Source organism: Burkholderia sp. Ax-1719, from assembly GCF_011753055.1.
In the GTDB taxonomy this organism is placed as follows: domain Bacteria; phylum Pseudomonadota; class Gammaproteobacteria; order Burkholderiales; family Burkholderiaceae; genus Paraburkholderia.
Genome location: NZ_VWWJ01000006.1, coordinates 1 through 56401 on the forward strand (window position 1 = coordinate 1; position 56401 = coordinate 56401).

The 56401-nt window shown below is 65.1% G+C and carries 52 protein-coding genes, 2 tRNA genes and 1 pseudogene (1 of these 55 cut by a window edge); 24 read left to right on the forward strand and 31 right to left on the reverse strand.

Annotated elements, in window-relative coordinates:
* From F3J17_RS13385 to F3J17_RS36245, 7 genes and pseudogenes are all read right to left on the reverse strand, one after another.
* Positions 1 to 301, reverse strand: a pseudogene (locus tag F3J17_RS13385) (hypothetical protein); the annotation flags it as partial.
* A gap of 194 nt (positions 302 to 495) precedes the next feature.
* Complete coding sequence (locus F3J17_RS13390) at positions 496 to 1356, reverse strand: peptidase C39 (protein WP_167058862.1); 861 nt, start codon at positions 1354 to 1356, stop codon at positions 496 to 498.
* A 14-nt stretch (positions 1357 to 1370) separates the two neighbouring features.
* Positions 1371 to 2057 (reverse strand): C39 family peptidase, encoded by a 687-nt coding sequence (locus tag F3J17_RS13395; protein ID WP_167059685.1) that lies wholly within the window; start codon positions 2055 to 2057, stop codon positions 1371 to 1373.
* 127 nt (positions 2058 to 2184) lie between these two features.
* The gene (locus F3J17_RS13400) at positions 2185 to 3771 is read right to left on the reverse strand and encodes a hypothetical protein (protein ID WP_167058865.1); all 1587 of its coding nucleotides are present in this window, start codon (positions 3769 to 3771) and stop codon (positions 2185 to 2187) included.
* A 27-nt stretch (positions 3772 to 3798) separates the two neighbouring features.
* The gene (locus F3J17_RS13405; RefSeq protein ID WP_167058868.1) at positions 3799 to 4410 is read right to left on the reverse strand and encodes a hypothetical protein; all 612 of its coding nucleotides are present in this window, start codon (positions 4408 to 4410) and stop codon (positions 3799 to 3801) included.
* On the reverse strand, positions 4407 to 4919 hold the full coding sequence (locus F3J17_RS13410; protein ID WP_240160967.1) for a hypothetical protein: 513 nt from the start codon (positions 4917 to 4919) through the stop codon (positions 4407 to 4409). The genes F3J17_RS13405 and F3J17_RS13410 overlap by 4 nt, the downstream gene beginning before the upstream one ends.
* Before the next feature lie 119 nt (positions 4920 to 5038).
* Positions 5039 to 5602 carry a hypothetical protein gene (locus F3J17_RS36245; protein ID WP_240160968.1) on the reverse strand — a complete coding sequence of 188 codons (564 nt, stop codon included), beginning with the start codon at positions 5600 to 5602 and terminating at the stop codon, positions 5039 to 5041.
* A 584-nt stretch (positions 5603 to 6186) separates the two neighbouring features.
* On the opposite strand from F3J17_RS36245, the gene F3J17_RS13420 reads away from it, so the two are divergent.
* Both F3J17_RS13420 and F3J17_RS13425 read left to right on the forward strand, forming a co-directional pair.
* Positions 6187 to 7578: a sigma-54 dependent transcriptional regulator gene (locus F3J17_RS13420; RefSeq protein ID WP_167058870.1), complete on the forward strand. Its 1392-nt coding sequence runs from the start codon at positions 6187 to 6189 to the stop codon at positions 7576 to 7578.
* A gap of 778 nt (positions 7579 to 8356) precedes the next feature.
* Complete coding sequence (locus tag F3J17_RS13425) at positions 8357 to 9328, forward strand: thymidylate synthase (protein WP_167058873.1); 972 nt, start codon at positions 8357 to 8359, stop codon at positions 9326 to 9328.
* 109 nt (positions 9329 to 9437) lie between these two features.
* Here F3J17_RS13425 and F3J17_RS13430 read toward each other — a convergent pair whose 3' ends face one another.
* Both F3J17_RS13430 and F3J17_RS13435 read right to left on the reverse strand, forming a co-directional pair.
* On the reverse strand, positions 9438 to 11939 hold the full coding sequence (locus F3J17_RS13430) for a DUF6600 domain-containing protein (RefSeq protein WP_167058876.1): 2502 nt from the start codon (positions 11937 to 11939) through the stop codon (positions 9438 to 9440).
* A gap of 213 nt (positions 11940 to 12152) precedes the next feature.
* Complete coding sequence (locus F3J17_RS13435; protein ID WP_167058879.1) at positions 12153 to 12866, reverse strand: helix-turn-helix transcriptional regulator; 714 nt, start codon at positions 12864 to 12866, stop codon at positions 12153 to 12155.
* A 165-nt stretch (positions 12867 to 13031) separates the two neighbouring features.
* On the opposite strand from F3J17_RS13435, the gene F3J17_RS36470 reads away from it, so the two are divergent.
* From F3J17_RS36470 to F3J17_RS13445, 3 genes are all read left to right on the forward strand, one after another.
* Positions 13032 to 13166 (forward strand): hypothetical protein, encoded by a 135-nt coding sequence (locus F3J17_RS36470; protein WP_275692904.1) that lies wholly within the window; start codon positions 13032 to 13034, stop codon positions 13164 to 13166.
* Positions 13167 to 13281: 115 nt separating this feature from the next.
* A complete protein-coding gene (locus tag F3J17_RS13440) occupies positions 13282 to 14322 on the forward strand; it encodes a helix-turn-helix domain-containing protein (protein WP_167058883.1) in 1041 nt (346 codons plus the stop codon).
* A 179-nt stretch (positions 14323 to 14501) separates the two neighbouring features.
* Positions 14502 to 15005, forward strand: coding sequence for an acyl-CoA thioesterase (locus tag F3J17_RS13445; RefSeq protein WP_167058886.1), 504 nt, complete (start codon positions 14502 to 14504; stop codon positions 15003 to 15005).
* A gap of 85 nt (positions 15006 to 15090) precedes the next feature.
* On the opposite strand, the gene fumC is transcribed toward F3J17_RS13445, so the two are convergent.
* From fumC to F3J17_RS13470, 5 genes are all read right to left on the reverse strand, one after another.
* Complete coding sequence (gene fumC / locus F3J17_RS13450) at positions 15091 to 16497, reverse strand: class II fumarate hydratase (protein WP_167058889.1); 1407 nt, start codon at positions 16495 to 16497, stop codon at positions 15091 to 15093.
* 219 nt (positions 16498 to 16716) lie between these two features.
* Entirely contained in the window at positions 16717 to 18288 is a 1572-nt protein-coding gene (locus tag F3J17_RS13455) for a phospholipase D family protein (protein WP_167059691.1), read from the reverse strand.
* Positions 18289 to 18557: 269 nt separating this feature from the next.
* Positions 18558 to 19526: a bile acid:sodium symporter family protein gene (locus F3J17_RS13460; protein ID WP_167058892.1), complete on the reverse strand. Its 969-nt coding sequence runs from the start codon at positions 19524 to 19526 to the stop codon at positions 18558 to 18560.
* A gap of 207 nt (positions 19527 to 19733) precedes the next feature.
* Complete coding sequence (locus tag F3J17_RS13465) at positions 19734 to 21155, reverse strand: MATE family efflux transporter (protein ID WP_167058895.1); 1422 nt, start codon at positions 21153 to 21155, stop codon at positions 19734 to 19736.
* A 194-nt stretch (positions 21156 to 21349) separates the two neighbouring features.
* A complete protein-coding gene (locus F3J17_RS13470; protein ID WP_027817334.1) occupies positions 21350 to 21571 on the reverse strand; it encodes an RNA-binding S4 domain-containing protein in 222 nt (73 codons plus the stop codon).
* Positions 21572 to 21962: 391 nt separating this feature from the next.
* Here F3J17_RS13470 and F3J17_RS13475 point away from each other — a divergent pair, with 391 nt between their 5' ends.
* Entirely contained in the window at positions 21963 to 22418 is a 456-nt protein-coding gene (locus F3J17_RS13475; RefSeq protein ID WP_167058896.1) for a hypothetical protein, read from the forward strand.
* Positions 22419 to 22680: 262 nt separating this feature from the next.
* Positions 22681 to 24783, forward strand: coding sequence for an ATP-dependent helicase (locus F3J17_RS13480; protein ID WP_205194793.1), 2103 nt, complete (start codon positions 22681 to 22683; stop codon positions 24781 to 24783).
* A 54-nt stretch (positions 24784 to 24837) separates the two neighbouring features.
* Here F3J17_RS13480 and F3J17_RS13485 read toward each other — a convergent pair whose 3' ends face one another.
* The 8 genes from F3J17_RS13485 to fdxA form a co-directional block, all read right to left on the reverse strand.
* Positions 24838 to 25590 carry a DUF4088 domain-containing protein gene (locus F3J17_RS13485; protein ID WP_167058902.1) on the reverse strand — a complete coding sequence of 251 codons (753 nt, stop codon included), beginning with the start codon at positions 25588 to 25590 and terminating at the stop codon, positions 24838 to 24840.
* A gap of 164 nt (positions 25591 to 25754) precedes the next feature.
* Complete coding sequence (locus F3J17_RS13490; RefSeq protein WP_167058905.1) at positions 25755 to 26078, reverse strand: AzlD domain-containing protein; 324 nt, start codon at positions 26076 to 26078, stop codon at positions 25755 to 25757.
* On the reverse strand, positions 26075 to 26857 hold the full coding sequence (locus F3J17_RS13495; protein WP_167059694.1) for an AzlC family ABC transporter permease: 783 nt from the start codon (positions 26855 to 26857) through the stop codon (positions 26075 to 26077). Before F3J17_RS13495 ends, F3J17_RS13490 begins: the two co-directional genes overlap by 4 nt.
* A 164-nt stretch (positions 26858 to 27021) precedes the next feature.
* Positions 27022 to 27894 carry an AraC family transcriptional regulator gene (locus tag F3J17_RS13500; RefSeq protein ID WP_167058908.1) on the reverse strand — a complete coding sequence of 291 codons (873 nt, stop codon included), beginning with the start codon at positions 27892 to 27894 and terminating at the stop codon, positions 27022 to 27024.
* A gap of 64 nt (positions 27895 to 27958) precedes the next feature.
* On the reverse strand, positions 27959 to 28384 hold the full coding sequence (locus F3J17_RS13505) for a CreA family protein (protein WP_240160981.1): 426 nt from the start codon (positions 28382 to 28384) through the stop codon (positions 27959 to 27961).
* A 211-nt stretch (positions 28385 to 28595) separates the two neighbouring features.
* Positions 28596 to 28671 (reverse strand) — tRNA-Asn (locus tag F3J17_RS13510).
* A 68-nt stretch (positions 28672 to 28739) separates the two neighbouring features.
* Positions 28740 to 28815 (reverse strand) — tRNA-Asn (locus tag F3J17_RS13515).
* Positions 28816 to 29003: 188 nt separating this feature from the next.
* A complete protein-coding gene (fdxA, locus tag F3J17_RS13520) occupies positions 29004 to 29327 on the reverse strand; it encodes a ferredoxin FdxA (RefSeq protein ID WP_167058914.1) in 324 nt (107 codons plus the stop codon).
* 379 nt (positions 29328 to 29706) lie between these two features.
* Here fdxA and pncB point away from each other — a divergent pair, with 379 nt between their 5' ends.
* The 5 genes from pncB to rmuC all read left to right on the forward strand — a co-directional run bounded on the left by pncB (position 29707) and on the right by rmuC (position 35670).
* Positions 29707 to 30909 carry a nicotinate phosphoribosyltransferase gene (pncB, locus tag F3J17_RS13525; RefSeq protein WP_167058917.1) on the forward strand — a complete coding sequence of 401 codons (1203 nt, stop codon included), beginning with the start codon at positions 29707 to 29709 and terminating at the stop codon, positions 30907 to 30909.
* A gap of 107 nt (positions 30910 to 31016) precedes the next feature.
* Complete coding sequence (locus F3J17_RS13530; protein ID WP_167058920.1) at positions 31017 to 31679, forward strand: lactate utilization protein C; 663 nt, start codon at positions 31017 to 31019, stop codon at positions 31677 to 31679.
* Entirely contained in the window at positions 31669 to 33099 is a 1431-nt protein-coding gene (locus F3J17_RS13535; RefSeq protein ID WP_167058923.1) for a sodium:proton antiporter, read from the forward strand. Before F3J17_RS13530 ends, F3J17_RS13535 begins: the two co-directional genes overlap by 11 nt.
* Before the next feature lie 67 nt (positions 33100 to 33166).
* On the forward strand, positions 33167 to 34156 hold the full coding sequence (locus F3J17_RS13540; RefSeq protein ID WP_167058926.1) for a D-glycerate dehydrogenase: 990 nt from the start codon (positions 33167 to 33169) through the stop codon (positions 34154 to 34156).
* Positions 34153 to 35670: a DNA recombination protein RmuC gene (gene rmuC / locus F3J17_RS13545; protein WP_167058931.1), complete on the forward strand. Its 1518-nt coding sequence runs from the start codon at positions 34153 to 34155 to the stop codon at positions 35668 to 35670. Before F3J17_RS13540 ends, rmuC begins: the two co-directional genes overlap by 4 nt.
* A 75-nt stretch (positions 35671 to 35745) precedes the next feature.
* Here rmuC and F3J17_RS13550 read toward each other — a convergent pair whose 3' ends face one another.
* From F3J17_RS13550 to F3J17_RS36580, 7 genes are all read right to left on the reverse strand, one after another.
* On the reverse strand, positions 35746 to 36243 hold the full coding sequence (locus F3J17_RS13550; protein ID WP_167058934.1) for a GNAT family N-acetyltransferase: 498 nt from the start codon (positions 36241 to 36243) through the stop codon (positions 35746 to 35748).
* Entirely contained in the window at positions 36243 to 36518 is a 276-nt protein-coding gene (locus tag F3J17_RS13555; protein WP_027817320.1) for a hypothetical protein, read from the reverse strand. The genes F3J17_RS13550 and F3J17_RS13555 overlap by 1 nt, the downstream gene beginning before the upstream one ends.
* 116 nt (positions 36519 to 36634) lie before the next feature.
* Positions 36635 to 37960: a gephyrin-like molybdotransferase Glp gene (glp, locus tag F3J17_RS13560; protein WP_167058937.1), complete on the reverse strand. Its 1326-nt coding sequence runs from the start codon at positions 37958 to 37960 to the stop codon at positions 36635 to 36637.
* 126 nt (positions 37961 to 38086) lie between these two features.
* Positions 38087 to 38731 carry a molybdenum cofactor guanylyltransferase MobA gene (gene mobA, locus F3J17_RS13565; protein WP_167058940.1) on the reverse strand — a complete coding sequence of 215 codons (645 nt, stop codon included), beginning with the start codon at positions 38729 to 38731 and terminating at the stop codon, positions 38087 to 38089.
* A gap of 69 nt (positions 38732 to 38800) precedes the next feature.
* Positions 38801 to 39919, reverse strand: coding sequence for a GTP 3',8-cyclase MoaA (gene moaA, locus F3J17_RS13570; protein ID WP_167058943.1), 1119 nt, complete (start codon positions 39917 to 39919; stop codon positions 38801 to 38803).
* 217 nt (positions 39920 to 40136) lie between these two features.
* On the reverse strand, positions 40137 to 43499 hold the full coding sequence (locus F3J17_RS13575) for an Rne/Rng family ribonuclease (protein WP_167058946.1): 3363 nt from the start codon (positions 43497 to 43499) through the stop codon (positions 40137 to 40139).
* 890 nt (positions 43500 to 44389) lie between these two features.
* On the reverse strand, positions 44390 to 44518 hold the full coding sequence (locus F3J17_RS36580; RefSeq protein ID WP_345891199.1) for a hypothetical protein: 129 nt from the start codon (positions 44516 to 44518) through the stop codon (positions 44390 to 44392).
* On the opposite strand from F3J17_RS36580, the gene F3J17_RS13580 reads away from it, so the two are divergent.
* From F3J17_RS13580 to F3J17_RS13595, 4 genes are all read left to right on the forward strand, one after another.
* On the forward strand, positions 44486 to 45406 hold the full coding sequence (locus tag F3J17_RS13580) for an RluA family pseudouridine synthase (RefSeq protein ID WP_345891195.1): 921 nt from the start codon (positions 44486 to 44488) through the stop codon (positions 45404 to 45406). The two genes, F3J17_RS36580 and F3J17_RS13580, sit on opposite strands and share 33 nt — an antisense overlap.
* 117 nt (positions 45407 to 45523) lie before the next feature.
* Entirely contained in the window at positions 45524 to 46183 is a 660-nt protein-coding gene (locus F3J17_RS13585) for an HAD-IA family hydrolase (protein ID WP_167058952.1), read from the forward strand.
* Entirely contained in the window at positions 46180 to 46596 is a 417-nt protein-coding gene (locus F3J17_RS13590; RefSeq protein WP_167058955.1) for a Rieske 2Fe-2S domain-containing protein, read from the forward strand. The genes F3J17_RS13585 and F3J17_RS13590 overlap by 4 nt, the downstream gene beginning before the upstream one ends.
* A 77-nt stretch (positions 46597 to 46673) precedes the next feature.
* Complete coding sequence (locus F3J17_RS13595) at positions 46674 to 47681, forward strand: S49 family peptidase (RefSeq protein ID WP_167058958.1); 1008 nt, start codon at positions 46674 to 46676, stop codon at positions 47679 to 47681.
* 88 nt (positions 47682 to 47769) lie between these two features.
* On the opposite strand, the gene F3J17_RS13600 is transcribed toward F3J17_RS13595, so the two are convergent.
* Together F3J17_RS13600 and F3J17_RS13605 are read right to left on the reverse strand one after the other, a co-directional pair.
* A complete protein-coding gene (locus F3J17_RS13600) occupies positions 47770 to 48492 on the reverse strand; it encodes an SAM-dependent methyltransferase (protein WP_167058961.1) in 723 nt (240 codons plus the stop codon).
* Positions 48489 to 49127, reverse strand: a complete 639-nt coding sequence (locus F3J17_RS13605; RefSeq protein WP_167058964.1) for a Maf-like protein — start codon at positions 49125 to 49127, stop codon at positions 48489 to 48491. The genes F3J17_RS13600 and F3J17_RS13605 overlap by 4 nt, the downstream gene beginning before the upstream one ends.
* Before the next feature lie 346 nt (positions 49128 to 49473).
* Between F3J17_RS13605 and F3J17_RS13610 the strand changes: the two genes are divergently transcribed.
* From F3J17_RS13610 to fabF, 8 genes are all read left to right on the forward strand, one after another.
* A complete protein-coding gene (locus F3J17_RS13610; RefSeq protein WP_167059697.1) occupies positions 49474 to 50091 on the forward strand; it encodes a DUF177 domain-containing protein in 618 nt (205 codons plus the stop codon).
* Positions 50092 to 50234: 143 nt separating this feature from the next.
* Entirely contained in the window at positions 50235 to 50414 is a 180-nt protein-coding gene (gene rpmF / locus F3J17_RS13615) for a 50S ribosomal protein L32 (RefSeq protein ID WP_018441573.1), read from the forward strand.
* Between the two features lie 154 nt (positions 50415 to 50568).
* The gene (gene plsX / locus F3J17_RS13620; RefSeq protein WP_167058967.1) at positions 50569 to 51735 is read left to right on the forward strand and encodes a phosphate acyltransferase PlsX; all 1167 of its coding nucleotides are present in this window, start codon (positions 50569 to 50571) and stop codon (positions 51733 to 51735) included.
* The gene (locus F3J17_RS13625; RefSeq protein WP_167058969.1) at positions 51735 to 52724 is read left to right on the forward strand and encodes a beta-ketoacyl-ACP synthase III; all 990 of its coding nucleotides are present in this window, start codon (positions 51735 to 51737) and stop codon (positions 52722 to 52724) included. The genes plsX and F3J17_RS13625 overlap by 1 nt, the downstream gene beginning before the upstream one ends.
* A 146-nt stretch (positions 52725 to 52870) precedes the next feature.
* On the forward strand, positions 52871 to 53809 hold the full coding sequence (gene fabD / locus F3J17_RS13630; RefSeq protein WP_167058972.1) for an ACP S-malonyltransferase: 939 nt from the start codon (positions 52871 to 52873) through the stop codon (positions 53807 to 53809).
* Between the two features lie 29 nt (positions 53810 to 53838).
* Entirely contained in the window at positions 53839 to 54588 is a 750-nt protein-coding gene (gene fabG / locus F3J17_RS13635) for a 3-oxoacyl-ACP reductase FabG (protein WP_167058998.1), read from the forward strand.
* A gap of 169 nt (positions 54589 to 54757) precedes the next feature.
* Positions 54758 to 54997, forward strand: coding sequence for an acyl carrier protein (gene acpP, locus F3J17_RS13640; protein ID WP_004197638.1), 240 nt, complete (start codon positions 54758 to 54760; stop codon positions 54995 to 54997).
* Positions 54998 to 55201: 204 nt separating this feature from the next.
* On the forward strand, positions 55202 to 56401 hold the 5' portion of the coding sequence (gene fabF, locus F3J17_RS13645) for a beta-ketoacyl-ACP synthase II (protein ID WP_167059001.1). Its footprint extends 42 nt past the window's final position; only the first 1200 of its 1242 coding nucleotides appear in the window; the start codon lies at positions 55202 to 55204; its stop codon lies off the right edge, out of view.

Sequence of the window (56401 nt, forward strand, 5' to 3'; positions counted from 1 at the left end):
GCAGGCCGTCCGCGCCAGGCTGCTCGGCGACGCTCGTGCCGGAGGCGGCGTCGGGCGCACCGGCGCCCGGCATGCCGCGTCCGCGCTGCGACATTTCCAGGTTGGTGACCTGGCGTTCGAGCGACTGGATCTGGCGTTGCTGCTCGTCGACCACACGCATGAGCGTGTTGAGCCGGTCTTCCAGCGATTGTCCCTGCAGTGCCTGCGCGTTGGCATTGTGCGCGAGCGAGAAAAGCAGGACTGCTGTCGGAATGGCAGCCAGCCGCAGTTGCGGCACTGCCGTCTTGAATATCGTGTTCATTTTTTCTTCCCCCGGATCGAAATCGCACGCTTCACCGAGCCCCCTGGCCCCGTACCCGCGCACGTCGATGCACCTCCTCGATACGTCACGCAGGGCCTCGGCCTGCGTGTACTGGTCTCCCTCTTCGGTCTCCTTCTGGTTTTCTGGCAGCCGCCCATGGCGGTGGGCGGCGTGTCAGGGGTTGGCGGTGGTTGTCAGCGGATGTTGCGCAGAGCCTGTAGTACGCCGGCCTGCCGGATCATTTGCGCGCTCATCTGCTGCGTCTGCAGGCTGAGCGACAACTGATTGGCGACCTGCTGGTTATTCCCCGCGACCTGGAGCAGCTGGGCGATCGAGCCCGCCTGCGCCGTGTTGCTCGGCATGATGTTTTGTGTGGCAATGCCGGCGGGCGTTTGCAACGTGACGCTGATGCCGTTACCGCCGAAGGCGATGCCGGCGCGGATGGTGCCGTTGGCGTTCGACGCCGATGCGCTCGGCGTATTGGCGACATTCGCGAGACTCGCGCCGCTGCCGCTGCTATTGGTGTAATCGATAGACGCGGCGTTGGAGCCGACGTTGTTATTGCCGGCCACCTGGGTCACCTGCGAGACGCCGTTGACGGAGACGTTCTGGCCGCCCGTCGCCGTGTTGGACGGCGCGGCGCCGCTGTTGGCCGTGGTCGTGCCGCCCGCGACAGGGTCGGTGACCTTGGCGCTGGTCTGCACGCTGGCGCTCAGCTGGTTGACGGTGTTGGTCACGACCGTGAGCGCGCCCTGGGCGGTGGCGGTAGCGCCGTTGGGGAGGTTCCATTGCGAGATGACGTTCAGGACGACCCCTGAAATCATGTCGCTGCCGGCGTATTTGCCGGTTTGATGCGCGAGCACGTCGTCATCGACGGGTTCGCAGTGCACGGGTTGGGCGTCGGAGCCGCCCGCGGCAGCGAGAAAGGCGGGTGTCAACGGTTGCGGAGGCTGCGTGGCGGCAAGGCTCTCGGCGGCGCACGCACCGTTCGAATAAGCGCAGGCGAGCGCGCAGATACCTGCAGCGATGCCAGTCTGTGAGAGGTTGCGATTCATGACTCTTGTGTACTTCAGAACATGACGGCCTTGTCGAGGCCGTATTCGAAGAAGGGAGTCGCAGCCGTGCCATTTTGCAAAGCGTTCTCGCGCAGCTTCAGCGCAAGCGACTCGTTGTTCTGCAACAGCGGAGAGTCCTCCAGGAACGGTTTGCCGAGCACCGCGAAGACGAGACCATTCCAGGTCTTCGCAAAGTCGTCCTCAGCAACAATCCGGTTACCGAGTGCAGGGTCCGCGATAAAGATGCGGCCGTTCTCGGCGTGTTTGACAATCACGAAATGCTCGTAGCCATCGATATTCATCAGCACGAGCACGGGAATCTGCAGGTGATACAGGGCGTCCGTATTGACGCGGAAGCCGCGCCCGCGCAGACCGATCGTTTCGACGAATTTCTTCATGTCGAGCATGGAGAAGCCATTCTTCACGACCACTTCGGGCGTGGAGTACACCATCATCCGGCGGATCAGTTCCGGTTCGGGGATGTCGATGCCGTAGCCATACTTGAGCAGCGTTGCAAGCGCGGCGGCGCCGCAGCTGTAGTCGTATTGCTGGCTGACGATGCTGCTGTACCGGATATCGCGCATCGAGCGCAGCGGCAGCTTGATCGGCACGCCGACCAGATGCGTTGCGTCGATCATCGATTGCGCGCGGACAGGCATGAAAGCCGCGGTGGCGACGAGCGCCAGCGCGACAGCACACATCCTTGACGCCGGGGACGATACGAGCCCGGACATGGTGGTCTCCTGCTTCTGGTTTGCGCACCGGCCGCGTGTGGCGGCGGCCGGTGCATCTAGGTACAGCCCTGGTTTGCTTCTACTTGCGGACTGCTTAGTGGCCGTTGCTGATTGCTGCGATGGCCATGCCGTTGTGTTGCAGGTTGCCGATACCGCCGGCGATGTTCACGCCGATGTTGCCGCTTGCGCCAGCCAGTGCGCCGGAGCCGAGGCTAGCCGTACCCTGGAACTGGCCCGAAGCCGACATTGCTGCGTCCTGCACGTTGTTGTCGGTTGCGACCATCGCCGTCGTCTTGGCGGTGCCTGCGTTGCTGGCGGTCGTCACGGAGCCGGCGAGGCTGTTGTTCTGTGCGTTGCCGATACCCGACGCGACGTTCACGCCCACGTTGCCCGAGACGCTGGCGAGCGAGCCATCACCCACCGACGCATTCAGGTTGAAGTTTTTCACGCTGGCGCTGCCACCAGAAGCTTGAGTGTTGAAGATCTGAGCGTTACCGAACACATTGCCCACATCAACCGACGCGAGCGCAACGTTGTTGCTCTGAGCGTTGTTGATACCTTCGGCAATGTTCACGCCCAGGTTGCCCGTCACACCCGTTGCTGCGTTGCTGCCCGTGGTGGCGTTCAGCGTGCCGGCGACTTGCGTGTCGATGTGCTGCGTGACCGAACCGGTCGTCGTTTCGTTGACCGTGTTCAGCGAGTCGCTCACGCTATAGCCCCACGACTTGCTTTCTTCCGTCGCCTTGGCGTACGAGTGAGCTTCGTTCTTCGTGCTCGAGCTCGATTCGCCATACGAGTGGTTGTACGTCTTGCTCGAGTTGCTGGCCTTCGAGCTCGTACCGTTCTCGTAGGCCGACACGGCTGCGCTGCCCGTGCCGTCAGCGTAGGCGGTGTTCGCGTTCGTCTTGTTGCTGCTTGAGCTCTTGTTGTCCGTCGACGTCCAGGCCACACCCTTCGACGTGTTGTCCGTGTCGTTGTGCGAGTTGGTCTTCGTGTGCGACGTGGCTTCGTTGCCGGCGATCGCGATGCCTGCCGTGCCGTTGGCCAGGTTGCCGCTGCTATTCGTCGTCACTTGCACGGCTGCGCTGCCATTGCCGCTTTGCGACTTCGTCGACGTGTTGTTGCCCGTGCTGCTGTAAGCCGTTGCAACGCCCTTGTCGCCCGTGTCGGTGTGCATGCTGGACGAGGTCGAGTTGCTGGTGTTGCCGCTATCCGTGGCGACGTGGTAGTCACCCGAGATGCCGGCGTTGTAGGTCTTCGCAAAGGCCTTGTTGCTGGCCGACGTCGTCGACGTGGACGATGCGACGTTGTGCGTCTTCGTCGACGAGCTCGACGATGCCGACTGGTCAGCCGTGGCATACGACGAGTTCGAGTAGGTCGAGTTCGTGCCCGTGCCGTTCACGCTCCACGTGTTGTTGTCGTACGTGGTCTTCACGTTGCCGGTCACATAGCTTTGTGCCTGCGGCGTGAGCGTGCCGCCCGACGTCGTTTGCGTGTTGTTGATGACGGCGCCTGCGGTGCTCGAGACGGCCACGCAGCCATACAGGCTGACCCAGCCTTCGATGCCAACCTGTTCGCCGACTGCCGTGTAGTTGAACAGGTAAGCCGAGTTCGGGGTGACTGCAAACGCCGAACCGGTTGCCGTTGCGAGGACTGCCGCTGCGATGAGGGTGCGCTTCATGTTTCGCTCCGATACTTGAGTGGTCAGTTAGAAAAGAGTGCCCGCCGGGGGACGGAGCACAAAACTGTTCGCCGTTGCATTACCGGCACCGGCCGTCTGGTTCACCTGCACGAGACCCGTTGCATTCCTGAAGGACACACCGTCGATGCGTACCTCACGAATGCCGCCTGCCTGGCCTGCCTGGTTTGCCGTGTTGCCGTTCTGAGCGGTGACCGCGGACAGTTCCCCGTCCGAGAGCATCGCCACTCCGAACGCCCCAGTGCCGATCTGGGCACTGTTGCGCTGGATATTGCCCACGCCTGCCGCCTGATTGATCATCATGGCGCCCGACGTGTTGTTGAATGCACCCGATCCGATGATCGCGCTGGCGTTACCGAGCCGCGCGCGGGTCGAGGTGCTTTGATCATCCAGACTCACATTTGCAATCGCACCGCCATTGGAGATGGTCAGCTGATTGCCTTGAGCGTTGTCGAGCCCAGCCGCTTCGTTCACGGTCAGTGCGCCGGTCGTCGAGGTCGCGGCGTTCGGCGCGATCACGGCGGTGGCGCCGACCGTGGCCTGCGCGTGTGCGCCGGTTGCGAGCGCAACGGAAGCGGTCGCAAGCGCGAGCGTGGCCAGAAGTTTGGGACGACGAATCATTTCACTCCTCCGATGGAACCGAGCGCGCTGGTGAGCGGCGCAAGGGCACCGGTCACGGTGCTGGAAATCGTGTTGCCGATGCCGCCAACCACCGAGGCGCTGCCGCCGGCGCCGAGCGCGCCGTTCGAGCCGCCCGCCGGGCTGCCGACGAGAATCCGGTTGATCGCCTGCACGCCTGCCGCTTCGCCGGCCATCGCGCCGCTCGTGTTCACACCCGAGTTGCCGCGGGCGTTGGTCAGATCCGTATCGTTGACGAGCGTCGCCATGGCCGGATCGAACGAATTCTTCGGGAACGTGGTAGCGCGCACGAGCACGGGATCCTGGCTCTTCGGCACACTGGCGAACGCGCTTCGCGGGGTGACGTCACGCTCGACGATGATGTCGCCGGGGTTCACCACCTGCTGCGCGCTGACACCTGCTGCGAACGCCGATGCGCACAAACCCATCAGGACTCCTGCGATCCGCGCGCAACGCCGGCGCACGCCTGGCGTCGTAAAGCGAGCTTTCATGTCGGTCTCCGTCTTGCCCCTCGGGGCGGCGACTTTGCTTCGCCGCTCCCGAACCGCGCCGCGTACGGCGCGGGTCCTGTATCTGGATTACTGCGTCTGGTTCACTGCGCGAATCTGTTTCACTTGCGGGTGTAGCTGGCGATGTTGCCTTGCGCCGCCTGGCCGCTATCCACCGGAATCGGCAGTGGCGCGGGCGGGGCGATTTCGTCCCAGAGCGTCACGCTGTTGCCGCCGCGCATCAGTTGCGGGGTGGCTGCTACCATCAACATGCCGACCGCGCCGCCGCGCTGATGCGAGAGCGTCTGGTCGTCGATCGAACCAACACCTGCCATCACCGGTTCGTCGCCAGCGGGGCCCGGATCGGCGGCAAGCGGCGCGGCGCTCAAGTTCGAGCTGGCGCTGCCGTTGTCCTGACTTGCGGACGCGCTCGTGTCGAGCGTCGCCGGTTGCATACCTGCATCAAGCGCAGGAGCCGCGACCGTTGCACTGACCGCAGTTGTTGCAGGAACGACATCGGCGTTCACGCTCGCCACGACGAAGGAGGCGCTGGCCGCATCCGTAGCGGTTTGCGCATACACCGACGGCGCGACAGCGAGGAGCGCAGCGGGAATCAGCACGGCCGCAACGGCGGTGGCGTGGCTGACTGTGTGGCTGAGCTTGGCGTTCGTACGAATGAGTCGCATGGCGTGTCTCCTGGTGCGAGGACATTTAGCGAAACGTGTGCCATGTCCCGCAAACCCTTGATGCGACGGGGGTCTCGATATTTTCTGCGGATTTTGAATTGCGGATATTCGAGAAAATGTTTCAGCGCTGAAACGTCGACCGCTTTAAACCCCTGGAATTCGTTTTGGAGTTTCAACGGAGAACGTTTGCGCGATTTTTGTGTTACGTAATGACGTTACGTAATGACCCCTGCGCGGGAATGGGGCGGATGCATGCGGTTGTAATGATTTTCTTCTTATGATTCAGGGTAAAACGCTAATGGAAACCTTTCCATCGTGCCCTTATCCATTCACGCCGCATATTTTCTATCCAACTCCCGGGCGCATATAGTAAGCTTCAGAAAAAGCGTAAAGCCGAAAACAAAAAGCCCAGCCATGGGCAAGTTGTTGACATACACACGTCGCAGCTCGGGGATTCACTGTCAGCAAATGCAATTGTGTCGTCTGGCCCCACGGTGCCGGACGCGCGGTGCGTTTGCTGCGTGTCTGTACATCAGGAGCGTGCCGTCATTCCGCAACGATGTGTTGGCAAGAGGATCTGAATAATGGAATCCGCAACGCGGCAGTTGGTTTACGTGACGCGCAGTCCCAACGAAGCGCTGAACGAGCGGTTCCACGAGCGCGGCTGGCAGGTGGAGATCGTGGGCAATGCCCGGGACGCGCGGCGTGCGCTGCGCGCCGGCATGCCCGCGGGCGGCCTGCTCGACCTGTCGAGCCAGTTTCATCTGCATGAGATCGGCTCGTTCGAGCCGTGTCTGACGCTGCCTAACGTAGGCTGGGTGGCCGCCACCACCACGGGCCAGTTGCAGGACGCCAATCTGCGCCGTCTGGTGCGCGATTACTGTTTCGATTACGTAACGGTGCCGTGGAGCGGCGAGCGCATCGTCGATTCCGTCGGTCACGCGTTCGGAATGGTTTCGCTGGTCGAAGCCGCCTCGAACGACACCACGGGCGGCACCGAAGGCGAAATGGTCGGTTCGTGCGAGGCGATGCTCGCCTTGTTCCGCTCGATCCGCAAGGTCGCCATGACCGACGCGCCGGTCTTCATCTCGGGCGAGTCGGGCACCGGCAAGGAACTCACGGCGGTCGCCATCCACGAACGCTCGTCGCGCCGCAGTGCGCCGTTCGTGCCGATCAATTGCGGCGCAATTCCGCCGCATCTGCTGCAATCCGAGCTGTTCGGTTACGAGCGCGGCGCCTTTACGGGCGCGAGCCAGCGCAAGATCGGCCGGGTGGAAGCGGCCAACGGCGGCACGCTGTTCCTCGACGAAATCGGCGACCTGCCGATGGAAAGCCAGGCGAGCCTGCTGCGGTTCCTGCAGGAAGGCAAGATCGAACGGCTGGGTGGCCATCAGTCGATGCCGGTCGATGTGCGCATCATTTCGGCGACCCACGTCGATATGCGCGCGGCCATGGTGGAAGGGCGTTTCCGGCAGGATCTGTATCACCGTCTGTGCGTGCTGCAGATCGACGAGCCGCCGCTGCGCGCGCGCGGCAAGGACATCGAGTTGCTTGCCCGCCATATGCTCGAACGTTTCAAGAAGGATGGCGCGCGCCGTCTGCGCGGCTTTTCGCCCGACGCCATCGCGGCGCTGCATAACTACAGCTGGCCCGGCAATGTGCGCGAACTGATTAACCGCGTGCGCCGCGCCATCGTCATGTCGGAAGGGCGCGCCATTACCGCGCGCGATCTGGAGCTGGGCGATTACGTCGAAGTCGTGCCGGTGTCGCTCGCGCAGGCGCGCGAAGCGGCCGAGCGTCAGGCGATCGAGCTGGCCTTGCTGCGCCATCGCGGGCGTCTGGGCGACGCGGCCCAGGAACTCGGTATTTCGCGTGTCACCCTGTACCGGCTGCTGTGCGCGCACGGCATGCGGCATATGGAAAGCGATCCGCTTGCGCCGCATCCGGGGGGACTGGTTTCGGGGGGCGGAGCCTGAACAGGCTTCGCAAGAGGGGGACCAAATAGCGGCCACACGTAATCCCGATCCGTGGCCGGCTAGACGTTGATGGCGTGTACGCGTTGATTGCGATCAGAGCGGTTTGAAGCGCTGACGAAGAGCCTGAAGAGGCCATGAGGGTGTCAGGGGTGCAAGCGTACTTGCGCGGGGGCGCGGGTTCGTGCGGGTGGCGGCTCGCGTGAGCGGGCCGCCTCATCCGCGAATGTCCCCGTCAAATCTGCCGGGCAATCCGGTATCCAGTTTCTCTTCGTTTATTCCCTATTTTATTTGCACACGAAAGACGCGCCGGCGCTTTATTAGCGTGCGCTGTTCTTTGCGCGCTATCTCTTCACTCGCGCATTGCATCCCGTCGATGCATTATTTTTCACCTCAATTCTCTTGCCTTAAAATTCGGTAGAGCCGAACGAATTGTAAGGTGATTGCCATTATGAGTAAAAAATTACGCCGAGGGATTTTGGCGATTAACGCCGCCGGCAATTTCAGCATTATTTTCCGTTTCAAATGCCATTCGATGCGCGATAGCGCTATCGAGCAAATGACGTTCCTATGCCTGTTGGGATGTTCCCGATTTATGTTCCGTAACGTCGTGCGTCTGGACTTAATTACGTTTTAGCTAAATTTGTTAAGCGCCATGCAATCTATCGCCGCGTTTGCGCGCCCGCGCAGGAAATGGCCCCCGATCAGCGACGCCCGGCTTGCTATAGAATCTCGCTTTTGAAGCCGCACGGGGCACTCGCACCCCGTTCAGGGACTCCGCATGAAACAGTATCTCGAGCTCGTCCGCTCGATTCTCGACACCGGCAGCTGGCAGGAAAACCGCACCGGCATCCGCACCATCAGCATGCCCGGCGCGATGCTGCGCTTCGACCTCCAGCAGGGCTTCCCGGCCGTAACGACCAAAAAGCTGGCGTTCAAGTCGGCTGTGGGCGAGCTGATTGGCTTCATGCGCGCCTCGCGCAGCGCGGCTGACTTCCGCGCACTGGGCTGCAAGGTCTGGGACGCGAACGCCAATGACAACGCCCAGTGGCTCGCCAACCCGTACCGTCAAGGCACGGACGATCTCGGCGACGTGTACGGCGTGCAGTGGCGCCAGTGGCCGGCCTACAAGGTGCTCGACGCAGGCGCGACGGCGCAGATCGCCGATGCGCAGTCGCGCGGTTACGCACGCGTGACGGAGTTCAGCGAAGACGGCCAGCCGAAGGTGCTGCTTTACAAGGCGATCGACCAGCTGCGCCAGTGCCTCGACACCATCATGAACAATCCCGCCGACCGTCGGATTCTGTTTCATGCGTGGAACCCGGCGGTGCTGGAAGAGATTGCGCTGCCTGCCTGTCACCTGCTTTATCAGTTCCTGCCGAACCCGGCGAAGCGCGAAATTTCGCTCTGCCTGTACATCCGCAGCAACGACGTGGGCCTGGGTACGCCGTTCAATCTGACCGAAGGCGCGGTGCTGCTGAGTCTGGTCGCGCGTCTGACGGGCTATACGCCGCGTTGGTTTACGTATTTCATCGGCGACGCGCATATCTACGAGAACCAGCTCGACATGCTCAACGAGCAACTGCGCCGCGAGCCGTTCGAGAGCCCGCGTCTGGAGATCGCCGATCGCGTGCCTGATTACGCGAAGACCGGCGTGTATGAGCCGGAGTGGCTGGAGAAGGTCGAGCCGTCGGACTTCTCGCTGGCCGGATACCGTCACCACGAACCGCTGACCGCGCCGATGGCGGTGTAACGTTTTTGATGCACTGAATGGAAAAGCCCGCGAACGGTGACGTTCGCGGGCTTTTGTTTTGCTGCCGGGCCTGGTGTCGACCCTTAGCGCCGACCCTTAGCGCCGACGCTTAACCATGATGGTGTTCGTCATGGTTGCCGGCCGCGTGTTCCTGCGGATGCGGCTGGGGTTGCGGGTGCGGTTCCGCGCGCGGCTGCGGTTGCGGCTGCGGGTGGAATTCCGCGTGCTGCTGAGGCTGCGGTTGCGGGCGCGGCTCCGGACGCGGTTCGGCGCGTGGCTGGGCTTGCGGCTGAGGATGGAATTCCTCGCGCGCCTGCTGCTGCGGGCGGGGTTCCGCGCGCGGCTGGGCTTGCGGTTGCGGATGGAATTCCTCACGCGGCTGCTGGGCCTGATGTTGAACCGGCGCTTGAGCCTGCGGCTGCGCTTCCGGCCGTTGCTCAGGACGCTGCTCCGGACGGGCCTGCGCTTCGACGCCGTGCTGCGGCTGCATCGCTTGCGGCATGTTGCCGTGCTCGGGCGCGCGCTGCGTCTCGGCTTCATGCGGCTGCTGCATCGCCTGAGCCTGCTGGCGGCCCGCTTCGTTCGCGCCCGGCTGGCCGCGCATCGCCATCGGCGTGTGGGCCTGGGTCCATTCGGGCTGATGCGCCTCGCCCTGCGGACCGCCTGCCTGCGGACGACCGTTCATCGCGGCCTGCGGCTGACCCGCTTCCGGATGGCCCGCAAACTGCGGCGGACGCGGCACGCCATGCGCCTCGTTCGGCTGCGCGCCGCTCGGAGCGTGGACATTCGCGGCCATCGCGCCAGCGCCCGGTGCGTAGTTCGGCTGGCCGTTCGGCTGACCGTGCTGCGCGAGCGGCGCATTCGCCTCGTTCGGACCATGCGGCGCGTTCTGCTGGGCCACGCCCGGCGCAGCATTGGGGCGACCGGCGTTGATCTCGGGCGAGTGGGGCGGCACGACGCGCACGTTCTGCTGCGGCCAGCCGCCATGCGACGCCGTCGAGAACGGCGCAAACGACGCATGCGCAGGCGCCGAAACGCGCACCACCGGCGCACCCGCACCCGGCACCGTGCCGCCGCCGTGCGCAAAACGTTGCGCGAGGTTGTCATGGAAGGCGGGCGGCGCAACCGGCGCGCGCGTCGCCACGACCTGACGCTGGTTCAGCGAGGCGGGCGGGCGATAGTCGGCGCGGCGCATGTTCGCACCGAAGCTGCCCTGAACCGGCGCAATGCTCGGCGTGCCCGGCTGGATGCGCGCGTTCTGCCATTGACGCGGATCGACGTGCTGGGCGAAGCGCGCGGTCGGCTGACCGTGCACGAAGGCCGTCGCGGGGACAGCCGTGACCGCGCCCGGCACGTGGTAATTGATATACGTGTTGTGAACGTTGATGTTCGTCACGTTGACGTTCGTGCGGTAGTTATTGACCACCACCGTCTGGTTCACGCGCTGATAGTAATGCGGGCTCCAGCCGCCCCAGCCCGGATGCCACGCTTCGCCCGGCCCGAGCGCAAACCACGCCACGCCTGCCGCCGCCGCGCCGCCAATCGCGAGATTCACACCCCAGTCGGCGCCGCCGCCACCGCCGCCCACGAAGGCGACCAGCGCGGGCGCATAGACGGGCGGCGCGCTTGCGACGATCGGGCCCGGCACCCATGCCCACGAATCGTCAACCTGCGCCCAGCGGCCATAGTGGTAAGGCGCGAAGCCCCACGGCGCATCGTCGACCCAGGTCCAGCCCCACGGCGCCTGCCACACCCAGTGGCCGTCGTGGTAAGGCGCCCAGCCGGTCGGTTCGGCGTTGGGCACCCACACCTCGCCGTACTGCGGGCTTTCGCGCCACGTGCCGTTGGCGTCCAGATCCTCGTACCCGGGAATGTCGCGAGAAACATAGCGCGCCGACACCGAACGGTCTTCAGCCTCATCGCGCGCGAGCGCCCACTGGTCGAAGGCATCGGGCGGCGGGGCGGCGACGCTGGCGACCTGTTGCAGCGCCGTGCCCGTGAAGCGGATCTGCTGGCCGGCCTGCATCGGCATCTGGCCGTTTTCGCCATAGACGGTCACGCTGCCGCTGCGCACGGTGACGGTGGTGGCGCTGCCGTCGGGCGCGACATCCACGCGATAGTCGCCGGGGCCGTTCAGGCCAAGCGCGAGATTCGGCGTATCGATTTCGTACGCGGTGCCGGCGGGCAGTGAGCGCACGCGTGTCGACAGCGTGCCTTGCGCGACCTTGAGCTGCGCGCTGGCGTCGTCGAGATTGAGGACGTCGAGGCTCGTTTGCGGACCCATGCGCACGGCCGTCGAGCCGATGTGCATTTCCGAGCGCGCGTTGCTGTCGTTCCAGAGCTGGTCGCCGGTGGTGAGCGGGCGGTTCAGCTGGGCGTAGGACCAGTCGGTCGCGCCTGCGGGTTCGGTGGTGACGTCACCGGCCATGTAATCGAGACGCGCCACGCGCGAGGGCGGATCGCCCGCGGGTGCGGCGCCCGGCGCGCCTTGCGGTGCGGACTGCGCGAGCGCATCGGTGCTGGCGAGGTTGAACGCGAAGGCGGCAAGGACGGCGCCGGCGATGAGCGTACGGCGAGCAAAGGTGTGGTGGCTATATTTAGTCGTTTTCACGGTGTGTTCTCCTGCGCGGTGCAGAGCATGACTTCCTGATGAAATATCGCGAAGCCATGTGGCGCACTTTATCCGCCGCGCGTGTTTCCGGGAGCACGGATTTGTTAAGGCCTATGCACCATATGTAACAGAACGTGTGATGTCGACCTGAAGCCGGTGTTTTCGAGGTGATTTGAAGGGAGTTGTTGGGTTTTTGTCAGGATATCGGGCGCTCTAAGGTCGTACGAAAGCGTCGAATTCGCGCTGTCCGAGCGGCGTGATGCGCAGCACGCGCGGGCGGCTAGTGCGCTCCACCCAACCGTTCGAGGTGAAGCGTTCGAGCAGCGCCGCGCCGAGCGCGCCGCCCAGATGCGGACGCCGTTCGCTCCAGTCGAGGCAGGTGCAGGCAAAACGCCGCCGCCGCGCACGCAGCGCGCCGAGATCGACGCCCCAGGCCGCCAGTCTGGCGACGCCAGCTTCGGTTGCTTCGAGATCGTCGCCTTCGAGCGCGAGCCATCCACCGTCGACGAGCCGGTCAAACACCTGGACCGCGACTTCGCCGGCCATGTGGTCGTAGCAGGTGCGCGCATGGCGCATCTCCAGCGGCACGGTGCGGGCGGGCCGCGTGACAGGCCGCAGCGGCGCGGTGGCGTGCGCGACGTTCATCAGCGCCTCGATGGTCTGGGCGATCTCGGGCGTGGCGATGCGGAAATAGCGATGCCGCCCGCGCACCTCGGCGGCGAGCATGCCGCCTTCGGTGAGCCGCGCGAGATGTGCGCTGGCGGCCGAAGGCGACAGGCCCGCGACCATCGTGAGTTCGCCGGCGGGACGGGCGCTGCCGTCCATGAGCGCCCAGAGCATGGCGGCGCGGCCGGGATCGGCTAGTAGCGCGGCGACGCGCGCGAGACCGGGGAAATGGCTGGATTCGTCGGCGGTGGGTAGCGGCATGATCGGCTCATTGCGTTACGTATTGCTCCACTCTAGCGAAACGCGGCATTCGACGTTTCAGCTTGCCGTGAAATGTCGCGTGCTGCCGGGGAAAGCGCGAGCGGCGGGGCGGCCGCGCTAGAATCAAGGCCTTTCCGAAGCACTCAGGTCGTGATGAACGCAGTCATGAAACGCATTCTGGCCCTTGCAGCGTTCACGCTGCTCTGCGCAGCCTGTGCCGGCGGTACGCCGTCGTCGAACAGCGCTAGCGGCATCACCATGTACGGCACGATCGACGAAGGCATCTCGGTCCATAAATAGCCGTGCGGCAACGCATCGCCTGCATAGGTGGCAGGAATTGATGGCAGATTGACGAGACTGCCACTGCTGCTCGTGCGAGGATGAGCGCATTCGCTTCCAGACGCGTGCCGCTCCTATGCCTGCCGATCCTTCCCGTCCGCGCCACATCGTCTTCGCGGTGGCGCCCGAGCTTGTCCTGCTGGATGCCTGCGGGCCCATCGAGGCGTTCTGGCGCGCCGAACTCACGATGCGCGCGCAAAGTGTCTCTACATCAACGGCGGCGTCGCCTTCAGCCGAGCCTTGCGCCTACCGCGTCACGCTGGCTTCCGTCGAGGGCGGCGTGCTGCCCACCTTCGCGGGCTTGCCGGTGCTGGCCGAACGGCTCGATGCGCTCGATCCCGCCACCATCGATACGCTGATTGTCCCGGGCGTGCCCATCGACGACCACACCGTTCTGCAGCCCGAACTCGTCGCCTGGATCGCCGCCAATGCGCCACGCGCGCGGCGGATCGCCTCGGTGTGCACGGGAGCGTTCTATCTGGGCGCCGCCGGTCTGCTGGACGGTCGCCGCGCCGCCACCCACTGGCGCAACGCCGCGCAACTCGCGCGGCGCTTTCCTCAAATCGACGTCGACGACGAACCGATCTTCATCCGCGACGAACGCGCGGGCCGCGTGGTCTGGACCTCGGCGGGCGTGACGGCTGGTATCGACCTCGCGCTGGCGCTGATCGAAGAAGACTGCGGCCACGCAGTCGCCATGCAGGCCGCGCGCCGCCTCGTCGTGTTCATGAAGCGACCGGGCGGCCAGGCGCAGTTCAGCGAGGCGCTGGCGGCGCAGAGCGCGGCAGGCGGCGCGTTCGACGCCTTGCACGGCTGGATGGCCGCGAACCTGCATATCGAGCTGAGCGTCGAGCGTCTCGCCGAAGCCGCCTGCATGAGCCCGCGTACCTTCGCGCGCCGCTACGCGGAAGCGGTCGGGCGCACACCTGCGCGCACCGTAGCGGCGATGCGTGTCGAAGCCGCTGCTCACGCGCTTGCGCAATCGCGTCTGCCGGTCAAACGTATCGCCGCCGACTGCGGTTTCGGCACCGAACAGAATCTGCGGCGTGCGTTCGAGCGGCGCTATGGCGTACTGCCCGGCGACTATCGCGCGCGATTCTCCGCGATGAACGCCTGATGTGACGTAATCGCGATGCGATGGCCGCTTGATGGACGCATGATGGCCGCAAAAGCGCGGGCGGGAACGGCGCTGTGATTGACATCATGCGCTCGTATAATCGACGGCACCCAAAACGATGTTCCCCGCACGAAGCGTCCGGAACACGCAACCCCGCACACACACGAGCCGGAGCCGATATGAATACGCCCACGCAGCCTCTCGACCGTTCGGAAACGACGTTCCGTTTCCTCGCCGAGCCGAACTCGGTGAACTTCGGCGGCAAAGTCCACGGCGGCGCGCTGATGAAGTGGATCGACGAAACCGCCTATGCGTGCGCCGCGGTCTGGTCCGGTCGCTACTGCGTAACGGTGAGCGTCGGCAACATCCGTTTTCGCCGCCCGATCCAGGTGGGCAATATGGTCGAGCTGCGCGCGCGCGTGGTGGCCACGGGTCGCACTTCGATGCACATCCACATCACCGTGCACGCGGGCGACCCGAAAAGCGGCCAGCTGCGCCTGACGACCGATTGCCTGATCGTATTCGTGGCCGTCGACGAAAACGGCAACCCGATTCCCGTGCCCACTTTCACGCCGGAAACGGACGAGCAGAAGCGTCTGGCGAAATACGCCCTCGACGTGAAGGAAGCGCTCGACGCCATCGTCGATCTGAAGCCGGAAGAAGTCGCGCGCGGGCAAGTCTGACGCTTGCACCGCGAGCTACAAAAAAACAGGCGGCGAGGTTAGAGACCTCGCCGCCTGTTTCGCATTTCAGCCCGTGGTTAAAGGCTTATTTTGAATTGCCAACCATCTCGCCAGGCTTGACCCACTCGTCGAACTGCTGCTCCGTCACGTGACCGAGCGCAAGCGCCGCGGCCTTGAGCGTGGTGCCTTCCTTGTGCGCCTTCTTGGCGATCTGCGCGGCCTTGTCGTAGCCGATGTGCGGATTGAGCGCCGTCACCAGCATCAGCGATTCATTGAGCAGCGTGTCGATGCGCGAGTGATTCGGCTCGATGCCCACGGCGCAGTGATCGTTGAACGAGAGCGCGCCGTCCGCGAGCAGGCGGATCGATTGCAGCACGTTGTGCGCGATCATCGGGCGGAACACGTTGAGTTCGAAGTTGCCGCTCGCGCCGCCCACGTTCACGGCGACATCGTTGCCGAACACCTGGCAACAGAGCATCGTCACCGCTTCGGACTGCGTAGGGTTGACCTTGCCCGGCATGATCGAGCTGCCCGGCTCGTTCTCGGGAATCGACAGTTCGCCCAGACCGCAGCGCGGGCCGCTGGCGAGCCAGCGCACGTCGTTGGCGATCTTCATGAGGCTGGCGGCCACGGTCTTGAGCGCGCCGTGCGCGAACACCAGCGCGTCGGCGGCGGCCATCACTTCGAACTTGTTGGGCGCGGTCACGAAGGGCACGCCCGTGAGCTTCGCGATGGTTTCGGCCACTTTCTGCGCGAACTGCGGATGCGCGTTCAGGCCCGTGCCCACCGCCGTGCCGCCCTGCGCGAGTTCGTACAGATGCGGCAGCGTCGATTCCATATGCTTGATGCCGTGGTCGAGCTGCGCGACATAGCCCGAAAACTCCTGGCCGAGCGTGAGCGGCGTGGCGTCCTGCAGGTGCGTGCGGCCGATCTTGACGATATCGGCGAACTGCTTCGACTTGCTGTTGAGCGTTTCGCGCAGCGTCTTGAGCGCAGGCAGCAGATGCTTGACGATGGCCACGGCCACCGCAACGTGCATGGCGGTCGGGAAGACATCGTTGGACGACTGGCCGCGGTTCACGTCGTCGTTCGGATGGATCTTGCGCGACTCGCCGCGCTCGCCGCCCAGAATCTCGCTCGCGCGGTTGGCGATCACCTCGTTGAGGTTCATGTTGGTCTGCGTGCCGGAGCCGGTCTGCCAGACCGCGAGCGGGAATTCGCCCGCATGCTTGCCATCGACGATTTCGTCGGCGGCCTGCACGATGGCGCGCGCCTTGGTTTCGTCCAGCACGCCGAGCTGCTGGTTGACTTCGGCGGCGGCGCGCTTGATCCAGGCAAGCGCCGTGATCAGCTCGGGCGACTGCTTTTCAGTCGAAATGCGGAAGTTCTGCAAGGAACGCTGCGTCTGCGCGCCCCATAGCTGCGCGGCCGGGACGGCGATTTCGCCGAACGTGTCGCGTTCCATTCTGACATTCTCATTGCTGGCGGTCATGTTGACACTCCGATGTGAAAGCGGCGCCGGTGTATCGGCGCGGCGCCGCATGTGACGGGTCGGGTCCGCAGGGTGGCTGGGCAGCGGCGCAGCGTGGCGGCGCCTGCGTGAGCGTCCGATGAGGACGCCACGCCTGAGCTAGGTCTGGCTAAAGGGCGGACTTCCGGGTTGCCTCGGCCGACAGGGCAGGGTGTTACAGCGCGAAATCGCCGCTGTTTTCTACAGCTGGCTGTCGACCGGCAACAGCAAGAATAGCCCGGTTAGCAGATTCCGGTAAAAACCCGCACCAGGATCGAGGTTGTAGGTCCGGATCATGCCGTTCTCCTCGTCGGTCCAGATGAGCGGCGAACTGGTGGCGGTGCCGCGTTGCGCGGCGAGCTGTTCGGGTGTGGCGAGCGTGACGCGGTAGCTGATTTCGGGCGAGGTTGCGTGCGCGAAATAACCGGCCACCTCATGCGCGATCGGCTGGCTGTCGATGGTGAGCGCGAGTTCCGTATTCAGTCGCGCGGATCGCGGATCGAGATTGAGCGAGCCGATCACCAGCGTGCTGTCGTCGATCACATAGGCCTTGGCGTGCAGACTCGCGCGCGATTTCGATCCCGTGATGCCGAAGCGCCGCGGACTCGTGCCTTCGGGCTGCGTCGGCTTGAATTCGTAGAGATCGACGCCGGCCTGCAGCAGCGGTACGCGGTAAGGGCTGTAGCCCGCCTGCACGGCGACGGCGTCGGTGGCGGCGAGCGAATTGGTCAGGATCGCCACGCGCACGCCGCGCGCCGTCAGCTTGCTGAGTTCCTGCACGCCCGCATCGTGCGGCACGAAGTACGGCGAGAACACCAGCACGCTGCTTTTCGCCGTGCGAATACGGTCGAGCAGCGAGCGCATCGCGTCGCCCATTTCGCCTTGTTCGGGGCCGCCGATCTTGCCCGGCGAATCGGCCACGAACTGCCACCTGGCCCAGATCAGGCCCAGCTCGCCGCGCGTGATCTGCTGCGCAAGCGGCGTGGCGTTGAGCGGCTTGGCGTTGTACGGATCGGCGGTCTCGCTCCAGTGCTTGCGCAGATCGTCGCGCGCGGCGTCGAGATCGTGCGCGTCGAACTTCTGATGATTGAGCACGTTCAGCGGATACGACACGCTGCTGTTCCAGTACTCGTCGAAACTCGCCGATACGCTCGCCGCAACCGGTCCCGCGCCCAGCACGTCGAGGTCGCGGAACTGCAGGGTTGGGCTGGCGCTGAAGTATTCGTCGCCGAGATTGCGCCCGCCCACGATCACCAGTTCGTTGTCCACGATGGTCGACTTGTTGTGCATGCGGCGCGTGAACTGATCGACGTTCGAGAAGAAGTTGCGCGTGCGCAGGTACATCGATTCGCCGGTGCTGCCGTACGGATTGAACACGCGGATCTGGATGTTCGGATGGCTGTTGAGCGCGGCCATCAGGCGGTCGATGTCGTGGAAGTTCAGGTCGTCGACGAGCATGCGCACGCGCACGCCGCGATCGGCGGCATAGAGCGCGGAGCCGAGCAGCAGCTTGCCGGTGGTGTCCTCGTTGGCGATGTAGTACTGCATGTCGAGCGTCTTCGTCGCCGCGCGGGCGAGGGCGACGCGCATCTGCAAGGAATCGGTGCCAGTGGCCAGCAGCCGGAAGCCCGATTCGTCGGGATGAGCCGCTTCGGGCGCGGCGAGCGCGACGCCAAGCGCCGTTGCATGGGCGTCGGCGGTGGGCAGGGCGGCGGTGGTCTCGCGCGGGTAGTCGGTCGCGGGCGGGCGCGTGGCGCAGGCCGCGACAAGCATGAGGAGCGTGATGCCGAACAGCGCGCGGCCCCTGCGCTGCAGGGCGTGAAGGCGCGCGCGGGACGCGTGCAGAACGATGGGGGCGGGCAAGCGGGTTCTCCTGAGCGTGTGGCGCCGGGCGTCCCGCTGTCGGCCTGTCCCGAGCACATCGCTGGGCAGGTCAGATTCGCGTGGTTCGCTTACGTTGCGCGCGGTCTTGTGCCGATTCTATCGGCAAGCCGCGCAACGTGATCTGCGATGCGATCCGAAGTGATCCGCAGCGAAAGCGCTCAGCCGCGCGGCGCGGACGACGCGCCAGAGCGCGCTTCGTCGGCGTCGCGTTCGCTGCCGCGCGCGGGCTTGCCGGCCCAGTACCCAGCAAGCAGCGATCCCGAGAGGTTGTGCCATACCGAGAACAGCGCGCCCGGCAAAGCCGCGAGCGGCGAGAAGTAGAGCTTGCCGAGCGTGGCCGCGAGTCCCGAGTTCTGCATGCCCACCTCGATGGCGAGCGTGCGGCACACGGATTCGTCAAAGCCGAGCAGGCGGCCGCCCCAGTAGCCGCCCAGCAGGCCAATGCCGTTGTGCAGCACCACGCCCAGCGCCACCAGCGGGCCGACCGTGGCGATGCTCGCATGCGTGCCGCCCACCACGGCGGCGATGATCGCGAGGATCGACACCATCGACACCAGCGGCAGGATCGGTTCGACGCGCCGCACCACGCCGCCGGCCAGACGGTTGACGATCAGGCCGACGACGATCGGCAGCGCGACGATCTGCACGATGCTCATGAGCATGCCGTGCACGTCGACGACGATCGAGGCGTCCACGTAGAGACGCGTGAGCAGCGGCGTCGCGAACACGCCCACCAGCGTGGAGAGCGCGCTGATCGTCACCGACAGCGCCACGTCGCCGCGCGCCAGATAGATCATCACGTTCGACGCCGTGCCGCTCGCCACGCTGCCGACCAGCACCATGCCGGCGGTGAGGTCCGGGCTCATGTGCAGCGCGTGGGCGATGCCCCACGCGGCCAGCGGCATCACCAGATAGTGCAGGACGATGCCGGCCAGCACGGGCGCGGGGCGGGTGAAGACGCGCTGGAAATCGGCGAACGAGAGCGTTACGCCCATCGCCAGCATGATGATCGTGAGCAGCGTGGTGACGTGCGGCGTGACGGGGGCGACCGCGCCTGGATTGAAGTAGGCGAACAGCGAAACGAGGACGGCCCAGAGCGGGAACAGTCGGGTGATCGGGGCGAGCATGGGGCGTGAGAGTCCGGGAAAGAGGGCGTTCGAGGCGGGATGCCAGGGCAGGTCGGACGGCGGCGCAGGTCGTGCGCGGTCGGATTGCGTGGCGATCCGCCTGGCGTTTGCGTAGTGTTCTGCGCCCTCGTGGGACGGCTGACGTGTGGCGCGTGGTCGGTCGGCGTGCCTTGCCAGCCGCGTATTCTAACCGCCCGCCGGAGCGCTTCAGCCCGCTTGCGTGTCGGCTTGGGCGTCAGCCTCGCGCTGCACGCGACGGCTGATGTGATGGAAGCGCCAGGTCATGAGCACGGCCACGCTCGCCAGTCCCGCGGCAAGCCCCCACCACAACCCGAGCGCGCCCAGGCCGAAGTGAAACGCCAGCGCATAGCCAAACGGAAAGCCGATGCCCCAGTAGCCGAGCGTCGCGGCCAGCATCGGAATGCGCGTGTCCTTGAGGCCGCGCAGGCAGCCCGAACCGACCGTCTGCATGCCGTCGACGATCTGGAAGATTGCGGCCACGCCCAGCAGCGAGGCGGCAAGCGCGACGGTCTGCGCATTGGCGGGATCGTCCAGATGCAGGTAGAGCCCGACGATCCAGTGCGGCGCGAGCACCATCACGAGCGCCGACATCGACATGAAACCTACACCCAGCGCCAGCGCCACGAAGCCCGCGTGGCGCGCCGCGCCCGGCTGGCCCGCGCCGATCCAGTAACCCACGCGCACGTTGGCCGCCTGGCCGATCGACAGCGGCACCATGAACATCACCGAGGCGACGTTCAGCGCGATCTGATGTGCGGCCAGCGGCGTCGAGCCGAGCAGGCCCATGACGATGCCGGTGGCGAGGAACAGCGTCGCTTCCACTGCGAAGGTGATCGCCACCGGCCAGCCGATGGTGAACAGTTCGCTCATCATCGGCGCGGTGGGACGGCGCGCGACCACGAAGTGCTGGTGCGACGGGCGCAGATGCAGCAGCGCCATCAGCAGCAGCGTGGTCAGCCAGATCGTGATCGAGGTGGCCGCCGCCGAGCCGAGAAAGCCCAGATGCGGCAGACCCCACGCGCCGTGAATCAGCCCGTAATTGAGAAAGCCGTTGAAAAACACACTGCCGATCGACACCCACAGCAGCCGTTTGGCCGCGCCGATGGCAGGCAGAAACGAGCGCATCAGCCCCACGCCGATCAGGCTGGCGGGCGCGCCCCAGCGCAGCACCGACGCATATTCGCCCACTTGATGCGCGAGCACCGACGGCTCGCCGAGCGCGAGCAGCAACGGCCCGGCAAACGAGAGCAGCACAAAGGCCGGCACGGCCAGCAGCAGCGAAAGCGCGAAGCCGGTCCAGTAGATATGCGGCACGCGATGCAGATCGTCGGCGCCGCGCGCCTGGGCGACGCTCACGCTCACCGAGGTCAGCACGCCTTGCAGCACCGTCACCACCACGAAGAACAGATTCGCGCCCAGGCCGCCGGCCGCGAGTGCGCCCGCGCCCAGCGAGCCGAGCAGTACGGTGTCGGTCACGCTCATGGCCATCTGCGAAAGCTGGGCGATGGCGAGCGGCGCAGCAAGGCGCGCGGTATCGGCGGCGTGACGGCGAAGCGTTGGGGGAGGGGCGATGGCGCGGGTGCGCGCGGAGGCGGTGGATCGGGTCATAAAAGCAGACGCGGCGCGAAGAATCGCGCCGCGTGTCCTGTGTTGGGGTGCTGCTCGCGTATGGGTGGAGTTGGATGCAAAAGACGAGATTACGCTTCTTTTGGCTAAAAAGCACCTATATGGTGCATTTGCTTTCGAAAACCTTCGCTCTCGGGCTTCTCCAACCGCACGTCTGCGCGCGCGATCGACGCACGCTACTGCGCTTCGTGTATCGCGATGCGCGTGTCGCCGAGCAGTACCGATTGGCCCGCGCGAATCTTGCAGGTTTTGCGCAGTTCCACTTCGCCGTCGACCTTGACCGCGCCGGACGCGACGATCACTTTGGCCGAGCCGCCGCTGTCGGCCAGGCCGGTGATCTTCAGGAGGTTGTGGAGTTCGACGTAGTCGCCGGTCAGGGTGAAATCGAGATTGGGCATGGCAGATCGGGAATCAGGAGCGCGCCGCGCGGGCGCGCGAAGGGTGAGCATGATAAGCGATCCCAGGCTTGCGGGCGGTCCGGGCGTGGCTGATTCGATGGCTGATTGATGGCTGAATCGCAAATGCTACCTGGCGGATACATCTCGGGGCCAGATGTTATGAAATCGTCAGAAAGTGAAACGGTGAGTAACGCTGCGGGACTTCACGGGCTTCCTCAGACAAAAATGGATTTACCCCAGCCGAGATAACTGCCTCTCGAAGATACGCATAAAACTGCGCCATCGACGAAGACAAGGAGGCAGGTTCATCGAGCGGGAGCCGGTTCGCAACAGGCACGCAGGCATGGCCGTTGCGAACCGGCTTCCGGAACTACTGCAAAGAGGATATGCCATGACTCAGATTCGCAAGCTGCTTACCGGTACCGCTCTCGCCACCGCCGCGCTGTTCGCGCAAGGCGCGTTCGCCCAGACTGAGGCTCCGTCGGCTGCACCGACGCTCGCACCGGGCGCCGCACCCAGCCAGGCGCCGGCCGCCGCCGGCGTTGCGCAACCCGCACCGGCTCCGCAGAACTTGACCGCGCCTACGTCGACGGATCCGCTGGTGCAAAAGCGTGAAGCCAACGCTCAGGCCAGCGCCGAATACCGCAGCGCGAAGAAATCGGCGAACACCGAATATAAGGACGCGAAGAAGCAGGCCAAATCGCAGTACAAGTCGCAGGTCAAGGACGCCAAGATCAACCGCAAGGCTGACCGTCAGGCCAACGACTCGGAAATGAAGGATCAGATGAGCGGTCAGTCGGCGCAGCAGCAAGGCGCGGTGCAGCAGAGCGGCACGTCGCAACCGTAAGTCTCGCAGGCTGCTTTGCAGCGCGTTTAACGGCGGCATCCGGTAACGGATGCCGCCGTTTGTTTTTCTCGCGCAAGCGCGGTTCGCGCGACGATCGGCGATAAATATCGCCAGATCACGGCGGGTTCGCCGCGCTTGCGGGCGTGAGGTGTATGGATATACAGTATGCGTCGCCGCGTCGAACAGGACGCGCTTCTCCTCTATGTGATCCGCCGCCGTGTCCACCGTCACTCTCGCCGACTCCTCCCCAGCCGAAACGGGCCTGCCCGATGTGACGGCGTACCTCGCGAAGCTCAACGACGCCCAGCGCGCCGCAGTCGAGCATGGCGGACCGAGCGCTTTCGCACCGGGCGCGACGCTTCCGGAACCGCTGCTCGTGATCGCCGGTGCGGGTTCGGGCAAGACCAATACGCTGGCGCATCGCGTCGCGCATCTGGTGGTCAACGGCGCCGATCCCCATCGCATCCTGCTGCTAACGTTCTCGCGCCGCGCGGCGCAGGAGATGACGCGTCGCGTTGCGCGCATCGCAGCGGGCGTGTCGGGCGTGGCGGCAACGCTGGCCCAGGGGCTGACGTGGGCGGGGACTTTTCACGGCGTCGGCGCGCGCCTGCTGCGCGAATACGCCGAGCAGATCGGTCTGTCGCCCGCATTCACGATCAACGACCGCGAAGATTCCGCCGACCTGATGAACCTCGTGCGTCATGAGCTGGGATTGTCGGCGAAAGAGAAGCGATTTCCGGCCAAATCGACCTGTCTGGCGATTTACTCGCGCGTGGTGAATACCGGCGATTCGCTTGCGAGCGTGCTGGCGCGATCGTTTTCATGGTGTCTCGAATGGGAGCCGCAACTAAGAGCTCTATTCGCGGCCTACACCGACGCCAAGCAAAAGCAGAACGTGCTGGATTATGACGATCTGTTGTTATATTGGGCGCATATGGCGGCAGAACCGGCTATCGCCGCCGATCTTGCTGCGCGCTTCGATCACATTCTCGTCGACGAATATCAGGACACCAACCGCCTGCAGGCGTCGATCCTGCTCGCGCTCAAACCGGACGGGCGCGGGCTGACAGTAGTAGGCGACGATGCGCAGGCAATTTACTCGTTCCGGGGCGCAACGGTACGCAACATCCTCGATTTCCCCACCCATTTCGACCCGCCCGCGCGGCAGGTGACGCTCGAACGCAACTACCGTTCGACCGAGCCGATCCTCGCCGCGTCGAATGCGGTCATGGACGCCGCGGCGGAGCGCTACACCAAGAATCTCTGGACCGATAAGGCATCCCAGCAGCGCCCACGCCTCGTTACGGTCGCCGACGAAGCCACCCAGGCGCGCTATGTGGTCGAGCAGATTCTCGAAGCGCGCGAAGGCGGCATGACGCTCAAGCAACAAGCCGTGCTGTTTCGTGCCGCCCACCATAGCGCCACACTCGAAATCGAACTCGCGCGCCGCAACATCCCGTTCGTGAAATTCGGCGGCCTGCGTTTTCTGGATGCGGCGCATGTCAAAGACGTGCTGGCCGTGCTGCGCTGGGCCGAAAATCCGCTCGACCGTGTGGCGGGGTTTCGCGTCACGCAATTGATGCCGGGTGTCGGGCCGGCAACGGCTGCGCGGCTGCTGGATCAGGTGGCGGCGTGTACCGGCGCATACCGGGCCGCCCAGGCGCTGGCAGCCTTCGCGCCGCCGCCGCGGGCGGCAGAAGACTGGCCCGCGTTCACCGCGCTCATCGACAACATTGGCGCACGCGCCACGCCGTGGCCCGGTGAATTCGAGCGCGTGCGGCGTTGGTACGAACCGCATCTGGAGCGCAATCACGAAGACGCCCAGGTGCGCATGGCCGATCTGCTGCAGATGGAAAGCATTGCCAGCACGTATGCGTCAAGAGAGCGCTTTTTGACCGAACTTACGCTCGATCCGCCTGACGCCACCAGTGCCGAATCGGCCGATCCGCTGCTCGACGAGGACTATCTGATTCTCTCGACGATCCACTCGGCAAAAGGGCAGGAGTGGCGCAATGTGTTCGTGCTCAATGGCGTGGATGGCTGCATTCCGTCCGATCTGGGTGCGGGTAGCGATGAGGAACTGGAAGAAGAGCGTCGGCTGCTGTATGTAGCGATGACCCGAGCGAAGGAGGATCTGCACATCGTCGTGCCCCAGCGCTTCTATGTGCACAACCAGGCGGCTGCGGGCGACCGGCACGTGTGGGCTTCGCGCACGCGCTTTATCGGTGCGCAGATGCTGCCGCTGTTCGATTCGTGCGCGTGGCCGCCGCCGCCCGTGGTGAGCGCGCCGAGCGCAACCGGACTGGCCGCGGCGGCGCGCGCCAAGGTCGAGATCGGCGCAAAACTGCGCAAGATGTGGGATTAAACGCGGGAGAAGGGCGCAGACGCGACGAGCTTCGCCGCGTCTGACGCCGGAGCGCTAGCGCGGCTGATTCCTCGGCGTGGGCGGCACGAAGAAGTTGCGCAGCCAGGCGGCGAGGCGCGTGAACACGTCGTCGGGTTCCTCAACGAAGATTTCCGGCTTCAGCAGACGCAGATATTCCATGATCTGTTGCGCCTCCTGCTTCTGGAACGTGCCGTGCGTGATGCCCATGCGCAGCAGGCCGCGCAGTTCGCCCAGCCGTTCGCGCGCGAGACTGCCGCTGGCCTGTTCGCAGCCGATCTTCGCTTCATAGACGCGCTGTCGCAGCGATTCCGCCAGCCGCCAGGCCGGGGTCTGCATGGTTTCTTCCAGCGTCTGGATGTCCTGCACGCCCGATTTGATCTGCGCGGCGAGCGGGTCGATCAGCGCTTCTTCGCCCTGTGCCTCGGTCACGATGGCGGCCGCCCATTCGCGGCTCTGCTTGGCCAGCTCGTCGGGCGTCCACTCGGGCCGCGACGCAAAGCCGAAGCCAAACTCACCTGCCTGCCGCAGCAGGATCGACACGACTTCCGGGAATTCCTTGTCGAGCGTGCGTTTGGCCCACGCGTACTGGCCGCCTTGCAGCAGACGCTGCACCGCCTGCTCGGTGAGCGGCGTCATATTGTCGAGCAGCTTGGCGCGCAGGAAGTCCTCGAACGACGGCGTCAGAAACTGCGGGTCGAGCTTGAGCGAGACGCGCAAAAACGCGTCGAAATCCTTGCGCAGCGACGCAAGCGTTTCGTCCTTGAGATTGAGGGTGATGTGCCCCATTGTGGTTGCCCCGGTGTATTCCTGGCGGTGCCTGAATTCGCTTGGCGCGCTTTGGTCAGATCGCGCCAAAGCAGGCCTCGACGGTTTAACGGCGGATGGGGGCGAAACTTGAGTGGAGCGGGCCGAGCGTCGGCTCGAAACTGGCGGAAGGCCCGCTGCGGGGGCTAGCGCAGGACCACGCCCTGCCAGAAAAAGAACACGCCGAGGCCCACGGCGATGGTGAGAAGCGGACGCTTCGTGAGCGCGCTCACGGCGATCGCCGCCAGTGCGCCGACGAGCTGCGGATTGCGCCAGGTCAACTCGGCATGCTCGCCGTGCGGCGAAACGGCCATCGGCACGATGATCGCGGTGAGCACCGTCACCGGCACGAAGCCCAGCGCCGTGCGCACGAGCGGCGGGAAGACGAGGCGCTCGCCCAGCACGAACACGGCGGTGCGCACGAGCAGGGTGATGGCGGCCATGCCGAGAATCAGGACGACGTAGTTCATTGCTGGCCTCCGGCGATGGCGTGCGGCTCGTGTTGATCGTGCCGCTGATGGGGCGACTCGGGCGGCGCGGGCGGCTGGCGATGCGCTTGAGCGGGTGTTGAAGGATCGATATCGGCGGCATGGGCGTTGACATCGAGCGGCTTGCGCGGCCGCGACAGCACGACGCCCACCGCCACGCCCACCAGCACCGCGCCCAGCAGGCCGAGCTTGTACGGCCACGCCTGCCAGAAGAACGCGAGCGCGCCCGCCGTGACGGCGGCGGCCAGATAGCGCACGGCCACCAGCTGCGGCACGACGATGGCGATAAAGGTGGCGACCATCGCGAAGTCCAGCCCGAGCGACTGCAGCCCAGGAAACGCCGCACCGAACAGCAGTCCCGCAACGGTCCAGACCTGCCAGTTTAGATACATCGAGAGCCCCGAGCCGAGGAAATGCCACGGCGAGACGTCGCCCGGCGCATGGCGGCGGAAGTAAGCCCAGGCGACGGCGAAGACTTCGTCCGTGAGCAGGCCGCCGAGCACGAGACGCCAGCGCAGCGGCAGATGCGAGACATAGGGCGCAAGCGTCGCGCTATAGAGCACGTGGCGCAGATTGACGATAAACGTGGTCGCCCAGATCACGGCGAAGCTCGCATGCGAGGCGATCAGCCCAAGCGCGATGAACTGTGCGGAACCGGCGAACACGGCCAGCGACATCAGCTGGCCGTGCCAGAGCGCAAGCGGCCCGGTGGCGACGAGCGTGCCGAAGATCACGCCAAAGGGCGCGGCGCCGATCATCATCGGCACGGTATCGCGCGCGCCGGCGACGAATTCCTTGAAGCGGTGAGGGTGCGTGGTCAAGCCGTTCTCCTGTTGCGGAGAATCAGCTTAGCGAGTGGCGCGATGGGTGGCTTGTACGATCTTGCGATTCATGCCCAGATTCCGGCCGAAAATCAGGCCTGAATTCAGGCCATCTGCCAGCGCCCCGGCGGCACGCCGAACATGCGGCGGAAGTGGCGCGTGAAGTGGCTCTGATCCGTGAAACCCTGCGCAGCGGCCACATCGGCGACCGCCACGCCCGCCCGCAAGGGCGCGAGCGCGCGTTGCAGCCGCAACTGCGTGCGCCAGGCGTGCGGCGGCAGGCCGGTCGCCTGGGTGAAAAGACGCGTCGCATGGAATGGCGACAAACCGATCGCTTGAGCGAGATCGGCCACACGCAGCGGCGTCGTGAGATCGGCGGCGAGCAATGCCTTCATCACGTCGATGCGCGGTTCGCGCGAGGTGGTCAGGATCGGCGTGGCGCGCGTGCGGCCATAGCGGACGAGCAGGGTCGAAAGGGCGTCGATCAGCGCGGCTTCGGCGGCGAGAAGATCGGCGGAATGTGTGGGAGCAGGCGAATCGGGCGTCGCGCCGCCGGCAGCATGCGTTTCCATCAGGAAGTGCGCGCGCGCGACCCGGCGGGCGAGATCGAGGTCGCGGATCACTTCGGCATCGAACCAGGGCAGCGGCTGTGCGCTGCCCGCGATGTCGTTCGCGAGCGTCTGCAGATAGTCCACCGGCACGTACATGACGCGATAGCGCCAGCCCTCGTCGACGGCCCGCGCGCCCGTGTGAAGCTCGCCCGGATTGATGACGGGCACGCTGCCCGCTTCCGCGACATGATGCGCGCCGCTGTAGCGATAGCATTCCGCGCCTTCCTCGATCACGGGAACCGTGTAGGCGTCATGCCAGTGCGGGGTGAACTCGTGGTCGTGATACTCGGCCGTGAGCAGCTCCGCGCCGGGTAAGAGCGGCGAGCGCCAGTAACGGGCGGAATCGCGAAAGGCGGAGTGGGACATGGCGAGGATCGGGTGCTTATCCCGTACAGATGAGCGGTGCAGATGCGGCGACGATCCTCTCAGTTTAGCGCACGGGAATCGTCGTGCCGGCGGGCACCGGTACGGCGGTGACGCTGTTCTTCGCGCTGCCGCTCACGACGCGGTCGCTGTACGTGAGATAGACGAGCGCGTTGCGTTTCGTGTCGACCACGCGCACCACGTGCAGCGTCTTGAAGAGGAACGACATGCGTTCGCTGAAGACATCGGCTTGCTGTTTGAGCGGGGCGGCGAAACTGATCGGGCCGACCTGACGACAGGCGATCGACGCTTCGGTCGGATCCTCGGCGATGCCGAGCGTACCCTTCACGCCGCCGGTGCGCGCGCGCGACACGTAGCAGGTGACGCCTTGCACAGCGGGATCGTCGTAGGCTTCGACGACCACTTTGTCGGAACCGGTCATGCGGAAGTTGGTGTTCACGCTGCCGATCTGCTCGGCGTGCGCGGTAACCATGACAAACGTGCTCGCGCAAAGCGCCAGTGCGTGGTGCAGGCGGGCGGCGTGGCGGGTCGATGTCGTGCGCGATTTCATGCGGATTCCCGGGAATGGTGAAGCGACATTATCGGGCAGGGCGGTGACGACGGGGAGGCGGGCGACGCAGCGTCAGAAAACGGCGCTGGAAAAGAAAAAAGCCGTTGCGCAAAAACGCAACGGCTTTATATTTTGGCTCCCCGACCTGGGCTCGAACCAGGGACCTACGGATTAACAGTCCGGCGCTCTACCGACTGAGCTATCGGGGAACAGCAGTACATCTACAGCTTTAACTTCTTTAAAAAGTCCGTTGTGATTAACGGGCTTTTGAAAATTCTGGCTCCCCGACCTGGGCTCGAACCAGGGACCTACGGATTAACAGTCCGGCGCTCTACCGACTGAGCTATCGGGGAATCAACAAAAGCAGAGAACGAGATTCTAGGGTGTCTGGCGGGGTCTGTCAACACCTGATCGTCATCTTATTTTTATTCCTGCGAAAAAAATTTCGGCAGGGGATGACGAGGCCGCGAATCAGGTGCCACCGCGAGGTGCCACCGCGCGTGTCAACAGACGCGCCAGACGCTCGCCCGGCGTCGCTGGATTAGCGAGCCAGCAGTTCGAGCTTGTCCTTCACGTCCTTGAATTCTTCGGCTTCGGGCAGCGCGGGCTTGGTCTTGGTGATGCTCGGCCAGTTCTTCGCCAGATCGGCGTTCAGTTCGATGAACTGCTGCTGGTCGCCAGGCACGTCTTCTTCAGCGTAAATGGCGTTCACCGGGCATTCTGCGACGCAAACAGCGCAGTCGATGCATTCGTCCGGGTCGATCGCGAGGAAGTTGGGACCTTCGCGAAAGCAGTCCACCGGGCACACATCGACGCAGTCGGTATAGCGGCACTTGATGCAGCTTTCGGTCACAACGTGGGTCATTCAGGCAGCTCCTGCAAGCTTTTGTATTGGGGATGGCGCTGGGGTTGGCCGCGCCAAAAGCGGTATTGTAACTGAATGGGAAATTCCCTATCCACACCCTCGCGGCAGCGTTTATATCGTTTCGTGATTAGTTTATGCAGCGCCGCATGGGCTCGAAGGAACAGCGCGATGGGTGGCTCGATGCGTCGTTTTCTTGCGCAATATCCCTGCGCCCGCCACGGTCGTGCGAGCATGGCCGCGTCGGAATGCCGCATTCGGGTAACATGAGCGCACCGCTGATGCCCGCCGTTCGCCGGCGTCGCCGCACGCCCCACGAGGCGTGCCGGCGGCCTGGAACAGACCGGTGGGCGCCCTCCGATTGCAGTCCGGCTCGTCAATCATGGTCATTACTTCGCTGCTCGATACCGATCTGTACAAATTCACGATGATGCAGGTGGTGCTGCATCATTTCCCCGCGGCCAACGTGGAATATCGCTTCAAGTGCCGCACGCCGGACGTCGATCTCGTGCCTTATGTCGACGAGATCCGTAGCGAAATCTCCAAGCTATGCCGCCTGCGCTTCGCCGAGCCCGAGCTTGAGTATCTGCGCAAGATGCGCTTCGTGAAGGGCGATTTCGTCGATTTCCTCGCGCTGTTCCATCTGAACGAGAAGTACATTTCGGTCACGCCTTCGCCGAAGAACAACGGCGAAATCGATATCGAGATCAAGGGGCCGTGGCTGCACACGATCCTCTTCGAGATCCCGGTGCTGGCCATCGTCAACGAAGTCTATTTCCGCAACACGCAGCATCATCCGCAGTACGAAGAGGGCCGCGAGCGCCTGCGCCGCAAGATCGAGCTGCTGGGTGCCAAGCCGGAATTCGCCGATTGCAAGATCGCCGATTACGGCACGCGCCGCCGCTTCTCCAAGCGTTGGCACGAAGAGGTGATCCTCACGCTCAAGGAAGATCTGGGCGAGCAGTTCACGGGCACCAGCAACGTGTACTACGCGATGAAGCACAACCTCACGCCGCTCGGCACCATGGCGCACGAGTATCTGCAGGCGTGCCAGGCGCTCGGGCCGCGTTTGCGCGATTCGCAGATCTACGGCTTCGAGATGTGGGCGAAGGAATATCGCGGCGATCTGGGCATCGCGCTGTCGGATGTCTACGGCATGCAGGCGTTCCTGCGCGACTTCGATATGTACTTCTGCAAGCTCTTCGACGGCGCGCGCCACGATTCGGGCGATCCGTTCGAGTGGGGCGAGCGCCTGCTCAAGCATTACGAAGACAATCGCGTCGATAGCCGTACGAAGACCATGATCTTCTCGGATGCGCTCGATATCCCGAAGGTGCTGCGTCTGTACGAGCGTTTTGGCGATCGTTGCCGTCTGGCCTTCGGCGTGGGCACCAATCTCACCAACGACCTCGGTTATCAGCCGCTGCAGATCGTCATCAAGATGGTCCGCTGCAATGGCCAGCCGGTCGCCAAGCTGTCCGATTCGCCGGGCAAGAACATGTGCGACGACAAGGCTTATCTCGCCTATCTGCGTCAGGTGTTCGGCATCGAGCAGCCGACAGAAGAGGAGCTTGCCGGGCACTGAAGCGGGGCCTTAAGGCCGCCTGCCGTTAGCCGTTCGGCCAGTAAAAAGCGAGGCGACGCGCCGGTATAATCGGCGCGTCGCCTTTATTCATTCTGACGAGGACGTTCATGGATACCACGGCCGCCCGCCGCAGCATACTCGCGCGCATCCGTGCGGCCCAGGGCCGCGACGCTGCGCCTGCGCCGCACGAACGGGAAGCCGCCGCCGATTACCTCGCGCGTCATCCGCAGGGGCCGCGTCCCGTCATCGAAGGCAATCTCGTCGCGCACTTCGTCGAGCAGGCCAAAAAGATGGCCACCACCGTCGACGAAGTCACGCAACTGGCCGACGTGCCCGCTGCCGCCGTGCGCTATCTCGCATCGCTCGGTCTGCCGACGCAAGCGGTCGCCTGGCAGACGCTCGAATCGTTCGACTGGACCGGCGCGGGTTTGAGCGTCGAATTTCGCAAGCCTGAAGATCGCGATCTCGTTGGCCTGACCGGCTGCTTTTGCGCCACCGCCGAAACCGGCACGCTGGTACTGCTCTCCGGACCGCACACCTGGGCCTCGGGCGCGCTGCTCCCCGAAACGCACATCGCCGTGGTGCCCGCCTCGCGCATCGTCGCCGGTCACGAAGACGCCTTCGCGCTGATGCGTGCCGAACGCGGCGAGCTGCCGCGCGCGGTCAACTTCGTGTCGGGGCCGTCGCGTACCGGCGATATCGAGCAAACCATCATTCTTGGCGCACACGGACCGTACCGCGTCCACGTCATCGTCGTGCATGGCGCGTGACGTTCTGCTGCGCATCCTGAAGGGCGGTGCGGCGCTCGCGGCCTGCGCGGCGCCTGGCGCACACGCGGCCACGGTCAATGGCGCGACGCTCTCCGCCGCATGGGGGCTGCCGTTCGCGCTGATGCTGCTGTCGATCGCGCTCCTGCCGATGTTCGCGGCGGCGTTCTGGCATCACCACTTCGGCAAGATTTCGGCGTTCTGGGCGCTCGCGTTTCTGTTGCCGTTCGCGCTCACGCATGGAGTCGGGGCGACGTATCCGCTCTTCGTGCACGCGCTCATCGACGAATATGTGCCGTTTATCGTGCTGCTCGGCGCGCTGTATACGATTGCGGGCGGCATCTGCATCTACGGCAATCTGCGCGGATCGCCGCGCACCAACACGACGATCCTGCTGCTCGGCACCGCGCTGGCGAGCGTGATGGGCACGACCGGCGCGGCCATGCTGCTGATCCGGCCGCTTTTGCGCGCCAACGACAATCGCCGCCACAGCGTCCATGTGGTGGTGTTCTTCATCTTTCTCGTTGCGAACGCGGGCGGCTCGCTCACGCCGCTCGGCGATCCGCCGTTGTTCCTCGGTTTCCTGAACGGTGTGAGTTTCTTCTGGACTACGCAGCATCTCGCCGTGCCGATGCTGTTCGTCTGCGCAGTGCTGCTCGCCGCGTTCTGGCTGCTCGATTCGTGGTACTTCCGCCGTGCTGACGAAGTGCTCGACGCCCGCAACGATCCCACGCCCGATAGCGGCGGCATCGCCATCGGCGGCAAGCTCAACTTCGTGCTGCTGGCGGGCGTGATCGCGCTGGTGCTGATGAGCGGCGTCTGGCAGCCCGGCATCGGCATCGATCTGCCGGGCGCGCGGCTCGAATTGCAGAATCTCGTGCGTGACGTTGGCCTGATCGTACTGGCGGCGCTTTCGCTCTGGTGCACCTCGCGCACGGCGCGCGCCGACAACGGCTTCGACTGGGCTCCCATCGCCGAAGTGGCCAAGCTGTTCGCGGGCATCTTCGTGACGATCACGCCGGTGATCGCGATGCTCAAGGCGGGCGAGCAGGGCGCGTTCGCCTCGCTGATCGAGTTCGTCAACGACGCGCCGGGCCGCCCCAACGATGCGCTCTATTTCTGGGCGACGGGGCTGCTTTCGTCGTTCCTCGACAATGCGCCAACGTGGCTGGTGTTTTTCAATCTCGCAGGCGGCGACGCGCCCACGCTCATGACGAGCGGCGCGCGCACGCTGGCGGCCATTTCAGCGGGCGCGGTGTGGATGGGCGCGATGACCTATATCGGCAACGCGCCCAACTTCATGGTCAAGGCCATCGCGCAGCAGCGCGGCGTGCGCATGCCGGGCTTCTTCGGCTATCTTGGCTGGTCGTGCGTGGTACTCACGCCCGTCTTTGCCGCCGCAACCTGGCTCTTTTTCGTCTAGCGCGACAATGCGCTCAGACTGTTTCGACTCAACTCCCGACTCAACCCCAGCAGTGTGGAGAGCAACGATGCAAAAGATTCTCGTGGCGCGCCCGATCTTTCCGGATGTGATCGACCGGCTCAAGCAGTATTTCGATGTCGACTGGAACAATGGCGAGACGCTGTCCGCCGATGCACTCAAGGCACGCCTGGCCGACAAGGACGGCGCGCTCACCATGGGCGAGCCGATCGACGCCGCCGTGCTGGCGGCCGCACCGCGTCTGCGCGTGGTCTCGAACATGGCGGTGGGCTACAACAATTTCGATATCGCGGCCTTCAACGCGGCCAACGTGCTGGGCACCAACACGCCGGACGTCCTCAACGAAACCACTGCTGATTTCGGCTGGGCGCTGATGATGGCGGCCGCGCGCCGCGTCACCGAATCGGAACACTACCTGCGTGCGGGCAGATGGCAGAAGTGGTCGTTCGACATGTTTCTCGGCGCGGATATTCACGGCGCGACGCTCGGCGTGATCGGCATGGGCCGCATTGGCCAGGCGCTCGCCCGTCGCGCGCAGGGCTTCAATATGCGCGTGATCTATCACAACCGCTCGCGCGTCGCGCCCGAGATCGAACGCGAACTGAACGCCGAATATCGCTCGAAAGCCGATCTGCTCAAGGAGGCCGATCACGTCGTGCTGGTGCTGCCTTACACGCCGGAGAACCATCACACCATCGGCGCGGCGGAACTGGCGCTCATGAAACCCACGGCGACGCTCACCAACATCGCGCGCGGCGGCATTGTCGATGACGCGGCGCTGGCGGAAGCCTTGCGTACGCGCCGCATCGCTTCGGCGGGCCTGGACGTGTTCGAAGGCGAGCCTGCCGTGCATCCCGCGCTGCTCGAAGTGGACAACGTGGTGCTCACGCCGCACATCGCGAGCGCCAGCGAAGGCACGCGCCGCGCCATGGCGAATCTCGCCGCCGACAATCTGATCGCCGCGCTAGGCGAGGGTCCGCGTGCGGGGCAGCCGCCCAATCCGGTCAATCCCGGCGTGTTGGGGAAAGCGCGTTCATGAGCGTCGAGTCGTTGATGGCGGTCGTGTTGCTGATCCTGGCGATTGCACTGGCGGTGGCGATTGTCGCGGTTGTTGCGTTGTTGCGCGCGCGTCACGGCGCGCAGGGGCAAGACGATGCCACGCTCGATGCGCTCGATCAGCTTAGCGACCGCCTGAGCGGCGCGAGCGAAACGCAGGCGCGCGCAGCCGAGCGCATCGAGCGCGAACTGCGCAACGAGATCGCGCGCACCGCGCAGACCTCGCGCAGCGAATTCGGCGGCGGCTTTGGGCAGGTGCAGCAGGCGCTCGCGGCGCATCTCACCAGCATCGCGACCGTGCAGAACGGTCAGCTCGACAGCTTCGCGCAGCAACTCGCGAAGCTCACGGAGACCAACGCGCAACAGCTCGACGCCGTGCGCCAGAGCCAGCAGACGCAGGCACAGCAGGCGCGCGAAGAACAGAATGCCGCGCTGCGCCACTTCGGCACGCTGCTCGGCCAGCAGGTCGCGCAGCTGATCGAGGCTAACGATCGCCGTCTGACCGAAGTGCGCGCAACGCTCGAACAGCGTCTGAAGGATATCGAGGCGAACAATGCGGCCAAGCTCGAAGAGATGCGCCGCACCGTCGACGAGAAACTGCATGCGACGCTGGAGCAGCGTCTGGGCGAGTCGTTCAAGCTGGTGTCCGACCGGCTGGAGCAGGTGCATCGGGGGCTGGGCGAGATGCAGACGCTGGCGGCGGGCGTCGGCGATCTGAAGAAGGTGCTGACCAACGTGAAGACGCGCGGCACCTGGGGCGAGGTGCAGCTCGAAGCCCTGCTCGAACAGATGCTCACGCCCGATCAGTACGCGAAGAACGTGGCGACCGTGCCGGGCAGCAGCGAGCGCGTGGAGTTTGCGATTCGCCTGCCGGGACGCGGCATCAAGGCCGGGGAAGGCGGGGACGCGGATAACGCGCCGGTCTGGCTGCCCGTCGACGCCAAGTTTCCGCGCGAGGACTACGAGCGGCTCATCGACGCCCAGGAGCGCGCCGATCTCGCGGGCATCGAGGAAGCGGGACGCGCGCTCGAAGCGCGCATCCGCGCCGAGGCCCGCACCATCGCCGAAAAATACGTCGCGCCGCCGCACACCACCGATTTCGCGCTGCTGTTTCTGCCCACCGAAGGGCTTTACGCCGAAATCCTGCGTCGTCCGGGGCTCACCGATCTGCTGCAGCGCGATTTTCGCGTGACGATTTCCGGGCCGACCACGCTCACGGCCCTGCTCAACAGTCTGCAGATGGGCTTTCGCACTCTTGCTATCGAAAAGCGTTCGAGCGAAGTCTGGCAGGTGCTGGGCGCGGTGAAGACGGAGTTCGGCAAATTCGGCGATGTGCTCGCGCGCACGAAGTCACAACTGGAGACGGTGACGCGCTCGATCGAAGCCGCCGAGGTGCGTACGCGCGCGATGAACCGCAAGCTGCGCGATGTCGAGGCGCTGCCGGGCGAGGAAGCGTCGAATCTGCTGGGCGATGCGCTGGGAAATATCGACGAGTAAGAACGCGCCGCAAACAGGCAAAAGGGCCGTCCGCAACACTGCGGACGGCCCTTTTTTTGCGCTTTGGAAAAGGCTTTAACCGATAACCGGTTCGCCAGGCGCGGCGAGCTTGTCGAGCGCATCGCCCGTCACGCGCACGATGCGCCAGTCGGAGTAGACGGTTGCGCCCATCTTCTCGTAGAAGCGGATCGCCGGTTCGTTCCAGTCGAGCACGCTCCATTCGAAGCGCGCGCAGTTGCGCTCGACGGCAATCGCCGCCAATGCACGCAGCATCGCGGTGCCCAGACCCGTGCCGCGTTGCGACGGCTGTACGTAAAGGTCTTCGAGATACAGGCCGCGGCGACCGAGGAACGTCGAGTAGTTATGGAAGAACACCGCATAGGCGACGATGTTGCCCGCGTCCTCGGCGACCAGCGCTTCGGCGGCGGGGTGCGCGCCGAACAGCGCGTCGGTGAGCAGTTCGGGCGTGCCGGTGAAGAGATGCGTGAGCTTCTCGAATTCGGCGAGTTCGTACATCAGCGCGTGAATCGCGCCGACATCGGCGGGTGTGGCGGCGCGGATGGTGGCACTCATCACGCTTCCTCGGGCACGTCGGAGAGATGGATCTCGATGCCGCCGAAGCGCGACGCGACCCAGTTGTACAGGTGGCAGGCGATCCACAGCAGCACGAAGCCGACGATGGCGTTGAGGATCAGCGCGCTGAACACGGTGCCGAGTTCAAAGGTGCCGTAGCGGAAGAACGCGACCACCGCGACCAGCAGCACGACCGGCACGCTGAACGTAAGGTAGACGAGGATGAGCGCCTTGGCGGTCTGGCCTGCGGCGATGAACGAGATCTGTTTTTTCATAGTGGTCGGTCCGTAGGTCGAGTGGACGTAGCGTATCGGTATCGTTGACGAATAAAAACGGGTGCGGCTGCGAAGGTGTCTTGTGGCGGGCGCGTGATTTCGGCGTGATTCTGGCCTTAAACGAGCCCGTCGAACAGCATGACGTCGACGGTGTCGCCAGCATCGAGATCGGCGCTCTCATGGGCGAGCACGATAAAGCAGTTCGCCTCGCTCATGGTGCTCAGCGCGCCGGAACTTTGCGATCCCGTCGGCGTGACGTGCCATTGGCCACGCTCGTCGCGTTCGGCCACGCCGCGCTGGAATTCGGTGCGGCCCGCGCGTTTGCGGATCGGCGCGTCGCAGCGCGCGGGAATCAGCGGCACGGGCTGCGGCGTCGCGCCCGACATGGCGATCAGCGCGGGGCGCACAATCTGGTAGAAGCTCACCATGGTGGCGACCGGGTTGCCCGGCAAGCCGAACAGCAGTGCCGCGCGGCCCACGCCGGGACGGCCGCCCGACCAGATGCGGCCGAACGCGAGCGGGCGGCCCGGACGCATCGCCAGTCCCCAGAAAGTCACGTCGCCCAGCGTCTGCAATTGCGTGCGCGTGAAGTCGGCTTCGCCCACCGAGACGCCGCCCGAAGTCAGCACGACGTCGGCGCTTTCGGCGGCTTGCAGCAGCGTGGCGGCGAGTGCATCGGGATCGTCGCGCACGCGGCCCAGATCGATCGGCTCGACGTCCAGACGGCGCAGCATCGCGCCGAGCGTGTAGCGATTGCTGTCGTAGATGCAACCCGCGTCGAGCGGCTGGCCGGGCGAGCGCAGTTCGTCGCCGGTCGAAAAGTACGCGACGCGCAGACGCCGCTTCACCTTCACATCGACGAGACCGAGCGAGGCCATCAGGCCGATGTCGCTGGCGCGCAGCACGCGGCCCGTGCGCAGCGCCACGCCGTCGCGCGCGAGGTCTTCGCCCTGGCGGCGGCGGTTCGCGCCGGGGGCGAGTGCGTCGGTGGAGAAGGTGATCGATTCGCTGGTGGCTTGATCGGCATGAACGCTCACGCGCTCCTGCGGCACCACGGTGTCGCAACCGGCGGGCATTGGCGCGCCGGTCATGATGCGCACGCAACGACCTGCCGCGACTTCGCCCTTGAACGGATGACCCGCGAATGCCTTGCCGGCGACCGTCAGCGTGAGCGTACCGGGGTTCGCCGGGTTCGTGAGCGCCGCGCCATCGAACGCATAGCCGTCCATCGCCGAGTTGTCGTGCGCGGGCACGTCGATCGGCGAGATCACGTCGGCGGCGAGCACGCGCGCGAGCGCGTCGCGCAGCGGCACGCGTTCGCTTTGCGCAAGCGGCGTGACCCATTCCAGCACGATGGCCTGGGCGGCGCTGACGGGCAAGGCTTGTGGGTCGAATTGGGTGAGGCTCGCGGCGCTCGCGGAGAAAGTGTTAGGCGTGGTCATGGGTGGAGAAGCGTCGCATCCGTACGCGTGTGTGCAACTTCGCTCAACTGGTGCGGCGATCGTCCTGGTGAGGTGCCCGAAGCCGGCGGCATGCGTAGCGCATGAAGCAGCGTTCGGCTGTGCCCGTCAGGCACGGTCGAGGTCGGCGAGATCCTGCAGGGAGTTGACATTGTAAAACGCGCGTTCATCGGCAAAGTTCACTTCGGCCGCCGTGTGGCGCGCGTACCACGCGCGCACCTTGCGCTCGCCTGCATCGAGAAAGGCCGCGAGATCGTCGGCGAGCGAGGTGTGCAGCAAGGCGAAGACTGGATGCAGGCTGACTTCGCCCGCAGCGCTCGTGGTGGTCGCCGTGGCGATGGCGACGCCACGTTCGCGCGCCGCGTCGGCCAGACGCACCGCGAGGTCGGCGGGCAGCCACGGCGAGTCGCAGGGCGCGCTCAGGAGCCATTCGGTGCGTGCGGCGCGCAGTCCGGCCAGCAATCCGGCGAGCGGTCCGGGATAGTCCGGCAGGCTATCGGCGATTACGCTCGCTTGCCAGGGCGCGCCGAGCGTCGCGTACACGTCGCGGTTGCGGTTCGCGCTGATCGCCAGCTGGCCGACCTGCGGCGCGAGGCGCGCGAGCACGTGGGCGGCCAGCGGCTCGCCGTGCAAGCGCTGCAAGCCCTTGTCGGCGCCGCCCATGCGCTGGCCGCGCCCGCCCGCGAGCACGAGGCCGGTGATGGACGAAGCGGGGATAGCGGCGTGTGCGGCGGAGGCGTCTGGAATCGGCATGACAGCGGCAAGGCAGTGAAGCGCGTGGGCGAGGTGGAGCGCTGACGCTCCGGCGGGGCAGGCGGCGGATCAGCCGCCGATATACGACATTTCGATGCGCCGTTCTTCGCTGGTCGCGGGTGCGGCGGCGCTGCCGCGCAGTTGCGAGTAGCGGTCGGCGCGCTGTTCCCAGATTTGCGCGATGGCGGCGGAGAGGGACGCGTCGCTGGCCTCGCCGCGCACCAGTGCGCGCAGGTCATAGCCCATCGAGGCGAACAGGCACAGGTAAAGCTTGCCCTCGGTCGACAGACGCGCGCGCGTGCAGTCGCCGCAGAACGCGCGCGTGACGCTGGATATCACGCCGATCTCGCCCGCGCCATCGGCATAGCCCCAGCGCTGCGCCGTTTCGGCGGCGCTGTGCGCTTCGAGCGGCACGAGCGGGAAGTGTTCGGCGATGCGCGCGACGACATCGGCGGAAGGCAGCACTTCGGCCATGTTCCAGCCGTTGGTCGCGCCCACGTCCATGTATTCGATGAAGCGCAGCGCCACGCCCGAGCCGCGGAAGTGGCGCGCGAGCGGCACGATTTCGCTGTCGTTGGTGCCACGCTTGACGACCATGTTGACCTTGAGCGGCGCGAGGCCGACCGCCTGCGCGGCGGCAATGCCGTCGAGCACATCGCCGACCGAAAAATCGGCGTCGTTCATGCGGCGGAACAGGGCGTCGTCCAGCGCGTCGAGGCTCACGGTGACGCGCGTGAGACCCGCGTCGCGCAGCGAGCGCGCCTTGCGGGCCAGCAGCGAGCCGTTGGTGGTGAGCGTGAGGTCGAGCGGCGCGCCATCGGGCGTGCGCAGTGCGGCGAGGCGCTCGATCAGGAATTCGATGTTCTTGCGTAGCAGCGGCTCGCCGCCCGTGAGGCGAATCTTGGTGACGCCGTGCGCGACGAAAAGCCGCGCGAGACGCTCGATCTCTTCGAGCGTGAGCAGCGACGAGTGCGGCAGGAACGGATAGTCCTTGTCGAACACGGCGCGCGGCATGCAGTACACGCAGCGGAAATTGCAGCGATCCGTCACCGAGATACGCAGGTCGCGCAACGGCCGCGCGAGCGCATCGACCACCTCGCCCGACGGCGCGCGCACGGACGCCGCCGCCGGCTGGACGCTGGGCGGCAAGGTGCGGGCATCGGTAACGGGGATGATGCGTCGGGACATGGTTTCTACGTGCTGGGTACGGTCGGCGAAATTCGCTCGATGCCTCGATTTTAGCCGAAGCATACGCCCCACACCGGCGAGGGTGAACGCTGATATATCAAAAAAAAGCCCGCCGATATGTTGGCGGGCTTTTTGCCGCGGTGCGCAATTGCGCACCGGATCGGAAGGGCGCCGGAGACGCCGGCGAGGGCGTTCCGGGGCCAGAGCGCGTCGGGGTTTAGCCCTGACGGCCCGTTTCCACTTGCTGCATCGGTGCTGCGTCGACCGGCGGCAGGGCCTTGCGCTCGCGCGGCACGCGCGCGGGCTTGACCACCTGGGCCGCCGCTTCCTGCGCAGCGCGCAGCTTGGCGGTGTCGGTGTTCACCCACACGAGGCCCGCCGATTCGAGCATCGGAGCCAGCGCTTCGCCGGTTGCGGCTGCGGCTGCCGGAGCGGCTGCAGGGACGGGCGTAGCAGCGGGTGCCGGTGCTGCGGTTTCGACTTGCGCCAGGGCGGCCGGAGCGGCTTGAACCGCTTGAGCCGTTTCAACAGCTTCGACGCGCGTTTCGACCGGAGCCGGTGCGGGCTGAGCAACCACTGCGGGTTGTGCAGCTTCGACAGCTTGCGGAGCTTCGGCGTGCGGCGCTTCCACGCGGTCTTCACGTGCCACCGGCAGTTCGACTGCGGGTGCTTCGACTGCGGGTGCTTCGACCGGCGCGGCAGGCGCCTGAGCAACCGGAGCGGCCTCGAGCGGCGCAACCGGAACCACCGGCGCAACGGGTTCAGCGACCAGAGCGACAGCCTCGACCGGCGTGACCGGTGCGACAGGCGCAGCCGGAGCCGGAGCAGCAGCAACGGTTTCAACCGCAGCCGGAGCCGCCGGAGCAACCGGCGTTTCCGTCACTTGCACAGGCTGGCTTGCTGCCTGCGTGGCTTCAGCTGCTGCGGCAGCCGCAACCGGCAGAGCCGTCACAACCACGGTCTCGGCGACCGACGTATGCACGACCGCTTCCGATGCCGGCGTTTGCGCAACCGGTGCGTCAGCGTGAGCTTCGGTCACTGCGCCTTCATCCGAACCTTCGCCTTCCGCGCCTTCGAGTGCTGCCGAGCCTTCTGCATCGCGCTCGCGACGACCGCCACGGCGGCCGCGACGGCGACGACGACGCTCTTCACCTTGCGGCGCTGCACCGTCTTCGTCGAAACCGGCCTGGTTCACGCCATCGGTGAGGGCGGCTTGTGCGGCGTCAGCGGTTTCCGCATCGTCGCCTGCGCTAGCGGCTTCGAGACGGGCTTCCTGAGCCTCGGCGGCTTCCGGCTGCTGACGGCGGCGTTCGCCACGTTCAGCACGCTCGCCACGTTCACGGCGCTCACCCCGTTCTGCGCGTTCCTGACGCTCGCCGCGCGGTGCGGCTTCTGCGGCTTCGGTGCGCTCCTGACCACGTTCGACGCGCTCGATGCGCTGCTCACGCGGTTCGCGCGCTTCACGTTCGGCGCGCGGCTCGCGGGCTTCGCGTTGTTCGCGCGGCTCACGTGCCTCACGCGGTGCGCGTTGTTCACGCGGCTCGCGGGCTTCACGTTGTTCACGCGGTTCGCGGCCTTCGCGTGCCTCGCGCGGCTCACGGCCTTCACGCGGCTCGCGGGCTTCACGTTCCGGACGGCCCTGACCTGCGCGCGTGCCGGTCGCGGCTTCGCCACGGCCCGCTGCATCGCGGCCACCGGTGCGGCGGTTGCGATTGTTACGATCGTTGCGATCGCCCGAAGCGGCCTTGTCGCCGCGATCGGTGCGCTCACCACGCTCGGCGCGTGCCGGACGGGCTGCCTTGTCCTGCGTGGCGACCGGTGCCGGTGCGGGTGCCGCTGCCGGCGCGCCGCCAAAGAGGCGCTTGATGAAGCCGAAGAAACCACCGCCGGCTGCTGCCGCCGCGACCGGAGCGGCCACGGGTGCTGCCTCGACGGTCTTGACCGGTGCGGACGGCGCCGGACGTTCCGGCGTGATGCCCTTCACCGCGGCTTCCTGCTTGGGCTTGGCTTCGGCGTTGCGCTTGCTGTAACCGGTTTCCGATTCCAGTTCGCGTGCGGCTTCCTCGGCCATCTTCCACGAAGCGCGCGGATCGTCCAGGCGCGCATCGTCGTGACGCAGACGCTCGAGCTTGTAGTGCGGCGTTTCGAGATGCTTGTTCGGGATCAGCACGACGCCGACCTTGAAGCGCGACTCGATCTTGTTGATTTCCGAACGTTTTTCGTTCAGCAGGAAGGCGGTCACTTCGACCGGCACCTGGCAGTGGATCGCTGCCGTGTGCTCCTTCATTGCTTCTTCCTGGATGATGCGCAGGACCTGAAGCGCCGACGATTCCGTATCGCGGATATGACCCGTGCCGTTACAGCGCGGGCAGGTGACGTGGCTGCCTTCCGAGAGGGCCGGGCGCAGACGCTGGCGCGACAGCTCCATCAGGCCGAAGCGCGAGATCTTGCCCATCTGCACGCGTGCGCGGTCGTGGCGCAGGGCGTCCTTCAGGCGTTGCTCGACTTCGCGCTGGCTCTTGGCCGACTCCATGTCGATGAAGTCGATCACGATCAGGCCGCCCAGGTCGCGCAGACGCAGCTGGCGCGCGACTTCGTCGGCGGCTTCCAGGTTGGTGCGCGCGGCGGTTTCCTCGATGTCGGCGCCCTTGGTGGCGCGCGCCGAGTTCACGTCGATGGCGACCAGCGCTTCGGTGTGGTCGATCACGATCGCGCCGCCCGAGGGCAGCGGAACGGTGCGCGAGTACGCCGTTTCGATCTGGTGCTCGATCTGGAAACGCGAGAACAGCGGCACATCGTCGTGATACCGCTTCACCTTATTGACATTGTCCGGCATCACGATATCCATGAAGGCGCGTGCCTGGTCATAGATTTCGGTGGTGTCGATGAGGATTTCGCCGATATCGGGCTGGAAGTAGTCGCGGATCGCGCGGATGACGAGGCTCGACTCGAGATAGATCAGCATCGGCTGACCGGTCGTGCCCGCCTGCGACGCGGCTTCGATGGCGCGCCACAGTTGCAGCAGGTAGTTCAGGTCCCACTGCAGTTCTTCGGCGGAGCGGCCGATGCCGGCCGTGCGCGCGATGATGCTCATGCCTTCCGGCAGTTGCAGCTGCGCCATGGTTTCGCGCAGTTCCTGACGGTCGTCGCCCTCGATGCGGCGCGACACGCCACCGCCACGCGGGTTGTTCGGCATCAGGACGAGATAGCGGCCTGCGAGCGAGATGAACGTGGTCAGGGCAGCGCCCTTGTTGCCGCGCTCTTCTTTCTCGACCTGAACGATCAGTTCCTGGCCTTCCTTGAGGGCGTCCTGGATACGCGCGCCGCGCATGTCCACGCCGTCGCGGAAGTATTGACGGGCGACTTCCTTGAACGGCAGGAAGCCGTGGCGATCTTCGCCGTAGTTGACGAAACACGCTTCGAGCGACGGCTCGATGCGGGTAACGATGCCCTTGTAGATATTGCCTTTGCGCTGTTCGCGACCGGCGGTTTCGATGTCGATGTCAATCAGCTTCTGTCCATCGACGATGGCGACGCGCAGTTCTTCCTGCTGCGTCGCGTTGAACAGCATTCGTTTCATTGAACGACTCCAGTGCGGCTGCACACGCTACCCGTGACACCCTGGAGGTATCCGGCGCTTCGCCGGACGGCACAGGGACGGGCAGCGGCAAGCCGCGCCTTGTTGTGTTTTCACAAGCACGCTGGAGCGGGAAAGATGGCGGGGAGAATTGCCGTTGAGGCGGCCGGCCGGCGTTGCGTTGCCAGGGACGGGCCGCGTGGGCACATGCGAAATACGTCTTCAAGAAGCGAAGAGACGTGCCGGCGGGGCACGGTTTTTCCTGCGCTTCCACTGATCCGTCAGTTTCGTCTGCTGCGTGCGCCGGCGGCAAACTGCGCCACGCACGACCGCAACAGGAAACAAACCGCAGCCGCGAACTGCGCGCGCTGCTGGCTGGATCTGCTTCGCGGCCTTCGCTGTCTGCTGAAGGGCCGCGTATGGGAAGCTAACAGGAACGCCCGTCTTCCCCCTCGGGTGTCTCGCCACTTTTGACGTCGCCATGTCCCGCACGTTGCCAGGACAAATCGGGCGCTCGCCGTATTTTCGCAGCCGTCGCGTCGTTCCGCGGCCGCATCGAAATCGCTTCGGGCGCGCGGCGCGACGCGCCGGATGAATTCTTTATACCAACCTTCCGTTACCGTCGGAGCCCGGTGCGACCGAACGTGCCTGTGGGCGCCGTCCCTGCCGTCGGGTGTTCCGTGCGTGCAACTCGTTGCTTCTCTTAAGACAGGGTGAGCAACCAGCCCCGGGCGCAAGTAAAATAACTGTTTATCGCTTGCTGCCTGCGCGTTTCGCGTGGTTTCAGGTCCGGAAGATCCCCCTTGGATAACCATCGGGCGGATCGGGAACTTTATGGCCGTTGGGCCAACCTTCGCGTCAGCGTTGGGCAAATTATATTCAGAATGAAAGGGTTAGGCAAAATATCCCAGAATCAGGTCGCAAGTGACCAGGTTTCCTTCGTCGAGATCGACGACGGCGCCGCCGGTCAGCGGATCGACAACTTCCTCCTGCGCGTCTGCAAAGGCGTGCCGAAAAGCCACATTTATCGCATTTTGCGTAGCGGCGAAGTGCGCGTGAATAAGGGGCGGATCGACGCGCAATATCGTCTCGAACTCGGCGATGTCGTGCGCGTGCCGCCCATCCGCATCGCCGAAAAAACCGCGCCAGAACAGGCGCCGGTGCCCGCCGCCGAGTTCAAGGTGCTGTTCGAAGACGAAGCGATGCTGGTGATCGACAAGCCGGCGGGCGTCGCCGTGCATGGCGGCAGCGGCGTGGCGTTCGGCGTGATCGAGCAGTTGCGCGAGGCGCGGCCGCAGGCCAAATTCCTCGAACTCGTCCATCGACTCGACCGCGAAACCTCGGGCGTGCTGATGCTGGCGAAAAAGCGCGCGGCGCTGGTCGGTCTGCACGAGCAGATGCGCGACAACAAGACCGACAAGCGTTACTACGCTTGTGTGCATGGCGACTGGGCCAGCGACTGGGGTCGCCGCCGGGCGGTTAAGGAGCCGCTGCACAAGTATCTGACCCCGGAAGGCGAGCGCCGCGTGCGCGTGCAGCCGGACGGTCAGCCCTCGCATACGGTTTTCAATCTGGTGGAGCGCTGGACGGAATACGCCTTGCTCGAAGCCGAACTGAAGACCGGCCGCACGCACCAGATCCGCGTGCATCTGGCGCATCTGGACCTGCCGATCGTCGGCGACGCCAAGTACGGCGACTTCGCCCTCAACAAGGCGCTGGCGCGCACCAACGCGAAGCCGGGCCTCAAGCGCATGTTCCTGCACGCGCACCGGCTCAAGCTCACGCACCCGATCACGGGCGTGCCGCTGCAGTTCGAAGCGCCGTTGCCGCCGGAATTGCGCCGCTTCGTCGATGAACTGCGCGCGCAGCGTGAGGCGGCGGGCGAAGGCTCCGCCGCGCAACCCGAATAAGGGTTCGGATCCGGCGTGGCCGCATAGCCCGCCGGTTGTTGCGAAGGCGGGGCACAATGCGGCCCGACGACGGAAATACACCGGACTTAAGAACAACAGTGTTTGGAGAAGGACCGAATGGCCCGAGAGCAATTTGACCTGATTGTGTTCGACTGGGACGGCACGCTGATGGACTCGACCGCCCACATCACGCGCAGCATCCAGGCCGCCTGCCGCGACCTGAGCCTGCCCGTGCCCGGCGACGAGGCCGCGAGCTACGTGATCGGCCTTGGCCTGCGCGAAGCGCTGCAGATCGCCGCGCCCACGCTCGACCCCGCCGATTACCCGCGCCTCGTGGAGCGCTATCGCATCCACTATCTGCTCAAGGATCAGCAGACCGAGCTGTTCAAGGGCGTGCGGGAAATGCTCACCGAACTGCGCGACACCGGCTATCTGCTGGGCGTGGCGACCGGCAAGAGTCGCGTGGGCCTGAACCGCGCGCTGGCTGACGCCAACCTCACGAGCCTGTTCGACGGCACCCGTTGCGCCGACGAAACCTTCTCGAAGCCGCACCCGGCGATGCTGCACGAACTCACGCGCGAACTGGGGCAGGATCTGGGCCGCACCGTGATGATCGGCGACACCACGCACGACCTGCAGATGGCCGCGAACGCGGGCGCGGCAGGCGTGGGCGTGGGTTATGGCGCACATTCGGCGGCGTCGCTGGAGGCACTTGCGCCCCAGTTCATCGCCGCCGATGTGGCCGAACTCGCAGCGTGGCTGCGGGAGCATGCATGAACGCTGCGCTTGAATCGGGCGAATCGGACGAAACGGGCGCGCCCGTGCGCGTGTGCGCGGCAGAAGACCTCGCCGATGGCGGCGCGGGCGTGCGCGTGAACGCGTCCTATGCGGGCGGCCCGGCTGTGGTGTTCTTCGTGCGCTTCGGCGGCGAGGCCTACGGCTACCTGAACCGCTGCGCGCATGTGCCGATGGAACTCGACTGGGTGGAAGGGCAGTTTTTCGAGTCGTCGGGGCTTTATCTGATGTGCGCGACGCACGGCGCCATCTATCAGCCCGAGACCGGCAAATGCGTGGGCGGCCCGTGCCGTGGCGGGCGTCTGCGCGCGGTGCGCGTCGAGGAACGCGACACGCCCGATGGCCGTGCGGTATTCTGGCTGCCGGACGCGGACCTGATTCCGGCCCCGACCTGATTTTTCCGCCGACTTTTGGCCCGATTCTTTTGCCCGATTCTTTGGCCCGATTCGATCGCTGATTCCAACACTTACGCATGTCAGATAAACCGACCCCCGATTCGAACGAGCCGCCGCGCCCCATGCATTCGGGCAAGGTGGAAGCCGGTCATGGCGGCTGGGAGCGCGAAGCGCTCGAACGCATCGCCATGGCCGCCATCACCGAGCAGCGCGCGGCGCGGCGCTGGCGCATCTTCTTCCGCTTCGCCTTCCTCGCCGTGCTGGTGCTGATTGCGTGGAGCGTGTTCGACTTCTCCGGCGCGCGTGTCGAAGGCGGCGGCCGTCATACGGCGCTGGTGTCGCTCGATGGCGAGATTTCGTCGGATACGCCCGCCAACGCCGAAGACATCAATAGCGCCCTCGACAGCGCCTTCGACGACGACGGCACGGCCGGCGTGATCCTGCATATCGACAGCCCGGGCGGCTCGCCGGTGCAGGCTGGCATCATCAACGACGAGATCCACCGGCTGCGCGCGAAATATCCGGCCATCCCGCTTTATGTGGTGGTGGGCGATATGTGCGCATCGGGCGGGTACTACGTCGCGGCTGCCGCCGACAAGATCTACGTGAACAAGGCCAGCATCGTCGGTTCGATCGGCGTGCTGATGGACGGTTTCGGCTTTACTGGCCTGATGGACAAGCTTGGCGTGGAGCGTCGTCTGCGCACTTCCGGTGAAAACAAGGGCTTTTACGACCCGTTCTCGCCCGATACGCCGAAGATGGACGCGCACGCGCAGGAAATGCTCGACCAGATTCACCAGCAGTTCATCGACGCCGTGAAGGCCGGGCGCGGCCAACGTCTGAAGGATTCGCCCGATATCTTCTCGGGCCTGTTCTGGACCGGCCAGAAGAGCGTGGAGCTGGGCCTCGCCGACGGTTACGGCGACACCGATTTCGTCGCGCGCGAGGTCATCAAGGCGCCCGACGTGGTCGATTACACGGTCAAGCAGAGCATTTCCGACCGCGTGGCCAAGAAGTTCGGCGCGAGCGTCGGCGCGGGCGCGGTGCATTCGCTGATTTCGGGCGCGAAGCTTTCGGTGCGGTAAAACGCCGCAAGTTCCGCGCTGATGAAGCAAAACGGCCGCTGCATTTCGTGCAGCGGCCGTTTTATTTCTGGCGTGAGTTCACGCAGATTCAGTTCGCCAGCAGCAGGAAGATCGCCGGGCGCTTGTGCAGGTCCGGCGTGGGCTTCTTCTTCCAGTCGGACACGGCGCGGCTGAGAATCGTCTCGGTGGGCAGCGTGAGGTCGGCGGCCACGCAGATGAGCGTCGACGGCGCGCAGGTCGACAGCAGCGTGTCGAGCATCGCTTTATTGCGATACGGCGTTTCGATGAAGATCTGCGTCTGCTTCGCCTTGCGCGACGTCTGTTCAAGCTCGCGTAGCTTCTTGATGCGCTCGTTGGCGTCCACCGGCAGGTAGCCGTGGAACGCGAAGCTCTGGCCGTTCAGGCCCGACGCCATCAGCGCGAGCAGGATCGAACTCGGCCCGACCAGCGGCACGACCTTGATGCCGCGTTCGTGCGCGCGGCGCACCAGCAACGCGCCGGGATCGGCCACCGCGGGCACGCCGGCTTCGGAGACGAGGCCCGTATCGATGCCGGCCAGCAGCGGTTTGAGCAGCTTGTCGATTTCGCCGGCCGGCGTGTTGACGTTCAGCTCGTGAATCTCGATTTCCTGGATCGGGCGCGTGGTGCCCACACGCTTGAGGAACGCGCGCGTGGTCTTGGCGTTCTCGCCGATGTAGCTCGCGAGCGTGCCCGCGCGCTCGCGCACCGGCGCGGGCAGGGCGTAGGCGAGGGCGGCTTCGTCACCGTCGCCGAGCGTGTTCGGGATCAGATAGAGGGTGCCCGTGCTCATGCTTGCGTCTCCAGCAGCGAATAGCCCGCGGCCAGCAGCATGCGCGTGAGCGCGATGAGCGGCAGACCGATCAGGGCAGTGGGGTCGTCGGATTCGATGGCTTCGAGCAGTGCGATGCCCAGACCTTCGGATTTGGCGCTGCCCGCGCAGTCGTACGGCTGTTCGGCGCGCAGATAGGCGTCGAGCGCGGCGTCCGGCAGATCGCGAAAGCGCACTTTCGTCACGACATCGACGCTATCGGTCTGGCCAGTCGAGGTGTCGAGCAGGCTCAGGGCGCTATGAAACAGCACTTCGCGGCCGCGCATGGCCTGCAGTTGTTCGAGCGCGCGCTCGTGCGTGCCCGGCTTGCCGATCTGGCGGCCGTCGAAGGTGGCCACCTGGTCGGAGCCGATCACGAGCGTGCGGCCCGTGCCGGGCGGCAAGGCAGCAGCAATCGCGCGCGCCTTTTCGACCGACAGGCGCAGCGCCGTGGCTTCGGGCGTCTCGCCCGCGTGCGGCGTTTCATCGATGTCGGGCACGGCGGTGCTGAACGGAATGCGCAGGCGTTCGAGCAGTTCGCGACGGTAGCGCGAGCTGGACGCGAGGATCAGCGCGGGGCGACCCTGGGTTTGAGCGGGCGAAGAATCTGGCAGCATGGTTGGAATTGAGCTGAGTCTGAGCTGGAATACTGCGGGTATACATTAGGGACAGAGACTGGCGTTGCGGCCAGTTGTATTGTCGCCCTCGGACAGGAGCTTAAGTGTTTGACTGACAAAGATAAAGGCGCTATGATTTTGGGCTTTTCATCGGTACGTTCGCCTTGTCACGTCTGTCAGGCCGGCAAGAAGCTGTGAAGTAGTTATGAAGCAGCTATGAAGCAAGCGCGTAGCCGATGCGGTGGGGATCAAGCAAGGATCAGGCAGCCGATCGGTAAATCAGGCCGTTCACATCAACCGGCTTGCATCGCTTGCAGGTCGCATGTTTGAAGCAGGAGAGGCTCACATGACCGAACAGCTCAACCCACGCGATATCGATATTTTTGAATTTGCGCGCAGTGCACGCGACGCGGCCGGTATGGTCCGCCTCGGACAGTTGCCACGCATATTGAATGAAGTCCCGGCCGATGCGCCCGATCGCGACACCGCGTTCACCTGGCAGGCCGAAGGCTTTACGCAGCCGGAATTGCAGGATGACGGCACCCATGCTCCGCAGCCGTATCTGCGGCTCGTGATCCACGGCGGCGCCTGGCTCACGTGTCAGCGGTGCCTCGCTCCCTATGAGCAGGCCTTCAATGCCGATGCGGTCTTCCGTATCGTCCAGACGGAAGAAGAGGCGGATGAGTTTCCGCTCGACGACGATGAAGTCGAAGTGATCGTAGGCTCACGCCATTTCGATCTCGTCGACTTGATCGAAGAGGAGTTGTTGCTCGCCTTGCCGCTCGTGCCGAAGCACGAAGTCTGTCCGGAAATTCACGAAAGCCTCGCCTCGGGTCCCGATGGCGCGGAAGGCGTGGACTCCGTGGACGACGTGCCGGAGCAGGAGATCGAGACGGAAGAGCGCATCAACCCTTTTGCGGCGCTCGAATCGCTCAAGAAGGACGGTCCCGGCAGCAAGCACTGAGCGTCGGTTGTTACTGACTATCAGGCGGCCGCAGGGGCAGCAGTTTCAGATACGTGGGCCTGAGCCCGGAGTCCGGCCATCCCCCAGGGTGGCGGCGGCCGGATCGGGCTGTGTTAGAATTCGGAAAATTTTCAGGAGTTATCATGGCAGTTCAACAAAACAAGAAGTCGCCGTCGAAGCGCGGTATGCACCGCTCGCACGATTTCCTTACGGGCGCTCCGCTGGCTGTCGAGCCGAGCACGGGTGAAGTGCATCTGCGTCACCACATCAGCCCGAACGGCTACTACCGCGGCAAGAAAGTCGTCAAGACCAAGAACGACTAATCGTTCCAGCGTGCAGCGCGGCGGCTCCGGGTTCGTCCAGGAGCCATCCAGCAGCGCCGCACATGGCGATTCCGTTCGCTTGACAATTGTTCGGCTCGGCAAAAAAGGCGGCATTCAACTGCCGCTTTTTTGTGCCTGAAATTCGTCGCATTCCATGACTGTTACGCTCACGATAGATTGCATGGGAGGCGACCACGGCCCGTCGGTGACGGTGCCCGCCGCAGTCCATTTCGTCCGCTCCCACCCCGACGCGCATCTGCAGCTCGTGGGCATCGAGACGGCGATCCGCGCCCAGCTCAAGAAGCTCAAGGCGCAGGACCTCCCCGCACTTTCCGTCGTTCCCGCCACCGAGGTCGTCGAAATGGACGATCCGGTCGAAGTCGCGCTTCGCAAGAAGAAAGACTCGTCCATGCGCGTCGCGCTTAATCGCGTGAAAGAGGGCGCGGCGCAGGCCTGCGTGTCGGCTGGCAACACCGGCGCGCTGATGGCCGTGTCCCGCTACGTCCTCAAGACGCTGCCTGGCATCGAACGCCCGGCCATCGCCTTTGCGCTGCCCAATCCGCGCGGCTATACGACGATGCTCGACCTTGGCGCGAACGTCGATTGCGAACCGCAGCATCTGCTGCAGTTCGCCGAGATGGGCCACGCGCTCGTCGCGGCGCTCGAAGGCAAGGAACGCCCGACCATCGGGCTTCTGAACATCGGCGAAGAAGTCATCAAGGGCAATGAAACCATCAAGCGCGCCGGCGAACTGCTGCGCGCGAGCACGCTGAATTTCCGCGGCAACGTCGAAGGCAACGACATCTACAAAGGCAGCGTGGACGTGATCGTCTGCGACGGCTTCGTGGGCAATGTCGCGCTCAAGACGTCGGAGGGCCTCGCACAGATGCTCAACGACATGATCAAGGAAGAGTTCGGCCGCTCGTGGTTCACGAAGCTGATGGCGATCGCCGCCTTGCCGGTGCTGATGCGCTTCAAGAAGCGCGTCGATCACCGCCAGTACAACGGCGCGGCGCTGCTCGGCCTGAAGAGCCTCGTCATCAAGAGCCACGGCTCCGCTGACGCCTACGCGTTTGAGTGTGCGATCAATCGCGGGTATGATGCCGTCAAAAATGGCGTGCTGGAGCGTTTGGCCCGCGCCATGGAAGACAACGCCGGTTCCTTCGAACAGGCGTCCGGCAGCCAGAGCGCTGCCCCGTCGACTCCCGACAGCCCGGCCGCGAGCGCATCCGCGAGTGAAGCTGGCCAGGCGGCAGACGCCGCCCAGCCCGTCCCGCCCGCCGCGGCATCCACCTCGAAGGCATCATCCTCGAAGGCATAATGGCTCAACCGACTCTCTATTCCCGCGTGCTCGGCACGGGCAGCTTCCTTCCGCCTGAGCGCGTCACCAACCAGGATCTGGCCGAGCGCCTCGCCGCCAAAGGCGTCGAGACGAGCGACGAGTGGATCGTCGCCCGCACGGGCATCCACGCGCGCCACTTCGCGGCGCCGGACGTCACCACCAGCGATCTCGCGCTCGCCGCTTCGCAGCGCGCCATCGCCGCTGCCGACGTCGATCCGCAGTCCATCGACCTGATCATCGTCGCCACTTCGACGCCTGATTTCGTGTTCCCGAGCACCGCCTGCCTGCTGCAGAACAAGCTCGGCATCCGCAATCACGGCGCGGCGTTCGACGTGCAGGCCGTGTGTTCGGGCTTCGCCTACGCCGTTTCGGTTGCCGACAGCCTGATCCGCAGCGGCCAGCACAAGACGGCGCTGGTGGTGGGCGCGGAAACCTTCTCGCGCATCCTCGACTTCAACGATCGCACCACCTGTGTTCTGTTCGGCGACGGCGCGGGCGCCATCGTGATGCAGGCCTCGGAAGAACCGGGCGTGCTCGCGAGCGCTCTGCACGCGGACGGCAGCTACGCGCACATCCTGTGCACGCCGGGCAACGTGAACGGCGGCGTGATCGCGGGCAACGCGTTCCTGCACATGGACGGCCAGGCGGTGTTCAAGCTGGCGGTGAACGTGCTGGAGAAGGTCGCCATTGAGGCGCTCGACAAGGCGCAGCTCACGGCCGACCAGATCGACTGGCTGATTCCGCACCAGGCCAACATCCGCATCATGCAGGGCACGTGCCGCAAGCTCGGCCTGCCGGCTGAGCGCATGGTGGTGACGGTGGGCGATCACGGCAACACCTCGGCGGCATCGATTCCGCTCGCTTTCGACGTCGCAGTGCGCGACGGCCGCATCAAGCGCGGCCAGAACGTGCTGATCGAAGGCGTGGGCGGCGGTTTCACCTGGGGCGCGTCCGTCATCCGCTACTGATTTCCGAGCGGGCTTTCGCGCTCCCGCCCGGCAGGCCGCACGCACTCGCGTTTGCAAGAGGGTTTGCAAGCAGCGCGACGTGCGCGGTCCGCGGCGGTTCAACCGAGCGCATCGCCCATCCGTTTTGACCGAATTTTGGGGAAGTCATGAAATTCGCATTCGTTTTTCCGGGCCAGGGCTCGCAGGCCGTCGGCATGCTCGACGCCTTCGCCGATAACGCCATCGTGCGCGAGACGGTTCAGGAAGCGTCCGACGCGCTGGGCCAGGACATCGGCAAGCTGATCGCCGAAGGTCCGGCCGAAGAACTCAATCTCACCACCAACACGCAGCCGGTCATGCTCACCGCCGCTTACGCCGTCTATCGCGCGTGGCAGCAGGCAGGCGGCCCGGCTCCGGCAATCGTCGCGGGCCATAGCCTCGGCGAATACACGGCGCTGGTCGCCGCGGGCGTGCTCGCATTCCGCGACGCGGTGCCGCTGGTGCGCTTTCGCGCCCAGGCGATGCAAAACGCCGTACCGGTGGGCGAGGGCGGCATGGCCGCGGTGCTAGGTCTGGACGACGACACCGTGCGCGCGGTCTGCGTCGAAGCCGCAGCAGCCAGCGGCGGCGTGGTCGAAGCCGTCAACTTCAACGCGCCTGCACAGGTCGTGATCGCCGGCCACAAGGCGGCGGTCGAGAAAGCCTGCGAAGTCGCCAAGGCGAAGGGCGCCAAGCGCGCGCTGCCGCTGCCGGTGTCGGCGCCGTTCCACTCGTCGCTGCTCAAGCCGGCGTCGGACCAGCTGCGCGAGTATCTGGCGAACATCACGCTGAACGCGCCGGTCATCCCGGTCGTCAACAACGTCGACGTGGCCTTCGAAACCGATCCCGCGAAGATCCGCGACGCCCTCGTGCGTCAGGCCGCAGGCGCGGTGCGCTGGGTCGAGTGCGTGCAGGCAATCGCCGCGCAAGGCGCGACGCACGTGATCGAATGCGGCCCGGGCAAGGTGCTCGCCGGCCTCACGAAGCGTATCGACGGCAATCTGGTCGGCGCTTCGGTGTTCGATCCGAAGTCGCTCGAAGAAACGCTCGCGCTTCTGAACGCGTAACACGCGCATAACTCGCAACGGATTCGAAGATGGAAAAGACTCTCGACAATCAAGCCGCAATCGTCACCGGCGCCTCGCGTGGCATCGGCCGCGCGATCGCGCTGGAACTGGCGCGCCAGGGCGCGACGGTGATCGGCACGGCAACCAGCGAAGCGGGCGCGCAGGCCATCACGGCAGCGTTCGAGGAAGCGGGCGTGAAGGGCCGCGGCGCGGTCCTCAACGTCAACGACGCAGCTGCGGCAGAAGCGCTCATCGACGCGACGGTCAAGGAATTTGGCGCTTTGGCGATTCTCGTCAACAATGCGGGCATCACGCAGGACAACCTGGCGATGCGCATGAAGGACGACGAATGGGATTCGGTGATCGACACCAACCTGAAGTCGGTGTTCCGTCTCTCGCGCGCGGTGCTGCGCCCCATGATGAAGGCCAAGGGCGGCCGCATCATCAACATTACGTCGGTGGTCGGCTCGTCGGGCAACCCGGGCCAGGCCAACTACGCGGCGGCCAAGGCCGGCGTCGCGGGCATGACGCGCGCACTCGCGCGCGAGATCGGCAGCCGCGGCATCACGGTGAACTGCGTGGCGCCGGGCTTCATCGATACCGACATGACCAAGGATCTGCCCGCTGAGCAGCAGGCCGCGCTCAAGCAGCAGATTCCGCTGGGACGTCTGGGCAGCCCGGAAGACATCGCTCACGCGGTGGCGTTCCTGGCCTCGCCGCAGGCGGGCTATATCACGGGCACGACGATGCACGTGAACGGCGGCATGTATATGTCTTAACCGGATTCAGGTACTATCCGCGCCTTGAAGCATCCGACGAAAGGATCCGTTAGATGCGGGCGCGGACAGCCGTTCCGGAACCGCAGGTGCGCTGCTTTTCTGCCAGGTCAAACCTGATAAAATGCGCGCACTCGCATTCATGAGCTAACTTTTTTCCCTTGGAGGGGTAATGGACAACATCGAACAGCGCGTCAAGAAGATCGTCGCCGAACAACTGGGCGTCGCCGAAGCTGAAATCAAGAACGAAGCTTCGTTCGTGAACGATCTGGGCGCAGACTCGCTCGACACCGTCGAACTGGTGATGGCCCTCGAAGACGAATTCGGCATGGAAATCCCGGACGAGGAAGCCGAGAAGATCACGACGGTCCAGCAAGCTATCGACTACGCTCGCGCGAACGTCAAGGCCTAATCAGCCTTCTTCCTGTTGGGGCCGGGCGCGCCATCGGCGCGCATGTAGTACCAACGGCCCGCAAGGACGCTCGCCCGTGAAACCGCATATGGCCGCCGCACGCGTTGCGAGGCATCTGCCGGTCAACTAGCCACAGGGCTCACAGGAGCATTTCCTGTGGCCTCTGTGGCTTTTGTTTTTGTCATCTATGGAAAAGGGGTTACCGTGAGCCGCCGTCGAGTTGTTGTTACAGGCCTGGGGCTGATTTCGCCTGTTGGCAATAATGTTGCCGACGGCTGGGCCAATCTGGTCGCCGGCAAGTCTGGCATCGCCAACATCACGAAGTTCGACGCCACGAACTTCTCGACCCGCTTTGCGGGCGAAGTGAAGGGTTTCAACGTCGAAGAGTACATGCCGGCCAAGGAAGCGCGCCATATGGATACGTTTATCCATTACGGCATCGCTGCAGGCATGCAGGCGCTCAAGGACAGCGGCCTCGAAGTCACCGAAGCGAACGCGGAACGCATTGGCGTGAACGTGGGCTCGGGCATCGGCGGTCTGCCGATGATCGAAGTCACGCAAACCGAACTGCTCAACCGCGGCCCGCGCCGCATCTCGCCGTTCTTCGTGCCGGCCTCGATCATCAACATGATCTCGGGCCATCTGTCGATCAAGTTTGGCCTCAAGGGCCCGAACCTGTCGATGGTCACGGCATGTACGACCGGCCTGCACTGCATCGGTGAAGCGTCGCGTCTGATCGAATACGGCGACTGCGACGTGATGATCGCCGGTGGCGCGGAATCGACCGTGTCGCCGCTGGGCATCGGCGGCTTCGCGGCGGCGCGTGCGCTCTCGCAGCGCAACGACGATCCGGCAACGGCAAGCCGTCCGTGGGACAAGGACCGTGATGGTTTCGTGCTCGGCGAAGGCGCCGGCGTGATGGTGCTCGAAGAGTACGAACACGCGAAGGCGCGCGGCGCGAAGATCTACGCGGAAATCGGCGGCTACGGCATGAGCGGTGATGCGTATCACATGACCGCTCCGCTGGAAGACGGCGACGGCGCACGCCGCTGCATGATCGCGGCGATGAAGAACGCCGGCGTGAACGCGGACGAAGTGAACTGGCTCAGCGCCCATGGCACGTCGACCCCGCTGGGCGACCTCGCGGAAACCACCGCGATCAAGCGCGCGTTCGGCGACCACGCAAAGGACATCGTCGTGAACTCGACGAAGTCGATGACGGGTCACTTGCTGGGCGGCGCGGGCGGTCTGGAATCGGTGTTCACGGTGCTCGCCGTGCACAACCAGATCTCGCCGCCGACGATCAACATCTTCAACCAGGATCCGGCTTGCGACCTGGACTACTGCGCGAACACCGCGCGGGACATGAAGATCGACGTCGCGCTGAAGAACTCGTTCGGCTTT

Excerpts from the sequence above, each read along its gene's own strand:
- F3J17_RS13590 (WP_167058955.1), top strand. The coding sequence starts at position 46,180 with ATGAACGCTGCGCTTGAATCGGGCGAATCGGACGAAACGGGCGCGCCC.
- F3J17_RS13425 (WP_167058873.1), top strand. The coding sequence starts at position 8,357 with ATGAAACAGTATCTCGAGCTCGTCCGCTCGATTCTCGACACCGGCAGC.
- F3J17_RS13475 (WP_167058896.1), top strand. The coding sequence starts at position 21,963 with ATGACTCAGATTCGCAAGCTGCTTACCGGTACCGCTCTCGCCACCGCC.
- rpmF (WP_018441573.1), top strand. The coding sequence starts at position 50,235 with ATGGCAGTTCAACAAAACAAGAAGTCGCCGTCGAAGCGCGGTATGCAC.
- F3J17_RS13460 (WP_167058892.1), bottom strand. The coding sequence starts at position 19,526 with ATGCTCGCCCCGATCACCCGACTGTTCCCGCTCTGGGCCGTCCTCGTT.
- F3J17_RS13585 (WP_167058952.1), top strand. The coding sequence starts at position 45,524 with ATGGCCCGAGAGCAATTTGACCTGATTGTGTTCGACTGGGACGGCACG.
- F3J17_RS13595 (WP_167058958.1), top strand. The coding sequence starts at position 46,674 with ATGTCAGATAAACCGACCCCCGATTCGAACGAGCCGCCGCGCCCCATG.
- F3J17_RS13470 (WP_027817334.1), bottom strand. The coding sequence starts at position 21,571 with ATGCCCAATCTCGATTTCACCCTGACCGGCGACTACGTCGAACTCCAC.
- F3J17_RS13445 (WP_167058886.1), top strand. The coding sequence starts at position 14,502 with ATGAATACGCCCACGCAGCCTCTCGACCGTTCGGAAACGACGTTCCGT.
- fabD (WP_167058972.1), top strand. The coding sequence starts at position 52,871 with ATGAAATTCGCATTCGTTTTTCCGGGCCAGGGCTCGCAGGCCGTCGGC.
- F3J17_RS13540 (WP_167058926.1), top strand. The coding sequence starts at position 33,167 with ATGCAAAAGATTCTCGTGGCGCGCCCGATCTTTCCGGATGTGATCGAC.
- acpP (WP_004197638.1), top strand. The coding sequence starts at position 54,758 with ATGGACAACATCGAACAGCGCGTCAAGAAGATCGTCGCCGAACAACTG.
- fumC (WP_167058889.1), bottom strand. The coding sequence starts at position 16,497 with ATGACCGCCAGCAATGAGAATGTCAGAATGGAACGCGACACGTTCGGC.
- fdxA (WP_167058914.1), bottom strand. The coding sequence starts at position 29,327 with ATGACCCACGTTGTGACCGAAAGCTGCATCAAGTGCCGCTATACCGAC.
- F3J17_RS13530 (WP_167058920.1), top strand. The coding sequence starts at position 31,017 with ATGGATACCACGGCCGCCCGCCGCAGCATACTCGCGCGCATCCGTGCG.
- F3J17_RS36245 (WP_240160968.1), bottom strand. The coding sequence starts at position 5,602 with ATGCGACTCATTCGTACGAACGCCAAGCTCAGCCACACAGTCAGCCAC.
- F3J17_RS13600 (WP_167058961.1), bottom strand. The coding sequence starts at position 48,492 with ATGAGCACGGGCACCCTCTATCTGATCCCGAACACGCTCGGCGACGGT.
- F3J17_RS13435 (WP_167058879.1), bottom strand. The coding sequence starts at position 12,866 with ATGCCGCTACCCACCGCCGACGAATCCAGCCATTTCCCCGGTCTCGCG.
- F3J17_RS13605 (WP_167058964.1), bottom strand. The coding sequence starts at position 49,127 with ATGCTGCCAGATTCTTCGCCCGCTCAAACCCAGGGTCGCCCCGCGCTG.
- F3J17_RS13495 (WP_167059694.1), bottom strand. The coding sequence starts at position 26,857 with ATGATGATCGGCGCCGCGCCCTTTGGCGTGATCTTCGGCACGCTCGTC.
- F3J17_RS13420 (WP_167058870.1), top strand. The coding sequence starts at position 6,187 with ATGGAATCCGCAACGCGGCAGTTGGTTTACGTGACGCGCAGTCCCAAC.
- F3J17_RS13610 (WP_167059697.1), top strand. The coding sequence starts at position 49,474 with ATGACCGAACAGCTCAACCCACGCGATATCGATATTTTTGAATTTGCG.
- F3J17_RS13555 (WP_027817320.1), bottom strand. The coding sequence starts at position 36,518 with ATGAAAAAACAGATCTCGTTCATCGCCGCAGGCCAGACCGCCAAGGCG.
- F3J17_RS13490 (WP_167058905.1), bottom strand. The coding sequence starts at position 26,078 with ATGAACTACGTCGTCCTGATTCTCGGCATGGCCGCCATCACCCTGCTC.
- F3J17_RS13440 (WP_167058883.1), top strand. The coding sequence starts at position 13,282 with ATGCCTGCCGATCCTTCCCGTCCGCGCCACATCGTCTTCGCGGTGGCG.
- fabG (WP_167058998.1), top strand. The coding sequence starts at position 53,839 with ATGGAAAAGACTCTCGACAATCAAGCCGCAATCGTCACCGGCGCCTCG.
- F3J17_RS13485 (WP_167058902.1), bottom strand. The coding sequence starts at position 25,590 with ATGGGGCACATCACCCTCAATCTCAAGGACGAAACGCTTGCGTCGCTG.
- F3J17_RS13395 (WP_167059685.1), bottom strand. The coding sequence starts at position 2,057 with ATGTGTGCTGTCGCGCTGGCGCTCGTCGCCACCGCGGCTTTCATGCCT.
- F3J17_RS13400 (WP_167058865.1), bottom strand. The coding sequence starts at position 3,771 with ATGAAGCGCACCCTCATCGCAGCGGCAGTCCTCGCAACGGCAACCGGT.
- pncB (WP_167058917.1), top strand. The coding sequence starts at position 29,707 with ATGGTCATTACTTCGCTGCTCGATACCGATCTGTACAAATTCACGATG.
- F3J17_RS13625 (WP_167058969.1), top strand. The coding sequence starts at position 51,735 with ATGGCTCAACCGACTCTCTATTCCCGCGTGCTCGGCACGGGCAGCTTC.
- mobA (WP_167058940.1), bottom strand. The coding sequence starts at position 38,731 with ATGCCGATTCCAGACGCCTCCGCCGCACACGCCGCTATCCCCGCTTCG.
- F3J17_RS13500 (WP_167058908.1), bottom strand. The coding sequence starts at position 27,894 with ATGTCCCACTCCGCCTTTCGCGATTCCGCCCGTTACTGGCGCTCGCCG.
- F3J17_RS13550 (WP_167058934.1), bottom strand. The coding sequence starts at position 36,243 with ATGAGTGCCACCATCCGCGCCGCCACACCCGCCGATGTCGGCGCGATT.
- F3J17_RS13410 (WP_240160967.1), bottom strand. The coding sequence starts at position 4,919 with ATGAAAGCTCGCTTTACGACGCCAGGCGTGCGCCGGCGTTGCGCGCGG.
- F3J17_RS13575 (WP_167058946.1), bottom strand. The coding sequence starts at position 43,499 with ATGAAACGAATGCTGTTCAACGCGACGCAGCAGGAAGAACTGCGCGTC.
- glp (WP_167058937.1), bottom strand. The coding sequence starts at position 37,960 with ATGACCACGCCTAACACTTTCTCCGCGAGCGCCGCGAGCCTCACCCAA.
- F3J17_RS13455 (WP_167059691.1), bottom strand. The coding sequence starts at position 18,288 with ATGCTTGTCGCGGCCTGCGCCACGCGCCCGCCCGCGACCGACTACCCG.
- F3J17_RS13505 (WP_240160981.1), bottom strand. The coding sequence starts at position 28,384 with ATGGTTACCGCGCACGCCGAGCAGATCGGCAGCGTGAACACCAACTTC.
- F3J17_RS13405 (WP_167058868.1), bottom strand. The coding sequence starts at position 4,410 with ATGATTCGTCGTCCCAAACTTCTGGCCACGCTCGCGCTTGCGACCGCT.
- F3J17_RS13465 (WP_167058895.1), bottom strand. The coding sequence starts at position 21,155 with ATGACCCGATCCACCGCCTCCGCGCGCACCCGCGCCATCGCCCCTCCC.
- plsX (WP_167058967.1), top strand. The coding sequence starts at position 50,569 with ATGACTGTTACGCTCACGATAGATTGCATGGGAGGCGACCACGGCCCG.
- F3J17_RS13390 (WP_167058862.1), bottom strand. The coding sequence starts at position 1,356 with ATGAATCGCAACCTCTCACAGACTGGCATCGCTGCAGGTATCTGCGCG.
- F3J17_RS36470 (WP_275692904.1), top strand. The coding sequence starts at position 13,032 with ATGAAACGCATTCTGGCCCTTGCAGCGTTCACGCTGCTCTGCGCAGCC.
- rmuC (WP_167058931.1), top strand. The coding sequence starts at position 34,153 with ATGAGCGTCGAGTCGTTGATGGCGGTCGTGTTGCTGATCCTGGCGATT.
- F3J17_RS13535 (WP_167058923.1), top strand. The coding sequence starts at position 31,669 with ATGGCGCGTGACGTTCTGCTGCGCATCCTGAAGGGCGGTGCGGCGCTC.
- moaA (WP_167058943.1), bottom strand. The coding sequence starts at position 39,919 with ATGTCCCGACGCATCATCCCCGTTACCGATGCCCGCACCTTGCCGCCC.